The organism is Streptomyces sp. NPDC051243 (genome assembly GCF_044455405.1).
Classification (GTDB): Bacteria; Actinomycetota; Actinomycetes; order Streptomycetales; family Streptomycetaceae; genus Streptomyces.
In genome coordinates, this window is sequence record NZ_JBITES010000019.1 from 57,672 (window position 1) to 115,342 (window position 57,671).

General features: G+C 69.5%; 53 protein-coding genes and 3 pseudogenes (2 of these 56 cut by a window edge). 37 read left to right on the top strand and 19 right to left on the bottom strand.

Annotation, left to right across the window (positions count from 1 at the left end; genetic code table 11):
• Positions 1-163, top strand: the final stretch of a protein-coding gene (locus ACIBAG_RS37850; RefSeq protein ID WP_399111919.1) for a hypothetical protein. The gene continues 1,664 nt to the left of window position 1, outside the view; the window shows 163 of its 1,827 coding nt (coding positions 1,665-1,827); the start codon falls outside the window, past its left edge; its stop codon occupies positions 161-163.
• Between the two features lie 36 nt (positions 164-199).
• On the opposite strand, the gene ACIBAG_RS37855 is transcribed toward ACIBAG_RS37850, so the two are convergent.
• Complete coding sequence (locus tag ACIBAG_RS37855; RefSeq protein ID WP_399111703.1) at positions 200-1,015, bottom strand: DUF4240 domain-containing protein; 816 nt, start codon at positions 1,013-1,015, stop codon at positions 200-202.
• A gap of 666 nt (positions 1,016-1,681) precedes the next feature.
• Here ACIBAG_RS37855 and ACIBAG_RS37860 point away from each other — a divergent pair.
• A pseudogene (locus ACIBAG_RS37860) lies at positions 1,682-1,864 on the top strand (transposase); the annotation flags it as partial.
• Positions 1,865-1,893: 29 nt separating this feature from the next.
• Here the strand turns inward: ACIBAG_RS37860 and ACIBAG_RS37865 are convergent.
• From ACIBAG_RS37865 to ACIBAG_RS37890, 6 genes are all read right to left on the bottom strand, one after another.
• A complete protein-coding gene (locus ACIBAG_RS37865; RefSeq protein ID WP_399111705.1) occupies positions 1,894-2,049 on the bottom strand; it encodes a hypothetical protein in 156 nt (51 codons plus the stop codon).
• Positions 2,050-2,308: 259 nt separating this feature from the next.
• A complete protein-coding gene (locus tag ACIBAG_RS37870; protein ID WP_399111706.1) occupies positions 2,309-2,437 on the bottom strand; it encodes a hypothetical protein in 129 nt (42 codons plus the stop codon).
• Between the two features lie 52 nt (positions 2,438-2,489).
• A complete protein-coding gene (locus ACIBAG_RS37875) occupies positions 2,490-2,963 on the bottom strand; it encodes a hypothetical protein (protein ID WP_399111708.1) in 474 nt (157 codons plus the stop codon).
• A 117-nt stretch (positions 2,964-3,080) separates the two neighbouring features.
• A complete protein-coding gene (locus ACIBAG_RS37880) occupies positions 3,081-3,647 on the bottom strand; it encodes a DUF4291 domain-containing protein (protein WP_399111710.1) in 567 nt (188 codons plus the stop codon).
• Positions 3,648-4,145: 498 nt separating this feature from the next.
• Positions 4,146-4,637, bottom strand: a complete 492-nt coding sequence (locus ACIBAG_RS37885; protein WP_399111712.1) for a hypothetical protein — start codon at positions 4,635-4,637, stop codon at positions 4,146-4,148.
• Entirely contained in the window at positions 4,627-5,541 is a 915-nt protein-coding gene (locus tag ACIBAG_RS37890; protein ID WP_399111713.1) for a hypothetical protein, read from the bottom strand. The genes ACIBAG_RS37885 and ACIBAG_RS37890 overlap by 11 nt, the downstream gene beginning before the upstream one ends.
• Here ACIBAG_RS37890 and ACIBAG_RS37895 point away from each other — a divergent pair, their 5' ends adjacent.
• A complete protein-coding gene (locus ACIBAG_RS37895) occupies positions 5,542-5,706 on the top strand; it encodes a hypothetical protein (protein ID WP_399111714.1) in 165 nt (54 codons plus the stop codon).
• Between the two features lie 1,562 nt (positions 5,707-7,268).
• On the opposite strand, the gene ACIBAG_RS37900 is transcribed toward ACIBAG_RS37895, so the two are convergent.
• Complete coding sequence (locus ACIBAG_RS37900) at positions 7,269-7,919, bottom strand: hypothetical protein (RefSeq protein WP_399111715.1); 651 nt, start codon at positions 7,917-7,919, stop codon at positions 7,269-7,271.
• Positions 7,920-7,976: 57 nt separating this feature from the next.
• Between ACIBAG_RS37900 and ACIBAG_RS37905 the strand changes: the two genes are divergently transcribed.
• Positions 7,977-8,507, top strand: a complete 531-nt coding sequence (locus tag ACIBAG_RS37905) for a hypothetical protein (protein WP_399111717.1) — start codon at positions 7,977-7,979, stop codon at positions 8,505-8,507.
• A 180-nt stretch (positions 8,508-8,687) separates the two neighbouring features.
• Complete coding sequence (locus ACIBAG_RS37910; protein ID WP_399111719.1) at positions 8,688-9,272, top strand: hypothetical protein; 585 nt, start codon at positions 8,688-8,690, stop codon at positions 9,270-9,272.
• A gap of 411 nt (positions 9,273-9,683) precedes the next feature.
• Here ACIBAG_RS37910 and ACIBAG_RS37915 read toward each other — a convergent pair whose 3' ends face one another.
• On the bottom strand, positions 9,684-10,367 hold the full coding sequence (locus tag ACIBAG_RS37915) for a hypothetical protein (protein WP_399111720.1): 684 nt from the start codon (positions 10,365-10,367) through the stop codon (positions 9,684-9,686).
• Positions 10,368-10,778: 411 nt separating this feature from the next.
• On the bottom strand, positions 10,779-11,492 hold the full coding sequence (locus tag ACIBAG_RS37920; RefSeq protein ID WP_399111722.1) for a hypothetical protein: 714 nt from the start codon (positions 11,490-11,492) through the stop codon (positions 10,779-10,781).
• A gap of 771 nt (positions 11,493-12,263) precedes the next feature.
• On the opposite strand from ACIBAG_RS37920, the gene ACIBAG_RS37925 reads away from it, so the two are divergent.
• Positions 12,264-12,602, top strand: a complete 339-nt coding sequence (locus tag ACIBAG_RS37925) for a hypothetical protein (RefSeq protein WP_399111724.1) — start codon at positions 12,264-12,266, stop codon at positions 12,600-12,602.
• An 865-nt stretch (positions 12,603-13,467) separates the two neighbouring features.
• Positions 13,468-13,674, top strand: coding sequence for a hypothetical protein (locus tag ACIBAG_RS37930; protein ID WP_399111725.1), 207 nt, complete (start codon positions 13,468-13,470; stop codon positions 13,672-13,674).
• 142 nt (positions 13,675-13,816) lie between these two features.
• Here the strand turns inward: ACIBAG_RS37930 and ACIBAG_RS37935 are convergent, their stop codons facing one another.
• Complete coding sequence (locus ACIBAG_RS37935) at positions 13,817-14,305, bottom strand: hypothetical protein (protein WP_399111726.1); 489 nt, start codon at positions 14,303-14,305, stop codon at positions 13,817-13,819.
• Between the two features lie 95 nt (positions 14,306-14,400).
• Between ACIBAG_RS37935 and ACIBAG_RS37940 the strand changes: the two genes are divergently transcribed.
• A complete protein-coding gene (locus ACIBAG_RS37940; RefSeq protein WP_399111728.1) occupies positions 14,401-14,976 on the top strand; it encodes a hypothetical protein in 576 nt (191 codons plus the stop codon).
• 76 nt (positions 14,977-15,052) lie between these two features.
• Here the strand turns inward: ACIBAG_RS37940 and ACIBAG_RS37945 are convergent, their stop codons facing one another.
• Positions 15,053-15,427, bottom strand: coding sequence for a hypothetical protein (locus ACIBAG_RS37945; RefSeq protein ID WP_399111729.1), 375 nt, complete (start codon positions 15,425-15,427; stop codon positions 15,053-15,055).
• 259 nt (positions 15,428-15,686) lie between these two features.
• Between ACIBAG_RS37945 and ACIBAG_RS37950 the strand changes: the two are divergent.
• A pseudogene (locus ACIBAG_RS37950) lies at positions 15,687-16,325 on the top strand (transposase); the annotation flags it as partial.
• A 26-nt stretch (positions 16,326-16,351) separates the two neighbouring features.
• On the opposite strand, the gene ACIBAG_RS37955 reads toward ACIBAG_RS37950, so the two are convergent.
• Complete coding sequence (locus ACIBAG_RS37955) at positions 16,352-16,939, bottom strand: immunity 21 family protein (protein ID WP_399111731.1); 588 nt, start codon at positions 16,937-16,939, stop codon at positions 16,352-16,354.
• Positions 16,940-18,131: 1,192 nt separating this feature from the next.
• On the opposite strand from ACIBAG_RS37955, the gene ACIBAG_RS37960 reads away from it, so the two are divergent.
• The 21 genes from ACIBAG_RS37960 to ACIBAG_RS38060 all read left to right on the top strand — a co-directional run bounded on the left by ACIBAG_RS37960 (position 18,132) and on the right by ACIBAG_RS38060 (position 45,733).
• The gene (locus ACIBAG_RS37960; protein ID WP_399111732.1) at positions 18,132-19,610 is read left to right on the top strand and encodes a sugar transferase; all 1,479 of its coding nucleotides are present in this window, start codon (positions 18,132-18,134) and stop codon (positions 19,608-19,610) included.
• Positions 19,611-19,713: 103 nt separating this feature from the next.
• A complete protein-coding gene (locus ACIBAG_RS37965) occupies positions 19,714-21,030 on the top strand; it encodes a nucleotide sugar dehydrogenase (RefSeq protein ID WP_399111734.1) in 1,317 nt (438 codons plus the stop codon).
• Positions 21,020-22,300, top strand: coding sequence for a glycosyltransferase family 4 protein (locus tag ACIBAG_RS37970; RefSeq protein ID WP_399111736.1), 1,281 nt, complete (start codon positions 21,020-21,022; stop codon positions 22,298-22,300). Before ACIBAG_RS37965 ends, ACIBAG_RS37970 begins: the two co-directional genes overlap by 11 nt.
• The gene (locus ACIBAG_RS37975) at positions 22,297-23,691 is read left to right on the top strand and encodes a Wzz/FepE/Etk N-terminal domain-containing protein (protein ID WP_399111738.1); all 1,395 of its coding nucleotides are present in this window, start codon (positions 22,297-22,299) and stop codon (positions 23,689-23,691) included. Before ACIBAG_RS37970 ends, ACIBAG_RS37975 begins: the two co-directional genes overlap by 4 nt.
• Positions 23,688-25,229, top strand: coding sequence for a Wzz/FepE/Etk N-terminal domain-containing protein (locus tag ACIBAG_RS37980; RefSeq protein ID WP_399111739.1), 1,542 nt, complete (start codon positions 23,688-23,690; stop codon positions 25,227-25,229). The genes ACIBAG_RS37975 and ACIBAG_RS37980 overlap by 4 nt, the downstream gene beginning before the upstream one ends.
• A 3-nt stretch (positions 25,230-25,232) precedes the next feature.
• Positions 25,233-27,167 carry an asparagine synthase (glutamine-hydrolyzing) gene (gene asnB / locus ACIBAG_RS37985; protein ID WP_399111741.1) on the top strand — a complete coding sequence of 645 codons (1,935 nt, stop codon included), beginning with the start codon at positions 25,233-25,235 and terminating at the stop codon, positions 27,165-27,167.
• Between the two features lie 17 nt (positions 27,168-27,184).
• On the top strand, positions 27,185-29,380 hold the full coding sequence (locus ACIBAG_RS37990; RefSeq protein ID WP_399111743.1) for a bi-domain-containing oxidoreductase: 2,196 nt from the start codon (positions 27,185-27,187) through the stop codon (positions 29,378-29,380).
• Positions 29,377-31,320, top strand: a complete 1,944-nt coding sequence (locus ACIBAG_RS37995) for an alginate lyase family protein (RefSeq protein WP_399111745.1) — start codon at positions 29,377-29,379, stop codon at positions 31,318-31,320. Before ACIBAG_RS37990 ends, ACIBAG_RS37995 begins: the two co-directional genes overlap by 4 nt.
• An 8-nt stretch (positions 31,321-31,328) precedes the next feature.
• On the top strand, positions 31,329-32,852 hold the full coding sequence (locus ACIBAG_RS38000; RefSeq protein WP_399111747.1) for a right-handed parallel beta-helix repeat-containing protein: 1,524 nt from the start codon (positions 31,329-31,331) through the stop codon (positions 32,850-32,852).
• A 1-nt stretch (position 32,853) separates the two neighbouring features.
• Positions 32,854-34,086, top strand: a complete 1,233-nt coding sequence (locus tag ACIBAG_RS38005) for an O-antigen ligase domain-containing protein (RefSeq protein WP_399111921.1) — start codon at positions 32,854-32,856, stop codon at positions 34,084-34,086.
• Between the two features lie 2 nt (positions 34,087-34,088).
• On the top strand, positions 34,089-35,333 hold the full coding sequence (locus tag ACIBAG_RS38010; RefSeq protein ID WP_399111748.1) for a glycosyltransferase family 4 protein: 1,245 nt from the start codon (positions 34,089-34,091) through the stop codon (positions 35,331-35,333).
• Positions 35,330-36,613 (top strand): class I SAM-dependent methyltransferase, encoded by a 1,284-nt coding sequence (locus ACIBAG_RS38015; protein ID WP_399111750.1) that lies wholly within the window; start codon positions 35,330-35,332, stop codon positions 36,611-36,613. The genes ACIBAG_RS38010 and ACIBAG_RS38015 overlap by 4 nt, the downstream gene beginning before the upstream one ends.
• The gene (locus tag ACIBAG_RS38020; protein WP_399111752.1) at positions 36,610-37,404 is read left to right on the top strand and encodes a glucose-1-phosphate cytidylyltransferase; all 795 of its coding nucleotides are present in this window, start codon (positions 36,610-36,612) and stop codon (positions 37,402-37,404) included. Before ACIBAG_RS38015 ends, ACIBAG_RS38020 begins: the two co-directional genes overlap by 4 nt.
• Positions 37,401-38,048 carry a PIG-L deacetylase family protein gene (locus ACIBAG_RS38025; RefSeq protein ID WP_399111754.1) on the top strand — a complete coding sequence of 216 codons (648 nt, stop codon included), beginning with the start codon at positions 37,401-37,403 and terminating at the stop codon, positions 38,046-38,048. Before ACIBAG_RS38020 ends, ACIBAG_RS38025 begins: the two co-directional genes overlap by 4 nt.
• A 3-nt stretch (positions 38,049-38,051) precedes the next feature.
• Entirely contained in the window at positions 38,052-39,077 is a 1,026-nt protein-coding gene (locus ACIBAG_RS38030; protein ID WP_399111756.1) for an NAD-dependent epimerase/dehydratase family protein, read from the top strand.
• A 41-nt stretch (positions 39,078-39,118) separates the two neighbouring features.
• Positions 39,119-40,372 carry a DUF4910 domain-containing protein gene (locus ACIBAG_RS38035; protein ID WP_399111922.1) on the top strand — a complete coding sequence of 418 codons (1,254 nt, stop codon included), beginning with the start codon at positions 39,119-39,121 and terminating at the stop codon, positions 40,370-40,372.
• A complete protein-coding gene (locus tag ACIBAG_RS38040; RefSeq protein WP_399111758.1) occupies positions 40,369-41,667 on the top strand; it encodes a hypothetical protein in 1,299 nt (432 codons plus the stop codon). Before ACIBAG_RS38035 ends, ACIBAG_RS38040 begins: the two co-directional genes overlap by 4 nt.
• Positions 41,664-42,638 (top strand): glycosyltransferase family 2 protein, encoded by a 975-nt coding sequence (locus ACIBAG_RS38045; protein ID WP_399111759.1) that lies wholly within the window; start codon positions 41,664-41,666, stop codon positions 42,636-42,638. The genes ACIBAG_RS38040 and ACIBAG_RS38045 overlap by 4 nt, the downstream gene beginning before the upstream one ends.
• Positions 42,635-43,852, top strand: a complete 1,218-nt coding sequence (locus ACIBAG_RS38050; protein WP_399111761.1) for a polysaccharide pyruvyl transferase family protein — start codon at positions 42,635-42,637, stop codon at positions 43,850-43,852. The genes ACIBAG_RS38045 and ACIBAG_RS38050 overlap by 4 nt, the downstream gene beginning before the upstream one ends.
• Entirely contained in the window at positions 43,849-44,400 is a 552-nt protein-coding gene (gene rfbC / locus ACIBAG_RS38055) for a dTDP-4-dehydrorhamnose 3,5-epimerase (RefSeq protein ID WP_399111762.1), read from the top strand. Before ACIBAG_RS38050 ends, rfbC begins: the two co-directional genes overlap by 4 nt.
• A gap of 7 nt (positions 44,401-44,407) precedes the next feature.
• A complete protein-coding gene (locus ACIBAG_RS38060) occupies positions 44,408-45,733 on the top strand; it encodes a glutamate-1-semialdehyde 2,1-aminomutase (RefSeq protein ID WP_399111764.1) in 1,326 nt (441 codons plus the stop codon).
• Positions 45,734-45,740: 7 nt separating this feature from the next.
• On the opposite strand, the gene ACIBAG_RS38065 is transcribed toward ACIBAG_RS38060, so the two are convergent.
• From ACIBAG_RS38065 to ACIBAG_RS38075, 3 genes are all read right to left on the bottom strand, one after another.
• Entirely contained in the window at positions 45,741-46,430 is a 690-nt protein-coding gene (locus tag ACIBAG_RS38065) for a phosphatase PAP2 family protein (RefSeq protein WP_399111766.1), read from the bottom strand.
• A 472-nt stretch (positions 46,431-46,902) separates the two neighbouring features.
• A complete protein-coding gene (locus ACIBAG_RS38070) occupies positions 46,903-48,063 on the bottom strand; it encodes a PP2C family protein-serine/threonine phosphatase (protein WP_399111767.1) in 1,161 nt (386 codons plus the stop codon).
• Positions 48,064-48,186: 123 nt separating this feature from the next.
• Positions 48,187-48,399 (bottom strand): hypothetical protein, encoded by a 213-nt coding sequence (locus tag ACIBAG_RS38075; protein WP_399111769.1) that lies wholly within the window; start codon positions 48,397-48,399, stop codon positions 48,187-48,189.
• A 159-nt stretch (positions 48,400-48,558) separates the two neighbouring features.
• Here ACIBAG_RS38075 and ACIBAG_RS38080 point away from each other — a divergent pair, with 159 nt between their 5' ends.
• Both ACIBAG_RS38080 and ACIBAG_RS38085 read left to right on the top strand, forming a co-directional pair.
• The gene (locus ACIBAG_RS38080) at positions 48,559-49,626 is read left to right on the top strand and encodes a hypothetical protein (protein WP_399111771.1); all 1,068 of its coding nucleotides are present in this window, start codon (positions 48,559-48,561) and stop codon (positions 49,624-49,626) included.
• Between the two features lie 2 nt (positions 49,627-49,628).
• A complete protein-coding gene (locus ACIBAG_RS38085; RefSeq protein ID WP_399111773.1) occupies positions 49,629-50,756 on the top strand; it encodes a hypothetical protein in 1,128 nt (375 codons plus the stop codon).
• Positions 50,757-50,817: 61 nt separating this feature from the next.
• Here ACIBAG_RS38085 and ACIBAG_RS38090 read toward each other — a convergent pair whose 3' ends face one another.
• The 3 genes from ACIBAG_RS38090 to ACIBAG_RS38100 all read right to left on the bottom strand — a co-directional run bounded on the left by ACIBAG_RS38090 (position 50,818) and on the right by ACIBAG_RS38100 (position 54,166).
• Complete coding sequence (locus ACIBAG_RS38090) at positions 50,818-52,332, bottom strand: fused MFS/spermidine synthase (RefSeq protein ID WP_399111775.1); 1,515 nt, start codon at positions 52,330-52,332, stop codon at positions 50,818-50,820.
• A gap of 131 nt (positions 52,333-52,463) precedes the next feature.
• On the bottom strand, positions 52,464-53,285 hold the full coding sequence (locus tag ACIBAG_RS38095) for a hypothetical protein (protein WP_399111777.1): 822 nt from the start codon (positions 53,283-53,285) through the stop codon (positions 52,464-52,466).
• A gap of 50 nt (positions 53,286-53,335) precedes the next feature.
• Positions 53,336-54,166, bottom strand: coding sequence for an alpha/beta fold hydrolase (locus tag ACIBAG_RS38100; RefSeq protein ID WP_399111924.1), 831 nt, complete (start codon positions 54,164-54,166; stop codon positions 53,336-53,338).
• A gap of 270 nt (positions 54,167-54,436) precedes the next feature.
• On the opposite strand from ACIBAG_RS38100, the gene ACIBAG_RS38105 reads away from it, so the two are divergent.
• The 5 genes and pseudogenes from ACIBAG_RS38105 to ACIBAG_RS38125 all read left to right on the top strand — a co-directional run.
• Positions 54,437-55,636, top strand: a complete 1,200-nt coding sequence (locus tag ACIBAG_RS38105; RefSeq protein ID WP_399111779.1) for an acetyl-CoA C-acyltransferase — start codon at positions 54,437-54,439, stop codon at positions 55,634-55,636.
• Positions 55,636-56,346, top strand: a complete 711-nt coding sequence (locus ACIBAG_RS38110; protein WP_399111781.1) for an HAD family hydrolase — start codon at positions 55,636-55,638, stop codon at positions 56,344-56,346. The genes ACIBAG_RS38105 and ACIBAG_RS38110 overlap by 1 nt, the downstream gene beginning before the upstream one ends.
• Before the next feature lie 163 nt (positions 56,347-56,509).
• Positions 56,510-56,833: pseudogene (locus ACIBAG_RS38115) on the top strand (AMP-binding protein); the annotation flags it as partial.
• A gap of 98 nt (positions 56,834-56,931) precedes the next feature.
• Complete coding sequence (locus ACIBAG_RS38120; RefSeq protein WP_399111783.1) at positions 56,932-57,498, top strand: AMP-binding protein; 567 nt, start codon at positions 56,932-56,934, stop codon at positions 57,496-57,498.
• Between the two features lie 128 nt (positions 57,499-57,626).
• Positions 57,627-57,671: the 5' portion of a TetR/AcrR family transcriptional regulator gene (locus ACIBAG_RS38125; RefSeq protein ID WP_399111785.1), read on the top strand. It continues 654 nt past the right edge of the window; only the first 45 of its 699 coding nucleotides appear in the window; the start codon lies at positions 57,627-57,629; its stop codon lies off the right edge, out of view.

A 57,671-nucleotide genomic window follows, 5' to 3' on the forward strand; every position in this document is an offset into this window, starting at 1 on the left:
CACCGCCCTCACAGCCGAGGCCGACCGCCGCACCCGCGACACCTTCGGCCGCCTGAGCGCCCCCGACGCCGACCGCTACGCCCTGGTCTGGCTCAGCGCGGCGATCCATCTCGCAGGTGCCGAGCGGGCGTTGGTGCGGGCGACATGGTGCAGCCCGCTGTGAAGACCGCCTCCTGGAGCGCTGCTGTCGACCGTCCCGTCATAGCCGCTCCAGCGACCTCGTGCACGGTCGGCCGTGGCATGTCGAGGTGCGGTCGGTTGAGGTGTCGGGTGAGGGCCCGGCAGTTCCTGAGGTGCGCGATGCCGTGCCCGACGCGGATGGGGCGTGAGGAGCGTGCCTTGCGTTGCTGCTCGTGGCGGTCCTCGTAGCAGGCGGGAGCGAACTTCTCCGTCTGGTAGTGGTTGGCGCCGTTGTGCCGAGCCCGATGCTTGAACTCAGTCGAGGAAGGGGGGAGAGCGCCGCAAGCCGTGGGAGGCGGAGCCGTATCTGCTCGGCATTCTCGGGATCCCATTCCTCCCCCAACGGTTTATCCGGACGCGCCATGTCCTTAACCGCAGCCTCGACTGCTGCATCGAAATAGTCGGTCTCTCCTTGGATCTTTTCGTATGCGTCCTGAATCAGATAACTCAAACTCTCGTAGCCGATCCAGCCGCCTTCCTCGCGGCACATACGGGCAACCGTAGGCACGTCGGCAAGGCTGTCGGGATTTGTCACGGCACGGCTGAACGTGTCACGCCCGAGAAGAATCAGTCCGCCGCGGAAGTCCATGAAGCCATCGTTCGTCCAGCTGCCCTCGATCAGATAGGCGGCCATGCACAAGGGATACGTGTATGCCAAGTCGCTCACTTCGACGTGCTTGGCATAGAAGTCAACGATCTCGGCGGGCTCCAGTGTGGAAAGAACGTTGACCAGGGCCTGCGGCAGTGGATCATCTGGACCGTCGCGGTCGTCGGCACGGTCACCGACTGCGGCTCGAGCCGTGTCGACAAGGCGCCACCAAGTATCCATCTGCATGCCAGTGATCATAGACAGGCCTACTCGCACCCACCTGCCCACACAGGCAACCCTGGCTGAAGTTCAGTAGCAAAGTGCGTAGTTCCACCGACCCATCCCACCTCCGACTCCGCCTGCCCCTCCTCACCCGCCGATGCCGATTACAAACAGCGATGACAGCGGCGCCGAAGTCAAGGGTTGGCCGTCTCAGGGACCCAGTGACATCAATTCTCATAGACATTGATCATGCAGATGCATCGCAGCTGAATCCCAAACACACGTTGAAGCGACGTCCCTGCAAAGCGACACAGTCAGACCATGGCCTTCACAGCGTTCTGCGAGGTCTTTCCGGAGACGAACTCGTTCCGGTCCTTATGGCCTGCGACCGGGCGTCGCACGCGGAGTACGCAGCCGGACATCCGGCACGCCGGTGCATCCCCAGCGCGCCAGCGAGGAGTGTGACGGTGTCCGGCGCCCGCTGCTGTGGACCCGGCTCGACCACCTGAGTGTTCAGAAGATCTGGGCGGCGGACCAGGGCTTCGCCCATCGACTTGTCGATGAACCACTCAGATCCTCGGCCACGAGCTGGCGATCGTCCATAAATGCGTATTTACGATCCCAGGTGCGGCGATCAACGCCGCGAAGTCGGGGGCGTCCTCGTCGGTTCCCGCCCGGCTATTGCGCTAGGAGTACGACGCTCACGCGCGCCGCTACCTGTCGGGCGGCCATTTCTGGTCCGGCTCGTACTTCGCCGGAAGCTGCGGGGGAGCGCCACTGATCATCGTGGGCCAGGACATCGAGACCCAGTACCGGCCCCGGGCTGAGGCGAACAGTGCTGACGCGCGCTCACGCGCGGGTCCGAGGTCCTGAGACGCGCATGCCCGGTGCCGCTGTCCGGGTCAGTCGCGGAAGTGGGCAGCGTCCCTGCGCCGACGGTCCACCTCGACGGCGAAAACGTCCGGTCGGCTGTAGTGGCCGGCCGGATCGAAGGTCTGACGCTCCTCCCGGACTCGGGCGAAGTCCAGATCGGCGATGACCAGACGCTCCTCGTCCACGACCGGCTCGACGATCCAGGTGCCGTCCGGCGCCGCAACGGCAGAGTCACCACGGCAGTAGTCGGTTACGCCGGCCCGCTCCGGGGTTGGGTGGTGAATGTCGGGAGACTGGATCAGGCCGCGTTCGAGGTGGGGTACGTCAGTGAGGACTGCGTACGCCGTCGCGAACCGTTGTCGGCATGCTGGACGTTGAGGTTCGAGCGGTTGCCTCCGGTGCGTACGGTCAAGTCCTAGCAGGGCAGAAGTCCGTGACACGTGACTACTGGGCGGCCACGACGGCCGGGCAGCTGTCCACCGGCGCCCGGCGCGAGAGGTACGAGACCGTCCTGGCCTCCTCGGAGACGATGATCCGCTGGACGATGATCGGCGTGATGGTTCGCCGGCCCACCCCGGGGTCGAGCGGCAACCCGGCAAGGCCCGCGACCGCCCGTAAGGTCGGCTCAGGTGTCGTAACAACCGTCCCAGGGAGGGTAGAAGCCCAGGCCGTCCGGATGGAGCTCCGCGCCCACGCCGTCGGCGGCTTCATCCTGTTCCTCCAGGACCAGACCGAACAGGGCCCCCTCGAACCGAACGGCGAAGGGTGCGATCGCGATGTCCTGGTACTGCCGCTCAGGCAAGGCATCCAGCCACTCGCCGAGCAGCTGCTCGGCCGCAGTGATCGCCTTCTGCTCACCGTCCGCCGTGGTGCCGGTGAACTGAATGCGTGAGTCCAGGTGCCGACCAGCCTCGTCGAACTGATGGAGCACAGCGCACCAGCGCTTTTTCGCCTGCCAGTCGTCGCTGCTCCAGTCACTCCAGCCCTCGGGAAAGGCCGCGGTGACCGAGGCGAAGAACTGGCCGCCCTGCCAGCGCCCGATGGTGCTTGTGTGGTAGTCAGGCTCGTGTCTGATCGGTATGACATCGGGAATGCTCATGGGCGAACCGTAGCCGCTGCCTCTGACAACGGGTGGCGGCGACCTCGGCCGACGTCAAAGAGATCTCAAAAGCGGTCCGAGGCCGCCCCAGGCGACTGTCCCCTCGCCAGATGGCCCTCATCTGCTCGGGGAAAGGAGACTCTCCAGCGTCCGTGGTAGTGGGTACACGCGCTCCGCGGGGAGTAGCCGCTGCGCTTTGGCGGCCTGCCCGGTCTGTGTCAGTGTCGCGGCCTTGCGTACCTGAGGGGTGAGGTCGGTGAGGCTGACAATCCAGTCATCGGTGAACGTGCGGATCAGATTGCGGCCGATGCCGACCTGGATGCTGTAGTGGTTCAGTGCCGCTCCGCGCAACGAGCGTTCCGGGTCCCACTGGACATGTACGGCTGCCTGGGCCACAGCTGCCGGATCCGCGGTCGTGAGCACGGCCTGGGACAGTGCTTCCTCCCAGCCCTCCCGGGTTATCCGCACTGCGAGAACGCGCTCTTGACCGGGTTTGCGGGCCCAGTTGCTGCGATGCATGAGCCACAGGAATGAGGGCTTGATCCACGTCATCCTGTGAAAGGAGAACGGCGCAACGAAGCGGCCCGCTCGCAGCGCTGCCTCGGCTATGGCAGGCGAGTATGCCTGGTAGACCACGATCGTGTTGGCGTCGTAGTTCGCGCGAATCTGGTACTGGGGTGCCATGAGCCGTACCCTGCCATCCGTGCAACTCGCATTGCGAACCATTTTCCCGGCCCCGGCCGGTTCGAATGTGCCGGTTCAAGTCAGGCGAATTATTGAGAAAATCGACGGACTGTGGATTGGCGGCATGCCGGGGCAGCTAGTGGCTTCATCGGTGAAATTACGTAATCGGCTACGTAAATCGTGCGGTGGGGACATCGGGTCGGCGGTGGCGTGTCGGTGGGGTCTGGTTGGATCCGGGCATGGCTGATGCTTCGCATGTTGAAGCGGGCCCGGTGACCGAATCCTTCGTGGCGGCGGGCCGCGGGCGGCTTCGGCGGCGGCTGTGCCGGTCAGTTCGGTGTGTTCGTGCGCGTCGACCATGGCGCGGTATTGCTCGCCGCGGGCAAGAACTTGTCCGCTCTCGACCTCTGCGCGGATCCGGAGTCGCTGGTGCCTGATGGTGGAGTCGGGTTTGGGAACTCTTGGAAGTCCTCGGCCAGGGCGGCCCCGAAACGCTGGTCACAGGTAGTCGAAGAAGCGGGTCCACCACCTCGGAGGGTACTTGGAGTAGTGGGGTCCGAGGTTGCTGACGCCGTCGTATGGAGTCCAGAGCAGGTGCTCGGAGACGGAGATGTAGCCGAGTGCTTCGAGTTCGCCGCCGATGCGGTGCCGGTCAGCAGTCTCGAAGAGGATGTTCTCCTCTTCCTCGGCGTAGCTTCCAGGATTGCCGAGCGTGACAGCGGCCAGGTTCCCGAAGTTGCTGACGGTTACCGTGATGTGGTCCCCGCTGTGGGTTGAGCCCTGCGGGATCACGATCGTTCCGTGGTGGCTTGCGTCCTCGACGCCTCGATCAACTGAGCACGTGCACTGGAACCGCTGGCCCAGACGGGACGCGAGCTGCTCAAACAGTGCTCGAGTGGCCGCGTGGTCGTAGCCGCGGGGGAACTCCAGGTGGTCTGGGTCGTCGAGTTGCCTGAGCAGCGCCCAGGTGCGCCGGTCGTCAAGGGGCATGTGCGTCCTCCTTGCTGGTGGCGGGTGCCTCGTTGAACTGATCTCGGCTGTGTAGACGCCCCAGTCTCCAGCGGCGGCCCGCTGCCATTGACGGCGGCGGTGACCTCGATGCCGAGGGTGCGGGCAAGACCGCGGCGGGCAGGTCGGTGGCGAGCTGGAACAGGGCGGTCGAGCGGCTTAACAAGAGCCGGATGCCGAGTTTACGGAGCCGTTCGCCCATGGCCCAGGCACTGCTCGGGCGGCCGGGTCGGCCGCCGGGGAAGAACCAGGGCGAGTCTGTCCAGCCGATGACGGCATGGCTGCGGCGAACCTCGGCCTGTTGGAGGGACAGGTAAGCGACGGGTGCGGGCAGGTCAGCCGGGACGGCACCGAGGGGAATGCGGACGGCTGCCTCCGTCGCCTCGATGCGGTCGGCGGTGAGGCGGGAGAGCGCTGCGGGCCATCCGGCATGGAGGAGCAACAGCGGTCCCGCAAGGCGGTCTTCGGACTTGAGAATGTCGTCGTGCAGCAGGCGGCGGGCGCCGGCCCAGCGGGCCTCGATGTCCATCGACGGGGAGGGGCCGTTGCATCGCTCGGCCGGGACGGTGAGATCGCGGGCGATCCTCTGGGAGAGGGCCCGGCGCACGAAATGGCCTGCCTCCTGGCGAAGACGGGCGTCGCCGCTGGTCGTCCAGCGCTCAAGGTCGGTCCGGCGGCCGGTGGCAAGGGCCAGGTTGTGGCCCGTGAGCCAGTTCAGGAGAGAGACGGCCGCCCGCAGATGTTGCCTCGCGACCTGGAGCTGGCAGTGCGTGATGTCCTTGCCTCGGCTGTGGCGGCGAAGCCGTCGTAGGGGGTCCCGGGTCGAGTACCGGAGCAGGATTCTCCGCCCCTCGACGGTCGTGTAGCAGGTGACGAGGTCCTTCACGTGCCGTTCGAGGCGGACCGTCTGCTCGTCGCGTTTCGGCAGGACTTCGGTGACGACGAGGACGCTGCGGAGGTGTTCGACGACCTTGCCTTCGGGGAGTTCGTCCAGGACTTCGTGGGTGAGGGGCGGCGGCCCGAGCCGACGATCAGGCCTCTAGTCTGCTGAGTTGCCTTCCGCACCGCAGATGCTTCCTACCGATCCGCCGAGCCGGCCACGGAACAGTCGAGGATCCGCCCGTCCACCATGCCGGGCAGCCACGGTACGCCCCGTTGGTCGGACGCCGAACAGCCCGTACGGCGCTGCTCTCCGGGGGGCGTGCGATCAGAGCCGTACGGGCAAAATCGATCACGCGCTCCGGTCGGGACGCGAGCATTGGGGGAACCCCCATATGTGCCGGTGACGTTCGGCGCCACTCGTGCGAGGACAGAGACCAGCGGCGACGCCCGGCCGGTATACGTATCCCGGTTACGTGGTTCTCCGGATGTGTCGGTGATGCCGGGGGGCTTGACTCGGCTTACGCCGGAAAGATCCGCCTGCCTGCTCCGCGTCGGTTCTTGGGGCCACCGGGCGGTGTCGGTCGTATGCGCGCCGGGACAATGGCCGTGGCTGCCCCTGGCATTCCGCTCATCGGCGCGCGGAGCGCCGGGCGCCCGGGCGGACTGTGCCGGTTTCTCTCGTTGTCATGATGTGGAAGGCAGGGCCGATGGGACGGCTGCGGGTGGCGGCGACGCCAATACCTGGTGGCAGCAGACCCCACCTGCTCCGTGCCCGACCGGGTGACCGAGGTGGCCAGAGGAGTACGGCATCGGTACGGCCGCCGCCCCGCTGCATCTGGCGCTGCTTGCGACGCCCGGCCCCTTCGACCGTGATCCGGCCCCGTGGACCGGCCGGAAGCCGACTCGCGTGCCGGCTGCCCGTGCCAAAGCGGCGGCCGCCGGCCTGGTGGTCGTGGGCGGCCGGTCCCGGGCCGGACGCTCGCTGTTCCTGCCGCGCGGCTGGACGGAGCCCAGACCGGGATGCCTCCCGCTGGTGCCGTGGCAAGGGCCGCTGTACGGCGAACTGATCAGCGCTTCGAGACACTGCTGGCGTGCTCCTGCCACGCTGGCGTGCTCCTGCCACTCTGGCGTGCTCCTGCCACCTGAACCGGCCGCCGACCCGTACCACGGGAGCCTGGAGCGGGCCGGGGAGGACGACGCCCATGCTTGGAGGAGCCGAAGGGCGGCCAGGCGGTGGTGGCGCTGATGCATGACCCGGGCCACTGAACGGCCCGTACGCCGGGTGCGGCGCCCTTCCCCCGGGGGCCCGCACCCCCTCGCCGGGTGCGGCAACCACCCCCGGGGGTGCCGCACCCGGTCCGAGCCGGACACCTTCCCCAACAGCACTGAACCGACACGGACATCCATGAACCCCACCACGGCGGCGGCAGCCGGACCGGTACGCCAATCCCGCCCACCCGGCAGCACCAGGCCACCGAGCCTGTCTTCCTCTCGCCCCACGACGAGGCCGTCCGACCCGCTCCCCGGCTCTCCGCCGTGGCGATGGCGCCGCCCGGTCGAGCTCACCGTAGCCGGAGTCCGACAGGCGGTCGCTGAACCCGCGCGAGGCGACGACAGGCAGGGCAGTCCGGTCGTACGGCGTCGCAGCGGGTCCGGCGGCGTCAAGGCGGATCCGGCCTGTTGGCTCCGTCCGCAGTCCGGCGACGTCGGTCGCCCGGACCGCCCGCTCCGCTACCGAGGACCGGGCTGTTCCAGCACCGCGGGATCCACGAAGGCCGAGTCCCGGGGTGTGTCCGTGCGGAAGTCGCGCCCTGACTCCCATTCCCAGGACTCCTCCTCCTCACCCAGCCGCTCGATCATGTCGAAGAACCGGCTCTCGACCGGCCGCAGACCGGCAACCGTGTCCGTCAGATCCCGTTCGGAGACGAACCGTGCTTCGCTCTTTCCGACCGACAGCACCGCGAGCCACCCCGTGTCGTCGGCATCCCAGAGGTTGCCGCCGGTCTCGGCCCAGAACAACACGGTGTCCTCGGCGGCCTCGGACTTGAACTCGCCGGCGCCGGCGAACATGAGAAAGGCGGTGTGGACGTTCCACTGTTTATAGCCGAAGTAGAACAGATAGGCCTCCAGTGCTCCCTCGCGATACAACACGAGGCAGCCGTCCTGGGATGCACCGGAACAGGCCTTCTCGATCGCCTCGGAGAAGAATTCCCGGGGCGTGATTCCCCCGCCCACGGAATCCCATTCCCGGTCCGCACGCTCACCGTTCCAGTGCCACCCGTCGAACATGTCGGCCGGGTTGGCGATCCTGCTCACATCCGGTATCGGCGTGCTCAGCCACGCCTCGAAGCTGTCCCGTGACATCGGAATGCGCGCAGCCACCAGAAAAGTATCCGACACGACTTCCCCACCTTTCTTCTTCACTCACGCGGAGACGCAGTGCACATTACATACTCACCCGTCGCAGAACTCAACCTCCTCAAAGATTTCCAGGACAGGGTAGGTTACGAGAATTTCGCCCAGGGATTCGGTCTGACCGAATACGGGAACACCTCCGGCCTGTCGGCCTGGTCTGAGGATCCGGAATTCACCGGCCGCCTCATCCCCTTCGCCCAGGCCACCGGCGGCGGTTCCTTCTACGCACTGTGGCGCCTTGACGACCGGGAGGACTTGGCGACCCTGCCGGTGGTCGTCTTTGGGGACGAGGGCGGGGAGCACGTCGTGGCCCGCAATGTGCGGGAGCTGTTCCAACTCCTCGGCTTCGACGAGGAGATCAGCGTCGAGCACGAGAGGGCCTACTTCTACCGTGACGAGGACGAGCCGCACACCGACTGCCACGACGAGTACGTGGCCTGGCTCGACCAGCACTTCGGGCTGCCGGTGGCGCAGGACCCCGACGCCGTACTCGCGATGGCGCAGGCGGAGTTCGGCGGGCGGTTCGCGGACTGGATCCGCCCCTTCCTCCCCTGACCACAACCCCACCCCATGACGAACGAACAGAGTCAGAACAGAAGGTGAGTCCCATGCACGGAGTGCCGTTGACCGAGCAGGTCATCGAGGTGGTGCGGCGTGATCCGACAGCCAGCGCGCTGCCGTATCTGCTGCCGTACGTGAACGTGCCTTGGGTTGAGGGCGGGACCCCCCCGGCCGATGCCCGAGGGCGTACTCGCTGACCTCGCGTTCCCGTCCGGTCGCCCGCTCCCGCCGAGCCTGCGCGCCTGGCTGACGTACGACACCAGCCTGCTGCAGCGCCACCAGTGGTTCACCCCGGACGGAGGGTTCGCGCCACGGCCGCTGGACCAGGTGGTCTCGGACGAGACGGGCGACTTCTGGGGCACGGAGTTCTCCTGGCTGACCGGGCACCTTCCCGAGTGCTTCCTCCTCCCCGGCGGCTCGGACTCCCGGCGCATCCTGGCCGGGACCGAGCCGGACGAGGAGGGCGAGTACCCGGTGTTCGCCCTCGACCTGGACGACATGCCGTACCTGGGACTCATGTACCCGGGCTTCGACGTCTACCTGGCCGACACGGCGGGTCTGCTGGACCTGGGCAAACGGCAGACCTACACGGACCTGATCGACCACGGGGCCTACGGCCCCCGGATGCGCCGGCACGCCGCCCAGTGCTTCGCGGGGGAGACCTGCGTGGAGTACCCCTTCGAATCCGCGCCGCTGTTCGCGCAGCTGTACCCCGAGAAGGCCCTGCGCAGCCCCCGGCGCGGGAACACCGCAGGCTGACGCTTTCAGCCACTGCCGGACGGCCCGTTCTCCCGAAGCCGTCACGAAGTGACAAGTAACGCAGCATGCCGTCAGGGCCTTGGTCTCTGTGTAGGGGGCAGGTACTTCGCCGTCGGTGAGGGCGGCGAAGTCGGCGTGTGCCATTTCGAGGGCCTCGGTGTACGCCTCGCCCTTGGCATGTTCGGCGAGTGCCCTGGGTCCGGTGGATGCTCGACAGGCTCGCAGTACTGCGCGTCCGCGCGGCGTCCCGAAGGGCGACTCCCACGGGATCGCCGCCCTCCTCACCCACACCCAGGGGTTTGACTCCGGTAGCAGGGGTCCCATGGGCACGTGGTGCCCACAGCGGGGCAGAGGACTGGACTCCGACCCCTCGCTCCCCTGGTGAGCTGAGGCCGGAGTCCTAGGCATCGATCAGCTCACCGAGCGCGGCCGCATCCTGGCGCCGAACTCAGGGCGGGCCGGCCGTCCTGCCCGCAAGGGAAGAGGATCGCGCAGCCTGGCCACATACCGCCGGTACGCCCGGGCCTTGGCCGAGGTGCCCTCGACGGCGGCGAGGCGGTCAGGGAACGTCACTCCTCCCGCGTACAGTTGGGCATTCGTCCCGAACTGATTCCCGTGCAGGCGGCCGGTTACCAGTCGGCTCCGGCTCCAGGGAATCGGCTTGGACCGGCCGGTTACCACCGGGCCGCGGTTGACCTGGAACCAGACCTCGCGGTGGTTGCCGAACAGCACGACACTCTCGCGGAGATCACGCACATCGGTGTACACGTCGAAGTCCCACTCACCCGGAGCTCCCCCAGAGGCGTAGTGCGCACGAAAGTGGTGCATGAACCGGGGCAGGTCGACAGCGGCGCCGAATGGAATCACCGCGTCGGCATAGGGCTCACCGGCGATGAAATGGATTCTGAACTCCAAGCCGTACAGCCGCCCGCGGACCTTCTCCTTGATGCAAAGTGAGAACGTGTCCGCGTCGTCATAGCTCCAGCGGTCCACGGCCCGGACATGCTGACTCAGGTGCTTGAACGACAGCGTGGCCCGATCAGCCAACAGGCCAGGGATCCGTTCGACCGAGCCATGCAGCAGATAGAGACACATCAGGTCCACCGGATGCGTTTCGTGTGCCAGTCGCGTAAAGAATCCATCGGAAAAACTGTCCCGCAAAGGTGCCTCCAGTCGCCCCGCCCTCCGTAATGTCGTGGGCCTGGGGAAAACCTACGTCCTTACGGACCAACGGAACAGTCAAATATCGGCAAGAGGGGGGTCTGAGGGCGGCGAAGTCGGTGTGTGCCTGCTCGACGGCTTCGGGGCACACCTCCTTCTTCTCGTGCTCGGCAAGGGCCCGGTAGACGCTGGCGCCAGACACGTATAGTCCCTTGCACCTGGCGGTGGGAACGACGAGGTCGGGCTGGACCTGCTCGATGGACTCGCCGCTTGCTCGCTGACGGAGAACTGAACAGGCTTACGGCCCAGGCCGACGTCCGTTGACGTCCTCGGCCCGTACACGATCTAAATCTCCCACCACCAGGCTTCGAGGTCGTGGTGATCGGCGAACTCCACGGGAACCGCGTAGGGCGACCCTTGTGCGACGGGCAGGGCGTCGGTGCGGCGGACGATGGTGCGCAGGTCCTGCACGGCGGGCATGTCGGCGAGTTCGGAGACGTCGAAGGGGCATCCTGCGGGGCCGCCGAGAAGGGTCTCGCAGCCGAACCCGTACCATAGTCCGATGAGTTCGCGGTCCTGCTTCTTCTCAGCGGTGACCGCTACCTCACGGACGACTTCGATCAACCGGGTGCGGTGGGGCGGAGCGGCGTCGGGGCCGTGAAGTTCGCCGGCGGCCGCCATGCGCCGCCAGAGTTCGGTGCCGGCGTCGCAGTAGAGGTACGGCGGTTCGACGTAGCCGTCTTCGAGCCAGGACCCGTGGCCATCGAAGTCGGGGGCGTCCTCGTCGAACGTGCGCAACGCGGTGAACTCCGTCAGCGCGTCGAAGTACGCGGACCGCTCGGCGTAGTCGGGGTGCAGGGAGACCGGGAAGCGGTACGTGTACCCGCGACGCAGCAGGATGTCCATGACGCGGAAGTGCGTGAACGAGCCGTCGAACCCGCTCTGGAAGCGGTACAGCGCCGAGTACCAGTCCCGGACACGGGGGTCGCCCGCCTCGGCATGGCCGTCCAGGATGCGAATCGAGTCCGCGACCAGGTCCTCGATCAGATGATCGGACATCGGGTTCTCCCTCCTCAAGGCGGCGACAGCGCAGGCCTCGCCGGTGCAGCCGACACCACGACACGGTCAGAAAGCTCGGCGGCTGCCATCTACAGCTGCCGTGTCCGCGAGCCCGACGACCGCTCGCCACGAGAGCGGCGGAAGCTCATACGCGCCGTGGGTCAGGGACAGACATCCGCACGTCCGACGCCTGGATACCTCCCAGGCAACTCGCCTTCCGATCTGCCTCGATCCGGATGACACAGTAAGCGCCGGTACATGCGCCACAGGGGCTCTCGGCCACCCAGACCGGGAAATTCAGTAGCGGATTGCGTAGTTCGACTGAACCACCGTCCGGCCGTGGTAATCGAACCTCTGTGTGGCTGCTGTGAGGCTGCTCTGCGGGAATGTCGTACGAGCTCAACGCCGTCATAGGAAGTTTCGACCTGCTCAGGAGCCAGACAGCCGGGATTCGGGAAACGGCCGCCGCCCCGCTCCGACAGCGCATGGGGCTGGTGCCTGTCACCACACAGCTCCTCGAGGAGCTGACTGGGCTTACCGATCAGGATGGTGCCGGGCCCGGTCAACCATTCACGGTGACGTCGTCGGCATTCGAGCAGACCTTGAGCTACTGGTCCCGGGGCGGGCCGATCACCTACGTGGAGGCAGACGTCCACGGAGGGGCCGGATACCTGGGACTTCACCGTTTCCGCTCTCGCCCTGCTCGATGTCGTTCCGAGCAGTTCCGAGCGGGCGAGCTACCACGATCTGTTCCTGGAGGTGGGGCTTGGCTTGGAACAGGACATGGACGGCTGGCAGTCGGCCGGCCGAACTGCTCGATGGGCGGCGACCTACGACGAGTGGCATCAGGAGCACCTGGCGGAGCAGGAGAGAACAGCGCGTGCCGCCGCGGAGATCGGAAAATACAGGAGGCTTCCCGACGTTCCGGTGGCTCTGGACGGTAAGGCGATCATGGAGCTGCTCGGCCTGCCTCCAGGCCCACTGATCGGTGTGGCCACTCGCTATCTACAAGATCTGCATCTCGAACGCGGCCCGCTGTCACGGGAAGAGGCCGTCACCCGGCTGAGGACCTGGGCCGCGGAGCAAGACACAGGATGCCGAGGCCGGTGATCGGCCAAGTAATCGTTTCATGAGGACGTCAATCGTGCCGCCGCCGAGGCAAGGGATGGCGCGCTTCGAACAGAGATGACGTAACACGTGTAAGAGGTCCTTCGCAGTCGCGGAGCGTCAACACTCCCGTGATCATGTGAGCCGTTGCTCGCTTCGGCGCGACCGACTCAGTTTCCCAGCAGTGCACGGCCTACTGCCGTTCGCTCTCAGTACTGCCGGGCATGGTGTGCCCGCAGGACATAAACAGCGCAAAGCATGGGCGAGACGGGATCAGACAGGATCGACTTGCGTGTTCTCTGACCTCTTCGGGACTCGGTGGAGCCGGGCCCAGGCACAACGCTTGCTTGGGTGCCGCTGCACAGAACCCATCGGCAGATGCCCCTCTCAGTAGAACCACGTAGTCGCTTACCGAACTTCGCTGCGAAGCTCACCGGTACGTGGTTGGAGCGTCCAGGATTACCTACGATGCGGAGCATGTCTGAACACGTGCGTGTTGGCGCTCGGGGCACCAGCTCTGTTCACGAGAGTGCGTGCTGGACGGGTCCGGCGTTGGCCGAATGGCATGTCCGTGTCCGTGACGACAGCGCGCGCCCTGGGCCACCTCACCTGGTCGATCTGACCGAGCGGGCTGACCGTCCTTGTAACGTATCCGAGAATTTCTGGGCGGGACTGCTGGAGGCCGGCTGGGCGGCACGGATGCCATCCAAGGACGGCCGGACTCGCTTCCAACTGCGCTACTACGGGGAGCGGTTCGAAGGGCTGATAGTCGGTGACGACTTGCCCGCGCTCGTGTACGCGGTCACCGAGTCGGGGCAGCAGATTCTGCTGTTCGATGGCGCAGTGCATGGTTATGAGGCGATGTTCTGTGACAGCTGGGACGACGACAGCCTGCGTACTCGCCCTGGAACGGCAGTCGTTGACAGACGTCGACGATCCCGACCTGGTCACGCTCGTCGATGGTCGTCGTATCCCGTTCGAGGCCGCCCGGCACGCCGCCTTCGACGCTGTCTCGATCACCGCCACGAACGCGCGGGGCCGGGCCACCGACGTCGTGTCGGAGGAGCTGGCATGAGTGGCGCCCACGGCGGCCCGTTCGCTGCTGAAGCGCCACATCACAACTCAGCCATGCGGTCTGCTCTTTGCGCTCACGGACGACCGTCCTGGTCAGCAACCTTGTGTGTGGCTCCTGACCAGCGGGCGCCGTCGTTCATGGCTCAGCGGGTGTCGACCACGACCGGCCGGAGCAGCTTGACGGCTTCGTTCCCCAGCTCCTCCCGGAATCCGTCAGCGCCACCGGTGACGTACGGCCCCATGAGCCGCGTGTAGGCAGCGCTGGCCAGATACCACCGGCCGCCGACCAGCGCCAGGCGGCAGTACGGATCCTGAGGGTCGACATCGACGAGGGACGGATCGACGCCGCACAAGACGTCCACGTCGAATCGTTCTGCTATGTGCTCCGCGAGGCGCAGATCAGGGTATGGACCGAGGTCACACTCGTACACATGCACCACAAGACCGAGTGGCCATGCCGGATCATCGGTGGGCTCGAGACTTGCCCATAGGCTTCCTATGTTGTCCGGAACATCGGCTCCGGGGGGTTGCACCACCAACTGCAGGCCAGGCGGGATCAATTCCATGAATATGGCAGCCACTTCGGCAACGGTGAACGCCCGTGACAAGGTAATGCTGAACATGATCGTCATCCAATCATGCCTGATGTGGCACCAGGGCGTGCATCGAAAGCGGATCAGTAGGGTGGGGTTGTGATGGGGGTCGCGCCGTTGTTGGGGAGGTCGCCATGTTGTTCGGGTCGCGGACCGGATTCGGTTTGGAGTTCCACGTCGAGCAGGACCCGTCTCTGCTGTGCGTCGATATCTTCGTCGGCGGGCTCCATGTGAACGCAAGGGACAACGCGTTCTATCCGCCGTTGCTGGTCAAGAAGCTCAAGGACGAGATCGGTCGCTTCCACGTACCGACTGCGCCGCCGGAGGGGTTCACATCGCCGTCGGAGTCCTTTCGCATCGCCGAGAGCTGGATGTACGACGATGTCGGTACCCGGACTTCACTTGGGATTGAGGAGGCACTCGCGCGGTGTGAATTCCTGGAGTGGGGAGAGTGTACCGACGAGGTGACGGCTATCGCGTTCCCCGATGGGGACCGGGTGCATCTTGCCTGTCGGGTACGCGAGGGAGGCGGCCCCGCCTGGGGCACCGAGCCGACGGTGGTGTCGGTGAGCCGGACGATGCTCGTCGAGACGCTGGAGCGCGGCCTGGCCATCGCCGAACGCGAGTGGTCTGCCCGGCTCGCCGCCATCCGCAAGGCCCGCACTGACACATGCGACGGCGGGGACGTATCCAGCGTGCGTTCTCCGTAGACGTGCATCGAATGGGTGGTCAATCACTCGTGAATGGGCGCTATGAGTGGCTGCGGCAACCCGCAGTGGGAGACCCTCAGGCGTGATAAGTGAACCCGCCTAGGTAGTGCAGAGCGGTGCCGTGTGGGTTGGTGACCACGTTGGGTGCGAAGACGCAGATCGCGGCGTCAGCCAGCTCGGTCGACTCCACTTTTGGCAGCCACTGGTCGGCGTACGACGCCCCTCTAAGGAGTATCTCGGGGACAACCGGCGTGAGGTGACCGTCGTCCTGGGCGTGGATGGCTTCGACGCACATCGGTTCGAGCTCGACAATTCCGGTTTCTGCCATAAAGACGGATGGTTTTGCGTCCCCGTTCTCCGACCACCCCGCATCGACGTAGCTCCGGATGTCTTCGAACGAGGAGAACCGGCCGCGCGACAGGAAAACATGCACCACGTTGGCTTCAGTCACCCGACGATTGTCGCCCACCACTGAACCCGCCCGCGACCGCCACGAGACATCGTCCTCACATCGGACTCCCATCAACGGGTGACTGTGCTCACTTCTGAAACACGCCCTACGGGCTCGTGCAGGGTGGCGGTGAGGCGTCGAGTTCCTGATCGTCGATCATGGCCGTGTGGTTGGGAATGAGTCTTGGGCAACAATCATCAGCGACCGGCGGATCACAGGCCTGTCTGCCAGTCAGGGGGGGTATGTCCCGCCCGGGGCGGCCTGGGCACTGCCGCTGGAGGAGCGGGTGCTGCTCGTGATCGCGTACTGGCGCACCAATCTGACGCTGCGGCAGTCAGCCCCGCTGTTCGGAGTGTCGAAGTCAGCGGCGGCTCGGATCGTCGGCTGCACCGGACCGCTGCTCGCGCTCAAGCAGCGCCAACGCTTCCGCAGGGGCACCGTTTTGATCGTGGACGGCCCGCTGGTACCCACCCGCGACCGCACCATTGCCCAACAGTCCAAGAACTACCGCTACTCCACCAGCCACCAGATTGTGCTGGACGCGGACAGCACGTTGGTCGTTGCCGTCGGCCGGCCGCTGCCCGGCAACCGCAACGACTGCAAGGCATGGGAAGAATCAGGCGCAGAGGCCATGGTCGGCCGGGGCACCACCATCGCTGACGGCGGCTACCGCGGCACCGGGCTGCTCATTCCGCTCCGGCGTGCTCCAGGCCAGGAGCTTGCGGCATAGGAGCAGCAGCACAACGCCTCGCACCGTCGTGTCCGCGCTCGCGTCGAGCATGCCATCGCACGGATGAAGACCTGGAAGATCCTCCGCGACTGCCGACTGAAAGGAGAGGGCGTCCACCACCCGAAGCTGGGCATTGCCCATCTGCACAACCTTGCGCGCCGCGTGTGACCGCCCGCATGAGAGTAGCTGCCCGTTCAAGACTCGGTGGGCAGGAGCTGGACCAGGCCGACCCAGTTTTCCTCGTCTGCCTTGGTGTGGGTAGCCCGGACCCTCCAATGGCCGGCGGGCAGCGGAACCGGTGCCTGGGCGGGCATCCCGCCGCCGGGATACTCGATGTCGAGTTCGGACCCTGCTTCGGCGGAGTCCATGAGTATGGCCGGACCGTCCGACACCCACGTGCCGCACTCCTCCCACTCGGTGGCAGGGTCCGCAAGGACGGCCTCTGCTGCGGCCTTCAGCCCGGCCTCGGAATCGGCGGCAAGCCACCGCAGGAAGGCTCGGCGCTCGGGCAGATAGCAGCTGGTGGCTGGCTCGTCCGCCAGCACCAGTGCCTGCGCACCGTTCTCGCCAACGGTGATCACACCAGCCAGATCGTCCACCGCGCAGGCCCGGTCGTAGTCGTCTGGAGCGGTCGCGTCTCCCGCCATGACCCCGCTCTCCGTGCACCCGCGCCATGCAGCCAACGCGGAAACGGGGATGACGATCAAAGGTCCGCCCATCGACTCCACCCAGACAGGGGAGGTGTGGGACGCATCGGCCGCGGCAGACGAAGAGGCGCTCATGCCGTCAGTGTGCCCGCGCCCACTGACAACGCCCGCGCCGCTTGTTGGCGCCCAGCACGGGGAACGGCTCGGCGCCCGCGGCAACCAGCAGTTGCGGGACGGCCTTTAAGGAATACGGTCTGTGACCGCGGGCGAGGTTGGCTGGAGCGCGTCGCAGGTGCGTTCTGGCTCGTCTGGTGAGTCTGTACCAGCACGGGGAGATCCCGGTGCTGGTTCGGTGCTGACTCGAACGCCCGAGATCAGTCAAACCCGCAGGTCCTAGCCCCGATCGAATGAGTTGTTGTACCACTCGATGGTGGTGCCGATGAGGCTGGCGGCGACGATGCGCTTGAGGTTGCCGGGGGGTGGGGGAGCGGTGGTTGCGTAGGCCATGTGCGCCACTTCCTCGTGTGCGGTGGAGACGGGTACGTGCTGGGACAGCGTAGGAACATGCAGGTCAGGCGCACATGTGGTGGGGCAACATAGTTCGGGGCGTTGCTATGCGGCGGACCGCTATGCCCGAGGGTGGGGGGGTGGCGGTTCAGTGGCTCGAACAGGGGGGTCTTGGCCACAACCCAACTCCGCCCGCGGACGCTTCGCTTCATGGGTGTCCCCGGAGCGGCCGGCAGTGCCGGACGCCTCGGCGTTGCGGGTGCCGGGAGCCCTGAGAACTCCCGTCATCACACGTCGAACGGCACGCCTTCGCCGCCAACACACCGCGGGCAGTCACCGGTCCGTGGATCCGGCTTCAAATCTTGAGCACAAATTCCACACACACCTCTCTTCAGGCGGGCCCCGATGGTCTAGATTGACCGTGCTTCACATGCGGGGACACCAGGCGACAAAAGATGATCTATAGGTCCGGCGCTGCAAACAACCAGCAGCCGCGTCTCTGGCGCCGGACTTGGGTGTGATCAATTCGTCGAGCCCGAGAGGGTGCTTTGGGTGCGGGGAGCACCCGAGGTTTCGACGGGGCACCGCGTGCCTCGAGAGTCTGGCAGGACATGCGAGTCCGCTGCTGCCACCAGGGCGGGTTGTTCAAAGAGCGCTGAAGTAGCCGGGATGCCATGGGCGGGGGCGGGAGCCTCGCGGGGAGGAACAGCGCGGCGCCGGGGCCTCCCGAGGGGAGGAAGCGTGCGGGGGGCGGGGGCCTCCTGGGGGGAGGAACAGTGTTGGCCGACCACGTCGTACCACTGGGGACCAGGGGGGTTCTGTGCGGCAGGGGGGATTAGTCGGCCCTTTTCCGTCGGCGCGCGGGCGTCCGGGGGATGGGGCGATCAGCAGGCCCGCGATCGATTGGGAGCAGCGGTACCGCCGTACCGTGATCACCAGCGATACCGTGGCCACCGCCTTGGTGGTGGCGGCGATCGGCAACTTCTTCGGGGCCCGGGACGCGGCCAACTGGCACGAGAAGTGGGGAATTCTCGCATTCGGCACCGAGCTGCTGGTGCTGGGGGCGCTTGCGGTGAGCCGGTCATGGGCTCCGGCCGTGCTCGGCCAGGGCGCCGAGGAGTTCCGTCGGCTCGGGCGCTCCCTGTTCACGGCGACCGTCGTACTGGCGCTCGGCGGGATCGCCCTGACCTCGCGCAACATCAAGCTCTGGATCTTCGTCGCGATCCCCGCGATCGCGCTCGTCACCATGACCGAGCGGTATCTGCTCCGCCTCTGGCTGCACAAACAGCGGAAGGAAGGACGGTGCCTGAGACCGGTGCTCGCTGCCGGGAGCCCGGACACCGTGCGCGACCTGATCACCCGTACCCGCAGGTTCCCGCACCTCGGCTGGCGGGTGGAGGCGGTGTGCACGACGGACGGTCGCGGTCTCGACGGTGACCACCTGGACGGGGTGCCGGTCGTCGGTCAACTGACGGACGTCGCCAAGCACGTCCGTCACGACGGCTACCGTGTTGTCGCGGTCACACCGGACCCCCATTGGACACCGGACCGGCTGCAGCGCCTGGCCTGGAACCTCGAGGGCAGCGACACCGAGATGGTCGTGGCCCCCGTGCTGATGGAGGTGGCCGGCCCGCGGTTGCACGTCGACGCGGTGCTCGGGATACCGCTGCTGCGGGTCAGCATGCCGACCTTCACCGGGGGCCGCCGGGCGATCAAGGGGGTCGTCGACCGGATAGGCGCAACGTTTCTGCTGATGCTGTTCGCGCCGCTGATGATGCTCGTCGCGCTGCTGGTGGTGGTGGACAGCCGGGGCGGGGCGTTCTACCGCCAGCGCAGGGTCGGCAAGGACGGCCGCGAGTTCACCATGCTCAAGTTCCGCACCATGGTCGTCGGGGCCCACGGGGCACGTGCGGAGCTGGCCGCCCGCAACGAGGGCGCAGGCCTGCTGTTCAAGCTCCGCCGGGATCCGCGGGTGACCCGGGTGGGGGCAGTGCTGCGCCGGTACTCGCTCGACGAGCTTCCGCAGCTGTTCAACGTACTCACCGGATCGATGTCGCTCGTCGGACCGCGGCCTCCGTTACCGGAGGAGTCCGCCGCGTACGGCCCCGACATCCGGCGGCGGCTGCTGGTCAAGCCCGGGCTCACCGGCCTGTGGCAGATCAGCGGACGCAGCGACCTGCCGTGGGAGGAGGCGGTCCGCCTCGACCTGCGGTACGTGGAGGACTGGTCGCTCGCCCTGGACGCAGTGATCTTGTGGAAGACGCTGCGTGCGGTGTTCTACGGCCAGGGGGCCTACTGATGCGCGGGGGTCGGCGTCCGGCCGGCGCGCGGACCGCGGGCCACAACGGCCTGCTTTGGGGGACCGCAGGCCACAAGGGTCTGCCTGGGGGGAGGGACGGGTCATGAGAGTCAGCGTTTTCGGGCTCGGCTACGTGGGCTGTGTGTCGGCCGCGTGCCTGGCCAGCATGGGGCACGAGGTCATCGGAGTCGACGTCAACCAGGTGAAGGTCGACCTGGTCAACAGCGGCTTGGCCCCGGTGGTCGAGGAGCGGATCGGCGAGCTCATCGCCGACGTCGTACGGAGCGGAGCGTTACGCGCCACCGGCGACGTCCGCGAGGCGATCACGGGCAGTGAGGTGTCGCTGGTCTGCGTGGGCACACCGTCTGAGCCCAACGGCAGCCTGTGCACCACCTACTTGGAGCGGGTCACCGAGCAGATCGGTATCGCACTGGCTGAGCGAGGTGGGCGGCAGACCGTCGTGTTCCGCAGCACCATGCTCCCGGGCACCTGCCTGAACCTACTGGTACCGATTCTGGAGAAGAACGTCGGCGGCACGGCCGGGGTGGACTTCGGAGTCGCGGTCAACCCGGAGTTCCTGCGCGAGGGCACGAGCGTGCGTGACTTCTTCGACCCGCCCAAGACCGTCATCGGCGAGCTCGACCCGGCAAGCGGCGACGCGGTGGCGGCGCTGTACGACGGCTTGCCCGGCGAGGTGTTCCGGGTGCCGGTCCCGACGGCCGAGGCGATCAAGTACGCGGACAACGCGTTCCACGGCCTCAAGATCGGCTTCGCGAACGAGCTGGGCGCGGTGTGCCAGGCGCTCGGAGTGGACTCGCACCAGGTGATGGACGTGTTCCTGGCCGACCGCAAGCTGAACATCAGCTCCGCCTACCTGCGGCCCGGCTTCGCCTTCGGTGGCTCCTGCCTGCCCAAGGACCTGCGCAGCCTGGTCCACGCGGCGCAACGGGCCGACGTCTCGGTGCCCATCCTCTCCCATGTGCTCTCCTCCAACTCCGACCACCTGCAGCGCGCGGTGGACCTGGTCGAGCGCACCGGCAAGCGCCGGGTGGGGATGTTCGGGCTGTCCTTCAAACCCGGCACCGACGACCTCCGCGAGAGCCCGCTCGTCGAGCTGGCGGAGAGGCTGCACGGCAAGGGGTACGACCTGCGGATCCACGACGCCAATGTGAGCCTCTCCCGGCTGATCGGCGCGAACCGCGAGTACATCGAGACCCGGCTGCCGCACCTGGCGCAGCTGCTCGCGGACTCCGTCGACGAGGTGCTCGAGCACGCCGAGGTGTGCCTGGTCGGGACCAGGGATCCGGCCGTGCTGTCGGCGCTGCCCCATGGCGACGCCCCTGTGATCGTCGACCTCATCCGCCTTCCCGACGCCGAAGCGCGCCGGACCGAACCGGGGTACATGGGCCTTGCTTGGTGACACGTCGTTTGATGACACAGCCGGCGGCGACCGGCCGAACCGGCGCGCGCTGATCCTGGTGGAGAACCTGTCGGTGCCGTTCGACCGGCGGGTGTGGCAGGAGTGCACGACGCTGCGCGACGCGGGCTGGGAGGTGCACGTCATCTGTCCCCGGGGGGAGAAGCGGGACACCGAGCTGGAGGCGGTGATCGACGGGGTGCGGATCCACCGCTACCCGTTGCGCGCGGCCACCGGAGGACCGGCCGGCTACCTGCGGGAGTACGGATCGGCGTTGTGGCACACGGCCCGGCTGGCCCGCAAGGTCGGCCCGGTCGACGTGGTCCACGCCTGCAACCCGCCCGACCTGCTGTTCCTGCCGGCGCTGTGGCTGAAGCGGCGTGGCGCGCGGTTCGTCTTCGACCAGCACGACCTGGTACCCGAGCTGTACCTCTCCCGGTTCGATCGCGGCAGGGATCTGCTCTACCGCGCCGTGTGCGCACTGGAACGGCGCACCTACCGGGCCGCGGACATCGTGCTCGCCACGAACGAGAGCTACCGGGACGTCGCGATGCGCCGCGGTGGTCGCCGTCCTGAGGACGTGTTCGTGGTGCGCAGCGCGCCGCAGATCGACCGGTTCCAACCCGTGCCACCCGAGCCGCGGTTGAAGTGCGGCAAGCCTCATCTGCTGTGCTACCTCGGCGTCATGGGCCCGCAGGACGGCGTCGACTACGCCTTGCGCGCCCTTGCGAAGCTGCGCGACGAGTTCGGACGGACCGACTGGCACGCGGTGTTCGTGGGCGCCGGCGACGCCTTCGACGCGATGGTGGAGCTGTCCCGGCGGCTGGGGCTGTCCGAGCAGGTGCAGTTCACCGGACGCATCCCGGACGCCGACCTGGTGCGCTACCTGTCCACGGCGGACGTGTGCCTGTCCCCCGACCCGCGCAATCCGCTCAACGACGTGTCGACCATGAACAAGGTTCTGGAGTACATGGCGATGGGCCGGCCGATCGTCTCGTTCGACCTGAAGGAGGCGCGCGTCTCCGCCGGTGACGCCGCCGTCTACGCGCCCGCCAACGACGAGGCCCAATTCGCCGAGCTCATCGCGGTGTTAATGGACGACCCGGAAAAGCGGGCCCGGATGGGCAAGATCGGCCAGGAGCGGATCAGCGGGCCGCTCGCCTGGCGGAACTCGCAGGCGTCGCTGCTCGCCGCCTACGCCGCCGCCTGCCGTGACCACGCTCCGGTGTCGGCGGGTGGCCAGGTCCGCACAGGGAAGAGGCCGCGGCATTGAGCGATGACACGATCCGTCTGGCCATGATCGGGCGGATTCTCCGTCAGCGGTGGCGTCTTCTCGCCATCGTCGCCGTGATGGGCGCGCTCATCGGCTACGGCACCTCGCTGCTGTTTCCGCCGCGGTACACGGCGTCGGCATCGGTACTGCTGCCGGGGCAGTGGGAGGAGCGCGAGCTGCTGACCCAGGTGGACATCGCGACCAGTTCGGCGGTGATCGACCGCGCGGCCGCCAAGCTCGGCTGGAGTGACGTCGTCGGCGCCGAGCTGCGGGATCGAGTGACCGCCAAGGCCGCCGACGGGAACCTCATCAAGATCTCGGGCACGGCCGACAGCCCGGAGCGCGCGCAGCAACTCTCCGACCAGGTGGCCCAGGAGTTCGTGAGATTCGCCGCGCGGATCGCGGGCGGCAGCACCGAGCCCGCGGCCACGGGGCTCGAGGCGCTGCGGCAGAAGGTGGAGGAGACCGACCGCCGCATCACCGACCTGGCCGACGCGGCCGATCCGGGGCGGACCGTGGAGAGCGTGCAGGCCCGCACCGCGCTCGAGAAGCTGCGCACCTCGCTGGAGGAGGCCATGACGAGGCTGGACCAGGCCGACCCGGCGTCCAACAAGACGGGCATGGTCGTCATGGGCCCGGCACCCCGGCCGACCGGCGAGGCGCCGCCGACGAGGATGCAGCTCATCGTCGCCGGAGCGCTGCTGTTCTTCCTGCTCGCGGTCACCGGACACCTCGTCGCCGCGCGGATGGACCGCCGACTGCGCACCGAATCGGAGATCGCCGCGGCGCTGGGCTCGGCGCTCCTCGGCACCGTCGACGTGCCTGACGAACGGCCCGCGCACCGGCCGGAAGGCGGGGGCAGGCGAGCCTGGATCCGCCGCCTGCTCGGCGTCGACACCCGGTGGGACCTGCCGGCCCCGCAGAGGTCCGGCGACGAGGCCGGCAGGCGGATCCGCTACGGGCGGGTGTGCGCGCGCATCCGCGACCTGCTGCCGGCCCCCGGGCGGCTGCTGGTTGTCGTACCGGACGGCGACGAGATCGCCCGCCGGGCCGCCGGCCGGCTCGTCGCCGAGGCCGCGGGCGATCCCTCCCCAAGCTCCTCGAGCAGGGGATACCCCATGCTGCGGGTGATGCAGGTGTCGGTGGACCGGCCGACAGTGCCGGACCGCGACTCCGAGTCCGGTGCCCTGGTTGTCCTCAGCGCGGGCAGCTGGACCGCGGAGGAGCTCGTCGGCATCGCCGAGGCGTGTGCGGACGGCGGGCATGAGGTCGTCGGCATCGTCGTCGCCGGCACGGTCCGGGCCCGTCCGGCGCGGTCAGCCCGCCGGCCTTCGGACCACGCCACTGGGGCGCTCGCCGTTCGCGGCCACGCGACGGGAGGTTCAGTGTGACGACGAGCACGACTTCGGAGTCGTCGGCAGCCGCTCCGCTCCTCGATCTGCAGGCGCTGGTGGTGGCGGTGCGCAGGCGCCGCCGCCTCTGGTACGCCCTGGCGCTGCTCGGGCTGCTGGTCGGCGCGGCGGTGGCGGTCCTGCTGCCGCCGCCGCCGACCGCGGTGACCAAGGTGCTGGTAGCGCACAAGGAGGACCAGCCGAACGACACCGGAACGCTGATCCGCACCGACGTCGAGTTGCTGGGGACCACGCGGATCGCCGAGAAAGCCCTGCAGTCCCTCAAGTCCTCGGAAAACCCTGAGGACTTCCTGCGCGACTACCGGGGCGCCGGCCTGACCAACAACCTGCTGCAGATCACTGTGACAGGTGACAGCGACGAGGAAGCGGTGGCCCGGGCCAAGGCACTGGCCGACGCGTTCGTCGCGGACCATGTGAAGCGGATGGGGGAAACCGCCAAGGCCGAGGCCGACGCCCTGCTCGACCAGCGTGACCGCATGCGGGACGAGCTCGCCCAGGTCAACGAGGCGATCGGAGACCGATCGCCGGACGGCGACCCGAAAGCGTCGGCGAGCATCGAGTCGCTCTTCGCCCGCCGGGCCGAACTCAACTCGCGGATCGCCGATTTCGACCAGCGTGCCGCGGAGGCGCGCACCGGCACGCCCAAGGTCGTCGCCGGCACGCAGATCGTGGACGCCCCGCGCGCGGTGCGGCATTCCCTGCCCGAGGCGACGGTCACCAACGCCGCGATCGGGCTCGTCCTCGGGCTCGTTCTCGGGCTCGCGCTGGCCGCGGTCGTCACGGTGGTGGCGGACCGCCCCGTGCTGCGCCGGGACATCGCGGCGAACCTGGGCGCCTCGGTCATCGCGGAGCTGCCTCGCCGTTCGGGCAGGCTGTGGCAGCGCCGACGGACCCGGGCGGCACGCGAACGGCTCACCGCGACCCTGGCCCGCACCGCCCGGGGTTCCGCGGAACCGGTGTCGCTGCTGGAACTGGGCTGTGCGCGCAGCACGAGCGTGATCGCACTGGACCTCGCCAGGGCACTGGCCGCGGAAAGGCCCGTGGTCATCGTCGACGGGCTGCCCGGCCCGCAGCTCGCAGGCCGCCGCCCGAAGCCGGGAGACCCGACCGTGGTCAGTGGCGAGCCTGCCGCGGCTGTGTCTCCTCAGGAGCGCCGGCTCGGCGTCGGCTCGGTGGCGCCCGGCACGGCGTGGACCGACCTCCGGTACCTCGGCACCCAGACCGTGCTCGTCGTGCGGGCCGGGCACGCGAGCGCCGCATGGCTGCACACCGTGGCGCGGCAGCTCGCGGACCAGCGCATTCCGGTGATCGGTGTGGTGCTGATCGACCCCGATCCGCGTGACCGGACCGACGGCACGCTGTGGGACGGGCTGCATACCGCGCTGCGCGGCCGGAGCGAGCGGACGGCCCGGCAGAACGGTGGGGGTACCTCCCACGCCGTTCAGGCAGTGGGGGAGGTCCTGCGGCAGCCGATGTGGGCCGCACAGGGCACGGACAACGACCAGGAGGCGCGGTAGGACATGTGCGGCATCGCAGGTACTTACCGATGGCCGGACGGGAAGCTGGTGACCGACCGGCTCACCGAAACCCTCGCCCACCGCGGTCCGGACGGGTCGGGCCGGTACGGCCACCCCGCCGGTGACGGCGAAGTGCAGCTCGGGCACCGCCGGCTCGCCATCATCGACCTGTCCGAGACCGGCGCCCAGCCGATGCTCTCGGACGGCCTCGCCCTGACGTACAACGGCGAGCTGTACAACGCGCCCGAGCTCCGCGCCGAGCTGGCCGCCGCCGGGGTACGCTTCCGCGGCACCTCCGACACCGAGGTGCTCCTCGAGGCCTGGCGGCGCTGGGGCACGGACTGCCTGCCCCGGCTGCGCGGCATGTTCGCGTTCGGGATCTTCGACGAGCGCACCGGTGAACTGGTGCTGGCCCGTGACCAGTTGGGCATCAAGCCGCTGTTCCTTCTCCGGCGCGGCGGGGGCCTGGTGTTCGCCTCCGAGCTCAAGGCGCTCGCCGCCGCGACCGGCGGATCGCTGGAGGTGGACCGTACGGCGCTGGTGGCCTCGCTGCTGTACTACTGGGTGCCGGACTCCCGGTGCGCGTTCCGCGAGGCGGAGAAGCTGCCGCCGGGGAGCTGGCTGCGGTGCCGGCCCGACGGCCGGGTGGAGCGCGGCCGGTACTGGCACCTGAAGGACGTCGCCGTCGAGGGCCGGGAGCGGGCCCGGGCCGGTGAGCGGCCGGACCTGGCCGCCATCGTCGAGGAGTCGACCCGGCAACACCTGCTCTCCGACGTACCCGTGGCGACCTTCCTCTCCGGCGGCCTCGACTCCAGCTACCTGACCGCGCTGGCGGCCCGCCACCGACCCGGGATCTCCGCCTACACCATCGGATTCCGCGCCGAGGACGCCAGGTTCGAGGCGATGCCGGACGACCTGCGCTATGCCCGGCAGGTAGCCCAGCGGTTCGGCGTCGACCTGCACGAGATCGAGATCGCCCCGAACGTGCTCGACCTGCTGCCGCAGATGACGTACCACCTGGACGAGCCGATCGGCGACCCCGCCGCGATCAACACGTACCTGATCTGCTCGGCCGCCCGGGAGGCCGGGGTCAAGGTGATGCTCTCGGGGATGGGCGCCGACGAGCTGTTCGCCGGGTACCGCAAGCACCTCGCCAACCTGATCGCGCTGCGGTACCAGCGCGTCCCGCGGCCCCTGCGGCGCGGGGTGTCCGCGGCCGTGGACCGGCTGCCGGTCGCCACGTCCCGCCGCGGCTACCGGTCGGTGCGCTTCGCGAAGCGGTTCCTCTCCTTCGCCGATCTGCCGGAGGAGACCGCGTTCCGGCGCAGTTACACCATGTACGACCAGGCCGAGCTGCTCGCCCTGGTCGATCCGGACCTGGCCGGGACGGTCGACGACGTACTGACCGAACACGCGGACACCTACCGGGACAACGACCTCGACGACTTCGTCAACCGCATGTGCCTGACCGACGCGCGGATGTTCCTGCCGGGCCTGAACCTCGCGTACACGGACCGGTCGAGCATGGCCGCGTCGACCGAGGTGCGGGTGCCGTACGTGGACGTCGAGGTGGTCAAGGCGGCGTTCGCCGTGCCCGGTGACCGCAAGATCGTCGGACGTCAGGGCAAAGCCGTCCTCAAGGAGGCGGCCACCTCGATCCTGCCCCGGGAGATCGTCTACCGGCCCAAGGGCCTGTTCAGCGCCCCGCTGCGTGCCTGGATGAGCCGGGATCTGGCACCGCTGGTACGCGAGGTGGTCAACGACGGCGAGCTGGTCCGCTCCGGGTTCCTGCGCCGCGACGCGCTTCAGCGGATGGTCGCCGAGGACGCCGCCGGACAGCGGGACTTCTCCAAGCATCTGTGGCATGTGCTGACCCTCGAGTACTGGTATCGCGACGCGACCTCTGGGTCCGGTCAGAGCACTCGGTCAACGGCTTAGGAATCAGAGGAGTTCGAGTGAAGCAGGTTGTACAGAACTACAAGAGCGGCGAGCTGGCGGTGCTCGACGTTCCGGTGCCGGGGTGCAAGCCGGGCGGTGTGCTGGTCCGCAGCGCCTACTCGCTGATCTCCACCGGGACCGAGCTCATGAAGGTGTCCGAGGCCGGTATGTCGATGCTGGGCAAGGCCCGCTCCCGGCCGGACCAGGTGGCCAAGGTCATGCAGAGCGTGGCCACCAACGGCGTGCCCGCCACCTACCGCAAGGTGATGGGCAAGCTGGACTCCTACACGCCGCTGGGCTACTCGCTGTGCGGGACGGTCGAACAGGTCGGCGCCGGCATCGACGACGTGAAGGTCGGCGACCTCGTGGCCTGCGCCGGCAACGAGCACGCGCTGCACGCCGAGTTGAACTGGGTGCCGAAGAACCTCTACGTCCCGGTGCCGGACCGTCTCGCGCCGCGGCACGCGGCCTTCGGCACGGTCGGGTCGATCGCGCTGCAGGGCGTCCGCCAAGGCGAGCCGCAGCTCGGCGAGGTGGCGCTGGTCATCGGCCTCGGGCTGATCGGGCAGTTGGTGGTGCAGCTCCTCGCCGCCTCGGGAGTCCGCGTCGTCGGGGTCGACCCCGACCCGGTGCGCTGCGAGCTGGCGGAGCGCCTGGGGGCTGCGGCCTGCGGCGATCCCGCGTCCGCGGCTGTGGAGGCTTGCGTCGCCGAACTCACCGGCGGTCACGGCGTGGACCAGGTGTACCTGGCCCCCGGCGGCGGCAGCAACCAGCCCGTCGAGCTGGCCGCCAAGCTGAGCCGGGACCGCGGCCGGGTCGTCGACATCGGCAAGTGCCGCCTGGACCTTCCCTGGAACGCGTACTACGAGAAGGAGCTCGACGTCCGGTTCTCCCGCAGTTACGGCCCCGGTCGCTACGACCCGGAGTACGAGCTGGAGGGGCGGGACTACCCGATCGGCTACGTGCGCTGGACCGAGCGCCGCAACCTGGCGTGCTTCCTCGACCTCCTCGCGCGCGGCAGCGTCGACGTCGAGCCCCTGATCTCCCACGTCGCCGACTTCGACGACGCCGTCGAGACGTACCAGCGTCTGAAAGACGGCGACTTGAAGGCCGTGGCCGTGCTGTTCCGGTACCCCCAGGAGGAGGGGACAGCGGAGGAAGCGGCGGCCCCGGCGGTGGCCGTGCCCGCGGTGGCTGTGTCCACCAAAAGCATGAAGCGGAGTCCGGCCCGGGCCGCCAAGACACCGGTGCGGCTCGCGTTCGTCGGCGCGGGAAACTACGCGACGTCGATGCTGCTGCCGCACCTGGCACAGCGCGACGGTGTCGAGTTGTCGACCGTCGTCACCACTACGGCGCTGTCCGCGGCCAACGCGCAGCGCAAGTTCGGCTTCGCCGAGGCGACCACCGATCTCGACGCCGTGCTCGGCGACAAGTCCATCGACGCGGTGTTCGTGGTCACCCGGCACAGCTCGCACGCCGATCTGACCCGGAAGGCGCTGTTGGCCGGCAAGACGGTGTTCGTGGAGAAGCCGTTGGCGCTCACCGAGGACGAGCTGGCCGTCGTGCTCGCGGCGGTGGAGGAGTCCGGCAACGACCGGCTGCAGGTGGGCTTCAACCGCCGGTTCGCGCCGCTGCTGCGGGAGGCCAAGAAGCGGTTCGGCACCCGGACCGGACCGGCGAACCTGCGCTACCTGGTCAACGCGGGCCGGCTGCAGCACGGCAGCTGGTACCTCCGACAGGGCACCGAGGGCTCACGGTTCGCGGGCGAGGGCGGACACTTCATCGACACGGCGAGCTGGCTGCTCGACGCCGACCCGGTCTCGGTCTACGCGGTCGCCCCGTCCGGCAACGAGGACCTCCAGGTCGTACTCCGCTACCCGGACGGGTCCACCGCCACCATCAGCTACGTCACCACCGGACCGGCCGGCCTCCCCAAGGAGACGCTGGACCTGGTCGCGGACGGCAAGGCGCTGCGGCTCGACGACTTCGTCCGTGCCTCGGTCTACGGCCGCAAGCGGTGGGTCAGTTCGCGGCTGCCCAAGGCCCGGGACAAGGGCCAGAACGCCGAGCTGGCCGCGTTCGTCAAGGCCGTGCGGACCGGCCGGCCGATGCCGGTGCCGCTGGAGTCGCTGTTCGCCACCACGGCGGCCACCCTCGCCGTGCAGGCCGGTCTGGCGGGCGGTGCACCGGTGACGTTGGAGCGGCCCCGATGACCATGAGCGCGGGCTGGTACCTGCGACGGCTGTCCCGGATGGGACCGCAGGAGGTCGCGGGCCGGGTGGGCGACACGGTGCGCAGGCGCCGGTGGCGGTCGGCGCGGCCGAAATGCCCGGGCGTGACCGACGCCCGGTTCACCGCGGTACTGCCCGCCGGGACGATCGCCGCGATACCTCCGGACGCCGCGAAGCGTCTCATCGCCGAGGCGGACCGGCTGATGTACGGGCACGTCGAGTACTTCGGGGTGGTCCGTGACGACCTCGTCGACCCGGACTGGTGGTGCGACCCGAAGACCGGGCGGCGCGCTCCGTGGGGCTACGCCTTCGACGTGCCGTACCGGAACGAGGACGCGGTCGGGGACATCAAGCAGATCTGGGAGCTGTCCCGGCACCAGTACCTCACCGTGCTCGCCGCCGCCTACGCGATCACCGGGAACGAGCGGTACGCCGAGCGCGTGGCCGACCACCTGCGGTCGTGGTGGGCGGCCAACCCGCCCCTGCGCGGCGTCCATTGGATCAGCGGCATCGAGCTGGGCATCCGGCTGCTGTCCTGGGTGTGGATCCGCCGGCTGCTCGACGGATGGCCGGGCGCGGCCGGGCTGTTCGAGGACAACCCGGTGGCGCGGAACCAGATCTGGCACCACCAGCGCTGGCTGGCCGCCTTCCCCAGCCGGGGGTCGTCGGCGAACAACCACGTCATCGCCGAGGCCGCCGGCCAGTTCGCGGCGGCCTGTGCGTTCGCGTGGTTCCCCTCCTCGGCGCGTTGGCGATCCGACGCCCTGCGGTCGCTGGACCGGCATCTGCGCGGCAACACCTTCGGCTCCGGCCTCAACCGCGAGCTGGCCACCGAGTATCACGGACTGGTGCTGGAGCTGGGCCTGGCCGCGGTGGCCGAGGCGGATGCAGCCGACGTGCCGGTTCCCGCGTCGATCCGGCTGGTGCTGCTGCGGATGACCGACGCGCTCGCGGCCGTCGTGGACAGCCGGTTACGGCCGCCGCGCCAGGGGGACGCGGACGACGGTCACGGTCTGGTCGTGGACGGCGCGGGCACCGACCGCTGGGCCTCGCTGCTGGCCACCGGGGATGCCGTTTTCGGTCGGCTCGCCTGGTGGCCGGCGGTGACCGGCACCGATGTGCGCACCCCGCTGCTGGCCGCGCTCGTCAAACCCACTGAACCGACCGTGACCCGACCGGCAAGCCGCCCCGCGCACTTCGCCGACGCGGGCATGACCATCCTGCGCGGCCCTGGAGAGATCTGGTGCCGCTGCGACGCAGGTCCGCACGGCTTCCTGTCCATCGCCGCACACGCCCACGCGGACGCGCTCTCCGTGGAGGTCCGGCACGACGGGGTCGACGTGCTCGCCGACCCGGGGACGTACTGCTACCACGGGCAGCCCGAGTGGCGGCAGTACTTCCGGTCGACCCTCGGCCACAACACCCTGCAGCTGAACGGCGGTGACCAGTCCGTCTCCGGCGGCCCGTTCCTGTGGACCCGGCATGCCCGCAGCCGCGTCCTTGCCGTGGACACGTCCACCGAGGGCGTGGCCCGCTGGTCCGCCGAACACGACGGCTACCAGCCCGCCATGCACCGCCGCCGGGTCGAACTGATCGCCGAGAGCCAGGAGTTGAGGGTCGTCGACGAGGTGCGCGGCCCGCGCCGCGACGTACGCCTGGCGTTCCACCTCGGCCCGGCGATCGCCGCGGACCTGGCGGGCAACCGGGCCGTGCTCACCTGGGCCCGGGACGGCGAGGACCGCTCCGCGGTGCTCGACCTGCCGGGGCAGCTGTCCTGGCGGGCGCATCGCGGCGAGACCGACCCGCCGCTGGGCTGGTACTCCGCAGGATTCGGGCGCAAGGAACCCACCACCACGCTGGTCGGCACCGGTTTCACCGACGGCGCGGAGGGCTTCACCACCGTGCTCAGGTTCCGCGGCTAGGGGGGCGCGTGGGGATCAAGAGGCGGCACTGGGCGTTGGCGGCGGCACCGCTGACACTGGCCCTGATGGCGGCGACCAGCTGTGAGAGCACGCCGGACGCCAGGGCGAAGCCGACCGCCGCGCCGTCGTCCACGCCCGTGGCCCGGGTGTGCGCCAAGCCCGCGGCCGGGCCGGCGAAGGCGCCGGCGGGTGCGGTGACGGTGGACCCCGCGGTGGTCGGCGACCTGGCTGCGAAGACCAGGACCAGCCCGCCGAACACCACGTTCTGGCTTCGACCGGGCAAGCACAGGCTCGACCCGGACCGCTACGCCCAGGTCATTCCCAAGGAGGGGAATCGCTATCTCGGTGCGCCGGGCGCGGTGTTCGACGGCGGGAAGAAGAACCAGTACGCGTTCGGCGGCACCGCCCGAGACGTCACCATCCGCCACCTGACCGTGCAGCGTTTCGTCGCGCCGCACGACGAGGGCGTGGTCAACCATGACTCGGCCGACGGGTGGGTGATCGAGCACGCGACGATCCAGCACAACTCCGGCGCCGGGCTGATGGCCGGTGCCCGCCAGCGGGTCCGCGCCAGCTGCCTGCGCGGCAACGGTCAGTACGGCATGAACGCCTACAAGGCCGGCGGCCGTATCAGCGGCCTGGTGGTCGAGGGCAACGAGATCGTGGGCAACAACACCGGCGACTGGGAGCGGCGGCGGAAGGGCTGCGGCTGCACGGGAGGCATCAAGTTCTGGGCCGTCAACGGCGCCGACGTACGCGGCAACTGGGTGCACGACAACCGCGGAACAGGGTTGTGGGCGGACACCAACAACAACGACTTCCGCATCGAGAACAACGTGCTCGAGGCCAACGACGGTGCCGCCCTGATCTACGAGACCAGCTACAACGCGGTCGTCCGGAACAACACGATCCGGCGGAACAACTGGGTCGAGGGCCGCAGGGAGGCCAAAGCGGGCGACAACTTCCCGTTCGCGACCGTCTACGTGTCGGAATCCGGCGGCGAACCACGGATCCGGGCCCGCACCGACAAGATCGAGATCTACCGGAACGTACTGGAGAACAACTGGTCCGGGATCACCCTCTGGGAGAACGCCGACCGGTTCTGCAACAGCCCGGCCAACACCTCGTCCGGTGACTGCACCTTGCTGGTGAAGGACACCGACCGCTGCGCGAAGCCTGCGATCGGCAAGCCCCCGCTCTACGGCGACTGCCGGTGGAAGACCCAGCGCGTGGACATCCGCGACAACCGCTTCGTGCTGGACAAGTCCGTCGTCAAGTGCACGGCGAAGTGCGACCGCATGGCGGTGCTGGCCAACTACGGCACCTACCCGGACTGGTCGCCGTACCAGGGCGAGAAGGTGGCCGAGGCGATCACCCACAAGCAGCGCAACCGCTGGCACGACAACGTCTACCTCGGACCGTGGAAGTTCGTCGCCCAGGACACGAGCCGGGTGATCGGCTTCGGGCAGTGGCAGGGCGAGCGCTACCGGCAGGACGCGGGCAGCACCCTCGACCCACGGGCCGGTGGTTGAGGTGCACGGGGAGACCACACCGAAGACCGCCGGGATCGCCTGGGGGCTGCTGGTCCTCAACACGCTCGGCTCCGCCGGGGCGAAGACCATCGTCCCGCTGCCCCGCTCCCTCATCCAGATGGTCACCATGGGCGCGCTGGTCGCCGCGTTCGCCCTGGCGCTCGCCGTCAATCTCCGGCTGCGCATCCGAGCCGGCGCCTACCTGTTCCTGCTGACCCTGCTGCTGGTGCCGAGCGTGATCTCCAGCGCGCATCTGGAGTCCGGGTTCGGCGCGCTGTTCCGCTGCGCCCGGCTGGCTCTCTTCGTCGGCACGCTGTGGCTGCTCAGCCGCTGGTGGGACGGCGGCCTGACGTTCGTCCGGCACCACATCCGGATGTATTTCGCGGTGCTCGGGTCGGTGGCCGCCGGCCTGGCCGTCTCACCGGGCGCGGCCCTGCCCGACCTCTACGGCGGACGCCTCGTCGGCGCGTTGTGGCCGCTCACCCCGCCGCAGATCGGACAGTACGCCGCGGTGATCACCGGGCTCACCGTGCTGCTCGTCCTGGGCCGCAGGACCGACAAGGCGAGCGCGGCGGTCGTCATCGTGCCGTCCCTCGTCCTGCTCGCCCTGACCCACACCCGGACGGCCACGCTCGGCCTGTTCATCGGGCTGGCGTCGGCGATCGGCTCGCTCGTCCTGACCAGCGCCGCCGCCCGCCGGTTCTTCGTCTGGACGGTGCTGTGCGCCGCGGTGGCCGCGGTGGGGCTCGGCTCCGCGCTGCAGGCGTGGTTCCTGCGCGGACAGAGCAAGGAGAACTTCGCCAGCCTCACCGGTCGGGCCAAGGTCTGGGACGCCTTGCTGGCAGCGCCCCGGACGACCGGGGAGACGGTGTTCGGCATGGGCCTGGGCGACAAGTCGTTCGGCGGGCTGCCGATCGACAACAGCTGGCTGGCCGTCTACCACGAGCAGGGTCTGATCGGCGTCACCCTCGTCGCGGCGATCATCATCGTGCTCGGCGGCGTCGCGTTGCTGCGACCGCCGTCGCTGCAGAGGGCCTGCGCGATCTTCCTGATCAGCTACTGCGCGGTCGCGTCGTACACCGAGGCAGGCCTGGGCGACGCCTCGCCGTATCTGCTGCATCTGGCCCTGGCCGCCTCGCTGTTGGCGGCACCTGCCGCGACCGCTCCTCTCGCGACGCCCGAAGTCCCTCGACAACGCACCCCGGTATGGGCCCGGAGATCGGAGGTGACCTGAGCATGCACGTCCTCGTGGTGCACAACCGTTACGCCTCGGCGCAGCCGAGCGGGGAGAACAAGGTCGTCGACCAGGAGGTGGCGCTGCTGCGCGGGGCCGGCCACCGGGTCGAGGTGTTCGAGCGGCGCAGCGACGACATCGCCGCCCGGTCCCTGCTCGGCAAGGTCGCGGTGCCGCTCCTGGTGCCGTGGAACCCGGCGGTCCGCGCGGAACTCGCCGCCCGGCTGCGCACCGAACGGCCGGACGTGGTCCACGTCCACAACGTCTTCCCGCTCCTGTCGCCCGCGGTCCTCGCCGCTTGCGCCGACGCCGGTGTGCCCGCCGTCGCCACGCTGCACAACTACACCCAGATCTGCCCGCCCGGCACGCTGCAACGGGACGGCCGACCGTGCACCGAGTGCGTCGGGTCGGCGACCCCGCTGCCCGCCGTCGGGCACGGCTGCTACCGGAACTCCCGCCTTGCGACGGTGCCGCTCGCGGTCAGCCTGTCGGTCAACCGGCGGCGGTGGTGGTCCGGCGTGGAGCGGTTCTTCTGCATCTCCGCGGCGCAGCGCGACGTCCTGGTACGGGCCGGCATGCCCGCCGAGCGGCTCGCGGTGAAGCACAACTTCGTGCCCGACCCGGACGACCGCCGCTCAGGCGTCGGCGAGCATCTGCTCTGTCTCGGCCGGCTCGCGGAGGCCAAGGGCGTGCGGCTGCTCATGGCCGCGTGGGACGAGATCGCAGCGAGCGGCGGTGTGGGCGTGCCGCTCGTGATCGCCGGCGCGGGGCCACTGGAGCGCGAGGTGATCGCCTGGGCGGCGGGCCGGGACGACGTGCGGTACGTCGGCCTGTTGGGCCCGGCGGAGTGCCGGAAGGTGATCGCGCAATCGGTCGCCGTGGTGGCTCCCTCGACGTGGCTGGAGGCGTTCGGCCTGGTGGTCGTGGAGGCGATGGCGGCGGGGGTCCCGGTCGTCGCCGCCGGTCACGGCGCCTTCGTCGAACTCGTCGAGGACGGCGTGACCGGGCTGCTGCACCAGCCGGGCGAGCGTGCCTCGCTCGCGTCCTGCATACGCCGGATCGCGGCCGAGCCGGCCCGCAACCGGGAGATGGGCCAGGCGGCCCGGCGCCGTTACGAACAGGGCTTCAGCCCGGCCGTCGGGCTGGAGCGCCTCGTTGAGGAGTACCGCACCGCGATCGCGGGGCGGTCAGCACTGGCTCGCGGCGGGGACACCCGCGCGAGCAGGGGGGATGGGGACAGTAGATGACACGATGCCGACTCTGCGGCTCGGAAGCGATGGCGAGCGTCGTCGACCTTGGGGCGACACCACCGTGCGAGAGCTTTCTCGCAGCCGACCAACTGGACCAGCCGGAGCCCGCGTACCCGCTGCACCTGCGGGTCTGCACCGACTGCTGGCTGGCGCAGATCCCGCCGCTGATCACGCCGGAGGAGACGTTCGAGGAGTACGCGTACTTCTCCTCGTACTCGACCTCCTGGGTGGAGCATGCGCGGACGTTCGTCGCCGACGCCGTACAGCGCCTGGGCCTCGGCGCCGATGGCTCCGACGCCTTCGTGGTCGAGGTCGCGAGCAACGACGGGTACCTCCTGCGGCACGTGGTGGAGCGCGGGATCCGCTGCCTCGGCATCGAGCCGTCGGTGAACGTCGGCGCCGCGGCGCGGGACGCGGGTGTGCCCACGCTCACGGAGTTCCTGAGCCCGGAGACAGGCTCGGCCGTCCGCGCCGAGCACGGCCCGGCGAACCTGGTCGTGGCCAACAACGTGTACGCGCACATCCCGGACGTGGTCGGGTTCACCCAGGGACTGCGCGCCCTGGTCGCCGACGACGGCTGGGTCTCGATCGAGGTGCAGCACCTGCTGACGCTGATCGAGGAGAACCAGTACGACACGATCTACCACGAGCACTTCCAGTACTACACGGTCGCGTCCGCGACCCGAGCCCTGGCGAGCGGCGGACTGGCCCTCGTGGACGTCGAGTTGCTGCCCACGCACGGCGGCTCCATCCGGCTGTGGGCCCGGCCGGCCGAGGTGGCGGGCGAGCCGACGAATGGGGTCTCCCCTGCTCGAGCGAAGCCGAGAGCTTGGGGAAGGGTGGCCGACGTACTGGCCCGGGAGAAGGCCGCCGGGCTGCAGGAGCTGTCCGGATACACCGAGTTCTCCGCCCGGGTGGCGAAGGTGCGCCGGGATCTCCTCAGGTTCCTCATCGAGGCGGCCGAGCGCGGCGAGACGGTCGTCGGCTACGGCGCCCCGGGCAAGGGCAACACCCTGCTCAACCACTGCGGCATCCGGCCCGACCTGCTCCCGTACACGGTCGACCGCAACCCCTACAAGCACGGCAGATTCACCCCGGGCACCCGCATCCCGATCCTGCCGCCCGAGCAGATAGCCGCCGACAAACCGGACTACGTCCTCGTCCTGCCGTGGAACCTGCGGGACGAACTGGTCGAGCAGCTGTCCTTCGTGCACGACTGGGGCGGCCGGCTGGTCTTCCCCATCCCGGAACTGAGCATTGTCGAGGTCACACGATGAAGGTCGTTCTGTTCTGCGGCGGTTACGGGATGCGGATGCGCAGCGGTGCCGCGGACGACGTGCCCAAGCCGATGGCGATGGTCGGCCCGCGACCGCTGATCTGGCACGTCATGCGCTACTACGCGCACTACGGGCACACGGAGTTCATCCTGTGTCTCGGGTACGGGGCCCACCACATCAAGGACTTCTTCCTCAACTATGAGGAGACGACGTCCAACGACTTCGTGCTGAGAGGCGGGCGGACCGAGCTGCTGTCCACCGACATGTCGGACTGGACGATCACGTTCGCGCAGACCGGCATCGAGTCACCGATCGGGGAGCGGCTGCGCCGGGTGCGGCACCACCTGGACGGCGACGAGATGTTCCTCGCCAACTACGCCGACGTGCTCACCGACGCCCCGCTGCCGGAGATGATCGACCGGTTCGCCCGGCGCGACGCCGGCGCGTCGATGATGGTGGTGCCGCCGCAGTCGTCGTTCCACTGCGTGGAGCTGGGCGAGGACGGCCTGGTGGGCGGCATCACCGCGGTGAGTGAACTGCCGCTGTGGGAGAACGGCGGCTACTTCGTGCTCCGCCAGGAGGTCTTCGACCACATACCGGAGAACGGGGACCTGGTCGCCGACGGATGCGCCCAACTGGCCAAGCGCGGCCGGCTCGTGGCGCACCAGCACCGCGGCTTCTGGAAGCCGACCGACACCGTGAAGGAGCGGGCCGCGCTCGACGCCGCCTACGCCCGGGGCGACCGCCCGTGGGCCGTGTGGGAGCGGGACAGCGCCGGGGTGAGCGCGTGATCCGGCTCAGCATCGGCAGCCCGGACCGGATCGTCGCGGTGGGGGCGCACTGCGACGACATCGCCATCGGCGCCGGCGGCACGCTGCTGACGCTGTGCCGCGCGCGGCCGGGCATCCGCGTCGACGCGCTGGTGCTCTCCGGCGGTGGCAGCGAGCGCGAGCAGGAGGAGCAGGCCGCGCTCGCCGCCTTCTGCCCGGGCGCCGACCTGCGGCTGACCGTGCACAAGCTGCCGGACGGCCGCATGCCCGCGCACTGGGAGGAGGCCAAGGCCGCGGTCGAGGAGCTGCGCGAGCAGACCGACCCGGATCTGATCCTGGCCCCGCGCACCGATGACGCGCACCAGGATCACCGCGGCCTGGCGAAGCTGATACCCACCGCCTTCCGCGACCACCTTGTGCTCGGCTACGAGATCGTCAAGTGGGACGGCGATCTCGGCCGTCCGGCGGCGTACCAGCCGCTGGCGCCGGAGATCGCCGAACAGAAGGTACGGCTGCTGCAGGAGCACTACCCCTCGCAGCGGCACCGGCCCTGGTACGACCGAGAAGCCTTCCTCGGTCTTGCGCGGATCCGCGGCATCGAATGCCACGAGCGATACGCCGAGGCGTTCGCCGTCACCAAACTCACGCTCAACCTGGGGGGTTGAACCTTGCGCGTACTACTGACCGGACACCAGGGCTATCTGGGCACCGTGATGGCCCCGGTCCTCGCCGCTGCCGGCCACGAGATCGTCGGCCTCGACGCCGGCCTGTTCGCCGACTGCGTTCTCGGCCCGTCGCCCGCGGACCCACCAGGGCACCGGGTGGACCTGCGCGACGTCACGGCCGACCACGTGGCCGGCGTGGACGCCGTGATCCACCTGGCCGCCCTGTCCAACGACCCGCTGGGATCGCTGGCGCCCGAGCTCACCTACGACATCAACCACCACGCGTCCGTACGGCTGGCCCGGCTGGCCCGCGACGCCGGGGTGCAGCGCTTCCTGTACGCGTCGACGTGCTCGGTGTACGGCGCCGCCGGCGGCGACGACCTGGTGACCGAGGACGCCCCGCTGCGCCCGGTGACGCCGTACGCGGAGTCCAAGGTGCGGGTGGAGGACGACCTGCACGCGCTGTCCGACGGCGACTTCAGCCCGGTGTTCATGCGCAACGCCACCGCCTTCGGCCACTCGCCCCGGCTGCGCGCCGACATCGTGCTGAACAACCTGGTGGGCCACGCACTCCTGTCCGGCGAGGTGCTGGTGCTCTCCGACGGCACACCCTGGCGTCCGCTGGTGCACGCCGCCGACATCGCACGGGCCTTCCTGGCCGCGCTGACCGCTCCACGGGAGGCGGTGCACGACCGTGCGTTCAACATCGGCAGCGAGATCAACAACGTCACGGTCGCCGAGATCGCCGAGCAGGTCGCCGAGGCGGTGGACGGCTCGAAGGTGGTGATCACCGGGGAGACCGGCGCCGATCCGCGGTCCTACCGGGTGGACTTCTCCCGCTTCCGCACCGCGATACCCGGCTTCGACTGCGAATGGACGGTGAAGCGGGGCGCGCTCGAACTCGCGGGCGCCTACCGGAAGCACGGGCTGACCAAGGAGGACTTCGAGCAGCGCTTCACCCGCCTGGCCGTGCTGCGCGCGGCGTCCGACGCCGGTGCCGTGGACGACACCCTGCGGTGGCGCCGGTGACGGCGGCCGGCGACCAGCCGACGACCTCGACCGGCGACGAGATGTACGCGCTGGTGGAGCGGCTGTATCCGCTCTGCCGGAGCATCACCGGCGACGGTGTGCGCGCCACCCTGGACATCGTCGGCGAGTACATCCCGCTGCACGTGCACGAGGTGCCGACCGGGACTCAGGTGCTCGACTGGACGGTGCCGCAGGAGTGGAACATCCGGGACGCGTACATCGCCGACGCCACCGGCCACCGGGTCGTCGACTTCGCCGCGTCCAGCCTGCACGTGCTCGGCTACAGCGTGCCGGTGTCGGCGACCATGCCGCTGGCCGAGCTGCGCACACACCTGCACACCCTGCCGGACCATCCGAGTTGGGTGCCGTACCGCACCAGCTACTACAAACCGGAATGGGGGTTCTGCCTGGCCCAGGAGACCCTGGACGCGCTGCCGGACGGCGAGTACGACGTGCGCATCGACTCCACCCTCGCCGACGGCCACCTCACCTACGCCGAGCATGTGATCCCCGGGCAGGTCCCCGACGAGGTGATCGTCTCCTGCCACGTCTGCCACCCGTCGCTGGCCAACGACAACCTGGCCGGCATCGCGGTGGCGACGTATCTGGCCCGGGCGCTGGCACAGCAAACGCCGAACTACACCTACCGGTTCCTGTTCGCGCCCGGCACCATCGGGGCGATCACCTGGCTGGCCCGCAACGCGGAGCGGGTGGCGCGGGTCAAGCACGGGCTCGTGCTGGCCTGTGCCGGCGACCCGGGCGGGCTGACGTACAAGCGGAGCAGACGCGGCGACGCCGAGATCGACCGGGTGATGGCGCATGTGCTGGCCGCATCCGAACGCCCCCACCGCGTCGCCGAGTTCACTCCGTACGGCTACGACGAGCGGCAGTTCTGCTCACCCGGGTTCAACCTCGGCGTGGGCTCGCTCACCCGCACCCCGTACGCGGGCTATCCCGAGTACCACACCTCGGCGGACAACCTGGACTTCGTCTCCCCGGAGGCGATGGCCGACACGCTCGCCGTCTGCCGCGAGGCGTTCGCCGTCCTCGACCGCAACCGGAGGTACGTCAACCTCAGCCCCTACGGCGAACCACAGCTGGGCCGACGCGGGTTGTACGACGCGCTCGGCGGCCGCAGCGACACCAAGCAGGCCCAGATGGCCATGCTCTGGGTGCTCAACCTCTCCGACGGCGAGCACAGTCTGCTGGACGTCGCCGAGCGGTCCGGGCTGCCCTTCGAGACCGTCGCCGCCGCGGCCGACGCCCTGCACGGCGCCGGGCTGATCAAGGCATGACGCCGGTGACCACCGAGGGGGAGAGGACGAGGCCCAAGGCTGCGACCGCCAGGCGGGCCGTCGTCGGCCGGCTGTCCTGGGGACTGGCCGACCAGGCGGCCTCCAGCATGACCAACTTCGCGGTGGGGATCTACGTGGCACGCTCGCTCGGGCTGACCGCGTTCGGCGTGTTCAGCCTGGCCTGGGTGACCTACGGCGTGGTGCTCAGCGTCTCCCGCGGGCTGGCCACCGACCCGCTCGTGGTGCGCTTCAGCGGCGTGCCGGGCTGGTCCTGGCGCGGGGCGGTGGCCCGGTCGTCGGGTACCGCGCTCGGCGTCGGTGCCGTCATCGGCGCGGCGTGTCTGGTGGTCGGGCTGGGCCTCGGCGGCAGCGTGGGGCCCGCGTTCGCCTGCCTCGGCGTCATGCTGCCGGGGCTGCTGCTGCAGGACGCCTGGCGGTACTCGTTCTTCGCCGCCGGCGTCGGGCGGAAGGCGTTCGTCAACGACCTCGTGTGGGGCGTCGCGCTCGTCCCGGCCATGGTGGTGGCGGCCCGCGTGGACAGCGTGGCCGCCTTCGTGCTCGCCTGGGGCGGGTCCGCCGCGGTGGCCGCGGTGTACGGCTGCTTCCAGTCCGGGATCCGGCCCCGGTTGACCGGAGTGCGCGAATGGCTCCGCGAGCACCGCGACCTCGGCACGCGGTACCTGGTCGAGAACACCTGCCTCAGCGGCGCGAGCCAGCTGCGGGCGTACGGCCTCGGCGTGATCGCCGGAGTCGGCGCGGTGGGCGCGGTCCGGGGCGCCGAACTGCTGCAAGGCCCGTTCCTCGCCGTGCTGATGGGGCTTTCACTGGTCACCGTCGCGGAGGCGGCACGGGTGCTGCGGCGGGCCCCGCACCGGCTGGCCACGTTCTGTCTCCTGCTGGGCGGCGGGCAGGCCGCCGCAGCGCTGCTCTGGGGCGCGGCGCTGCTGCTGATGCCGGACCGGCTCGGCGAGTGGGTGCTCGGCGGTGTCTGGCACTCCGCCTCGGAGCTCATCGTGCCGGCCACGCTCGGCGTCGCTGGCGCCGGGCTCGGCACCGGCGCGGCGGCCGGGCTGCGCGCGCTCGGCGCGGCCCGGCGCAGCCTGCGCAGCCAGCTGTTCGCCTCCGCCTGTTACGTCATCGGCGGGCTCGGCGGGGCGGCCGTGGCCGGCACGGTCGGCTCGGCCTGGGGCGTCGCCGCCGCGACCGTCAGCGGCTCGGCCGTGTGGTGGCTGCAGCTGCGGTCCGCCCTGCGCGAGCACCACCAGAAGACCATTCGCGAAGTGAGGACGTCATGACCGCCCATCCCCGGCTGAGCATCGGCCTGCCCGTCTACAACGGCGAGGAGTACCTCGCCGAGTCCCTCGACGCCCTGCTCGGCCAGACCTACGAGGACTTCGAGCTGGTCATCTCCGACAACGCCTCGACCGACGGAACCCAGGACATCTGCCGCAAGTACGCCGCGCAGGACTCACGCATCCGGTACCTCCGGCTGCCCCACAACATCGGCGCCGCGCCGAACCACAACTACGTGTTCACCGAGTGCCGCGGCGAGCTGTTCAAGTGGGCCTCGCACGACGACCTCTACGCCCGCGATCTGCTGCGGCGCTGCGTGGAGGCGCTGGACGAGCGGCCGCACGTGATCCTCGCGCACGCCGACCAGGCGGTCATCGACGGCGACGGCCAGGTGAAGGTCCCGTACGAGTACACGCTCGCCACCGCCTCGCCGAGCGCGCCCGAGCGGTTTCGCAGCATGCTGTTCGAGCCCGGCGGCGACGACTTCTACGGGGTGATGCGGGCCGACGTGCTGCGCCGGGTGAAGCCGCACGACAGCTACCACCACGCGGACCGCACGTTCGTCGCCGAGATCACCCTGCACGGGCCCTTCCACCAGGTCCCGGAGTTGCTGTACTTCCGCCGCGACCACCCCACCCGCGCCGAGCGGGCGAACCCGTCCAAGCGCTCCCGGTGCGTCAACCTGGACCCGCGCCGGGCGGGCCCGCTGCACCCGACGCCCCGGCTGCTCGCCGAGTACGTCTGGGGCTTCGTCGCGGCGATCCGGCGGGCGCCGTTGTCCCCGGCCGACCGGCGCGCGTGCTTCGGCCACCTGGCCGCGTGGATGACCAGCCGGGTCCGGCCGGGCGCCGGTGAGCGGGTCGAGGACCGCGCGCCGGTCGATCCGGACCTGCTCACCGTCTCCGTCGACGCCCTCGTCGCCGGACGTCAAGGTCGTAAAGGTCTTGAAGGTCTTGAAGGGAGGCAGGCGTGACGTCCGCGGACGAAAACCCGGTGCGTGTCGGAGTGTTCGGCCTGCTCGGCTCCGGCAACCTCGGCAACGACGGGTCGCTGGAGGCCGTGCTCGGGTACCTCCGCGCCGAGCACCCGGAGGCGGTCGTGGACGCGCTGTGCGGCGGACCCGAGGTCGTCGCGGCTCGCTACGGGATCCCCGCGACGCGGCTGCACTGGTACCGCGGGGAGTACCGGACCGCGTCACGTGCGGGCGCGATCGCGGCGAAGGGACTGGGCAAACTCGTCGACGCCGTCCGGACCGCCGCCTGGGTGCGCCGGCACGACGTGGTGATCGTGCCGGGCATGGGCGTCCTGGAGGCCACGCTGCCGCTGCGGCCGTGGGGCTTCCCGTACGCGCTGTTCCTGCTCTGCGCGAGTGGCCGGCTGTTGGGCACCCGGGTCGCGCTGGTCGGCGTCGGCGCGGACGAGATTCACCACCGCCCGACGCGGGCCCTGGTCCGCTGGTCGGCCAGGCTCGCCGCGTATCGCTCGTACCGCGACGACCTGTCCCGTGACGCACTGCGGGCGATGGGGGTGAACACCACGCGCGACAAGGTCTACCCGGACCTCGCCTTCGCGCTGCCGACACCGTGCGGGAGTGCACCATCGGGCTCCGTCTGCGTAGGCGTCATGGACTTCCACGGCGGCAACGACGACCGTGCCCGGGCCGAGGAGATCCACCGGCGCTACTTGGACGGGACGACACGGTTCGTCCGCGCACTGGTCGAGGACGGCAGGCAGGTACGGCTGCTCACCGGCGATGCCTGCGACTCCCCGGTCGTGGCCGCGATCCTCGACGCGGTGGACTCCCCCCTGGTCACCGCACCCGAAGTCGCCTCACTCGCCGACCTGATGAAAGAGATGGCGGCCGCCGGCACGGTGGTGGCGACCCGCTATCACAACCTGGTCTGCGCGCTGAAGGTCGGCGCCCCCACTCTCGCGCTCAGCTACGCGGCGAAGAGCGACGCACTCATGGACCGGATGGGCCTCGCCGCCTACTGCCACCCGGCCCGCGAGATCCACGCCGACCGGTTGCTCGAACAGTTCCGGGACCTGGAGAAGCGTTCGGCGGAGCTGCGACAGACCCTGACCGACCGGAACCTGGCCGCTACCCGGCAACTCCACATTCAGTTCCGCGAGTTGACGGCGGCCCTGTTGCCCGTGAACAACCGACCCCGCCAGGAGGCCGTATGAAAGTGACCGAAGTCCCGGCGATCGCGGGCGCGTTCCTCTTCGAGCCGACGCCGTACACCGACGAACGCGGCTACTTCTGCCGTACCTTCGACGCCGACGTGATCCGCTCGGTGGGCCTCGACCCGCGCGCCTTCGTCCAGGACAGCGTGTCCCGCTCGTTCCGGGGCGTGCTGCGCGGCCTGCACCTGCGCTCCGGTGCCGGCGAGGCCAAGCTGGTGCGGTGCTCGTACGGGCAGATCTTCGATGTCGTCGTGGACCTGCGGCCGGACTCGCCGACGTACCTGGGTCAGGCCTTGTTCGAGCTGTCCGGCGAGACACAGGCGACCCTGTACGTCCCGGCGGGATGCGCGCACGGCTTCCAGGCACTTACCGCCACCGCCGACACCTCGTACCGGATCGACCGCCCGCATGACCCGGCCGAGGACGTGACGATCGCCTACGACGACCCGGAGCTCGCCATCCCCTGGCCGCTGCCGGTCACTTTGATGTCTCAGCGGGACCGGGAGGCACCGAGCCTCGCCGAAGTCCTCAAGCACACGGAGAGTTGAGGTCGTCGTGGACACCGAAGAATTCCAACTGCCCCGGTCGCGGCAGGCGAACGAGCGGCTGCACGCCCTGATCCCCGGCGGCGCGCACACCTACGCCAAGGGCGACGACCAGTACCCCGAGAACCTGGCCCCGGTCATCAGCCACGGCCGCGGTGCGCACGTGTGGGACATCGACGGCAACCGCTACATCGAGTACGGCTCCGGCCTGCGTTCGGTCAGCCTCGGCCACGCCCACCCACGCGTGACCGAGGCGGTGCGGCGGGAACTCGACCGCGGCGGCAACTTCGTCCGGCCGTCCATCCTGGAGGTCCAGGCCGCGGAACGCTTCCTGGCCACGGTACCGACCGCCGAGATGGTGAAGTTCGCGAAGAACGGCTCCGACGCCACCACCGCCGCGGTACGCCTCGCCCGCGCCGCCACCGGGCGCCCGCGTGTGGCCCTTTGCGCCGACCACCCGTTCTTCTCCGTCGACGACTGGTTCATCGGCACCACACCGATGTCCGCCGGCATCCCTACGTCGACCACCGACCTCACCGTGGCGTTCCCATACGGGGACCTGGCCGCCACGGAGGAGCTGCTGAACCGCTATCAGGACGAGGTCGCCTGCCTGATCCTCGAACCCGCCACCCACACCGAGCCGCCGCCCGGGTACCTCGCCGGCCTGCGCGAGCTGGCCCACCGGCACGGCTGCGTACTGATCTTCGACGAGATGATCACCGGCTTCCGCTGGTCCGAGTCGGGCGCCCAGGGCCTGTACGGCGTCGTCCCCGACCTCTCCACGTTCGGCAAGGCGCTGGGCAACGGGTTCGCCGTCTCCGCCCTGGCCGGGCGCCGGGAGCTGATGGAGCGGGGCGGGCTGCGTCACTCCGGCGACCGGGTGTTCCTGCTGTCCACCACGCACGGTGCGGAAACGCACTCCCTGGCAGCGGCGATGGCAGTGCAGAGCACCTACGCCGAGGAGGGCGTCACCGCGCGGCTGCACGCCCTCGGCGAGCGGTTGGCCGCCGGGGTCCGTGACGCCGCGGCGAGCATGGGCGTCGGCGATCACATCGTCGTCCGGGGCCGGGCCAGCAACCTGGTCTACGCCACCCTCGACGAGAACCGGCGGCCGTCGCAGCAGTACCGCACCCTGTTCCTGCGCCAACTCCTCACGGGCGGGGTGCTTGCCCCGTCGTTCGTGGTGAGCAGCGCGCTCGACGACGCCGACATCGATCACACCGTCGACGTGGTGGCCCAGGCATGTGCGGCGTACCGGAAGGCACTGGACGCCGCCGATCCCACTCCCTGGCTGGGCGGGCGCCCGGTGCGGCCGGTGTTCCGCCGCTTGGCCTGACGTGGCGTCAGAGGCGCTCTCGCCGACCGGCGTCGGCCGTCCGGTCGACCAGCTGATCGGCCGTCCGGTCGACCAACCACGCGGTCACCGGTATCACCGCGAGCGCGGTGCACCAGCCGCCGAGGACATCGGTCGGGTAGTGCGCGCCCAGGGCCACCTGCGCCCAGCCCATGGCGGCGCCGGCAACCAGCGCCGCGGCGAGCACGAGCGACGTGCCGGCCGTCCTGCCGAGGCTGGGCCGCCGGCTGGTCGCGAGCAGCGCCGCCACAAGGGCGAGCGCGGTGAGGAAGGCGGTGTGCCCGCTCGGATAGGACAGGTTGCCGTCGCCGTGGATGGTGCGTCCCACCAGGGACTTGAGCAGCGTCGTCGTCCCCACGGTCAGGCCGGCACCGGCAACGACGAGCACCGCCGCGCGAGAACGCCGAAGCAGCAGGCAGCCCGTCACGCCGGCCACGACCAGCATCGCCGCTCCCACTGGCTCTGCCAAGAAGTCCGTGGCCAGAGCGACGTAACGCCACGGCGGCCGCACACTGTCCGCCGTCGGCCGGATGATCCACCTGTCCACCCTGCCGGGCTCGCTGTGGCCGGCGTACAGGACCCCGAGCACGACGACCACCAGCGCGGCGAGGGCCGCGATCAGGCCGAGCGACGCGCGCAGCGACGGGGGCAGCACCGCGGGCGCCGGCCGGCCGGTCACACGCCCACCGCGTCCGGTCGGCCTGCGGGAGTGACCTCCTCGTCAGCCCTGCGCAGCGTCGGACGCTGCGGGGCTGGACCGAGCAGGATGACAAACCCCTCAAGCAGGAATTGGACTGGGCCGACTTCCAGTTCCGCTCCGGCCAGGCGATCCAACGCGAGCCCCCCGTCGTGTCCGACCCGCCCTCCAGCGACCATGACCGCCCCGCGGACACCCGGTCCTGGCCTGGACGACTCCTCGTCACCCTAACCAACAGTCCGGTCGCGGCAAACCGCCCTCGGACAGTCACGGAGCAAGGCAGTAGCGGAGTTGAAGCCGACGCGCCGCAGTTCGCTCGTGCTCATCGAGCAATGCATCCAGAAGCGGGAGTACGTCAGCAGTAGCCCCCCCGGCGTTTGCGGGATCGCGTCACCGCCGTCCGAGATGGCGGCGGACATCATCCGCACCAACGCAGGCCCCCTCTTGGGACGACCTAGGTCCTGTCGTTTGGATCAGGCCGGCGTCGCGCCCTGCCGCGACTCTGGCGTTCGATCGCCACCATGGCAGCGTCGTCGCCCAGATGCCCTCCCGGCGTGTGGGCGAGGAGGTCTTGCTGCAGATGACGCAGGAGTTCCTGAGGCTCGCCTTGGGGAACGGCGCTCATACGCTGGGCCAGCGGGTAAAAGGTCCCCGAGCCGTCGCGGGCCTCGATGACGCCGTCGGTGTAGAGCAAGAGGGTGTCGCCGGGCTCGAAGGGGAAGGTTTTCGCGGCGAAGGGGGAGGCGGTGAACTCGGTGAGCCCCAGGGGCGGGGCCGGATCGTCCACATCGAGCGAGACGACCTGGCCCCTGTGCAGCAGCAGAGGCGGTGGGTGGCCGCAGTTGATCAGACGAAGGACCGGTGTGTCGTCGGGGATGTCCAGGATGGCGGCGGTGATGAAGGCTTCGGTGTGGGACCCGGGTCCCGACAGGGCCGCTTCGGGGTCGTCCAGGTCCGAGGAGACGGTTCCCTCCAGGTAGGCGACCAGCGCGGCAAGGTCGGCCTGCCGGTGGGCGGCGGAGCGGAAGGCGCCGAGAAGGAGGGCAGCGTCCCCGATCGCCTCCAGGCCCTTGCCCCGGACATCTCCGACGATGAACCGGGTTCCCTGCCCGGCACGCGCTGCGGCGAACAGGTCGCCGCCGATCTGTGCCTCGGCTTCGGCGGCCAGATAGACGGAGGCGATGCGCAGCGGGCCGATGCGTCGCGGCAGCGGTCGTAGCACGACCTGCTGTGCGGCCTCCGCCACCGAGCGCAGCTGCATCAGTTCCTGCTCGTGTCGTTCGCGCCGGTGGGCGAACAGCGTGACGAACACCGAGATCAGAACGAGTGCGGTGAGCTGAACGCTGTGGTTGAGGTCGGTGAGACTGGTGCGCACGATCGCGATCACGGCCTGAGCGAGAACTGCGACCGCACCGACGCACCCGGTGGTGCGAGGGCCTGCGAAGGATGCGGTGATGGCGGGAGCGGCGGCGAGGAAGGGGCCGAGGTGCACTTCGGGGGGAGCAAGGATGTCACCCACCGTGACGATGAAGATGAGCCCGAGGGGTACCGCCAGCAGAGCCTGATGCGTCTCCCGTGATCGGCGATGACTGCCGTGAGGTCCTCGAACGCGCATGAAACCTGGATACACCCCCGGGACGCCTTGTACCTCCCCTGACCGGTGCAGGAGTCTCGTGAGTCCATCCGCAGTAACGGCAGGGAGACCCCACGACTCGCCCGGCACGGTGACCCGAACACCTCACCCCGCTACGCCGAAGCGGCGTCCGAGGGAGTCTGCGTACAGACGCTGCACATCGGCCCTTTCGACGACGAGGCCGACGTTCTGGCCTGGATGCACCACCAGTTCATTCCCGACAAAAGCCTCCACATGGCCACCGATCCGCACGAACAGGCCCGCCACGAGTTCCGCAAGGTCAGTTGTTACCCGGCGGCTCTCCTGCGAGTGGTCCACCCCGGCGATCGGGTAGCCCCGGGCTGCGGTGTCCTGGTGGAGGAAACCAGTCCCACAAAACGGTGGGCCTCCAAAGAGAAGCCTGATGGCCGAATGCCGTCTGTTCACGGTTGAGTGAACGCCCATAAGCTCTGCGACCTCCGCGATCTGGGGGGTCTCGTGAACGGTCTCCGTGCGGTCATCGGCTGCCTTGTGATCGCGTGTGCCTCGGTCGTGTCGCCGGCCGCGGCTGTGACGCCAGGCGCGGCTGCGAAGCCGAACTGGTCGCCGCTGCCGGTGCCGGCGGCGGCTCCGCCGGTGACCGTGTCCGATCTCGCCGCCCGCGGGCCGGGCGAGGCGTGGGCGACCGGATACGAGCACGCCGCCGATGGACTGCGGCCGATGCTGTGCCGGTGGGACGGCGCGGCGTGGAGCCGGGACACCACCTTCCCCAGTGCCGGTGAGCCGGGCCGGCTCGGCGAGGTGCAGTTCGTCGGCGACGAGGTGTGGATCTTCCACGACCGCGCGGGAGCCGGAGAGATCCTGCGCAGGTCGGCGGGAGGGTGGAGTTCCGTCCCGTTGCCGCAGACCCTGTGGACCTACCAGGACTTCACCGCGGTACCGGGTGCCGCGTGGGTGGTCGGTGAGGACGACACCGGGCTGAAGGTGTTGCACTACGACGGTTCCGGGTGGACCACACAGTCCAGCCCGGACGGTGTGCTGTTCCTGATGGGGATCACGGCGAGGAACGCCACCGACGCATGGGCTTGGGCGGACACCAGCACCGGGACCACCGTCCTGCGCTGGAACGGCACAATGTGGCGGGACGCGAAGGTCTCGCTGCCGCCGAACAGCAATGTGCACACGATCCTGCTCGAACCGTCCGGCCGGGTCACGATCGGCGGCAGCCAGCACACCGACGGAGCGGCCCGCACCTACCTGATGACCTTCAACGGGCACGCCTGGCGCACCGCCTACCCACCGCTGGGCGACACCTACACCGAGGCCATGGTGCGCGGCCCGGACGGCGCTCTGTGGCTGCCGGTGCGCAGCGACCGCGCGTTCCAGTCGAAGTACGCACGGGTGGACGGCATCCGCACCACCTTCTCCTACGGCCCGGAGCGCACGAACGCGATCGACGTCAAGCCGCGTGAAATGGCGAGGGCAGGGTTCTCACTGCTGTCCTTCGGGACCGTCGAGATCTACGGCTCGAAGCCGAACCTGATGAGCGAGCGGCTGGGAGGCTGACCATGGCACGCCGACTTCCCGCGGCCCGCAGACTTGTCGTCGCGGCCCTTGCTGTCGCCATGACCCTCATCACCGTCATCAGCTCAGCCGCGGCGGAAACCCTGTCCTGGCAACACGTTCCGGTCCCAGCACAGGTACGCCCGCAGGCCGGGCTGAACGAGGCTGTGGCGTTCGGGCCCGACCGGGCGTGGGCGGTGGGTGCCGACGCCGTCGGTCGCGAGGCGCCGGGCTTCCCGCTGGTGCTGCGCTGGGACGGGACCGCTTGGCAGCGCCAGAGTCTGCCCGGGATCGGCTGGCAGGGAGAGCTGCTGTCCATCGCCGCGACCTCACCGACCGCCGTCTGGGCGGTCGGCCGCGACGCGGCGGGCGGCGCCCACCTGCTCCGCTTCGACGGCATCGCCTGGTACGAGAGCCGACCGCCGCGCGGTGTCGTGCTGACCAAAGCCGTCGCCGGCGGCGGTGAGACCTGGCTGATCGGTTCGCGGGGCGGCGCGCAGGTATTGCTGCGCTGGAACGGGCGCGGCTGGCGGGACGTGCCGGTGCCGCCGGGATCCGTGTACGGACTGCACATCCTGGCGGCCGACGACGTCTGGGCCGCGGGCGAGACCAACTCGGGTGCGGCCGTGTCGCACTGGGACGGGCAGGCGTGGGAGCAGACGATCGTGGACGGATTCCCGCGGTCGGCCGTGGGCAGCGTGCTGGCGGTCTCGCCGACGGAGGTGTGGGCGGGCGGCACGGCCGGGTTCGTCGGCGGCCCGCCGGGCCGACCGATTCCACCCCTGCTGGTCCGCTTCGACGGGCAGGCGTGGAGCCGGGTGACCGTGCCCACCGACTTCGGCGGGATCACCTCACTGGCGCCCACCGATTCCGGCTCCCTGGGCTGGGTCTCGGTGGCCCGCTCGCAGAAGTGGGGCCCGCCGGGCAGCACTCCACCGTTGGTCCCCGGGCCGGATTTCCTTGCCTGGAACGGACGGTCGTTCACCGAGTACAGCGAACCGGCGGTGGCCGGGGAGGGGGACTCCAGGACGCTGCGGCCGGCGCCGGTGCCGGGCACGGCGACGGTGTGGTCGGTCGGCCGCGCCGACGGTCCCGAGGGCACCTTCGCACCACGCATCCTGCGGTTCGGCTGAGCCCTTGATCAGGCAATCCCAGCGCAGTGGCCAGGTAGCCGTTGCTTCGACGTGGGTCGTGTCACTGGCTGCTGCGTGGGCTGGAGGGCTGGAGGAGCTGGTCCACGGGCGCGTAGTCGTCGGTGAGCAGTCGGGCATCGCCGGTCCAGAAGGTGAGGTCGTCACCGGTGGCGATCTTCCAGCCGGTTCGGCGGGCGTCCAACGCGTTCTGAATCGCGCGTACGTCGACTGGCCGGTTGGAGGCGAGCACCACCAGATTGCCGCCCTCGGGGGTGCCGGTCCGGTCGAGGCCGATATCGGTGGGTTCGCCGACGAGGGCGACGTGCGCGAAGGTCTCGCCGAGGGTGGCTGCTTCGGCTCGTGCGAAGGCCAGATCACCATGATCGATGAGGTTGGCAACGTACAGGCCGTCCTCGGTGAGCACCCGCCGTATGCCAGTCATCGCTTCCACCGTGGTGAGGTGCCACGGCACGCTGACGCCCCCGAAGGCGTCGCCGACGACGAGGTCACGACTGCCGGTGGCCAGCCGCCGCAGGCCGAGCCTGCCGTCCTCGGCGCGTACGTCGATACCGGCTTCTGACCTCAGTCCGAGTTCGTCGCGGTTGACGCGCACGACCCCGCTGTCGATCTCGGACACAAGGCTGCGCGTCCCGGGCCGCGTGGCCGCGAGGTAGCGGGGAAAGGTGAGCCCGCCGCCGCCCAGATGGTAGGCGGCAAGCGGCTCACCTTCGGGAAAGGCGGCATCGACCACCGACGCGAGGGCGCGCACATACGTGAACTCGAGGAACGTCGGGTCGTCGATGTCGACGTAGGAGTGGCGCAAGCCGTCCAGAACAAGTGTGCGGCCGCTGTCCCGGTCGGGGTCTGCGACGACCCGTACGCAGTGATACTTGGTCTCCGTGTCGCAGCCACCGGGCGCGACCGTGGTGGCGAGGCCGCCGGCCATGACCACGAGCGCGAGGGCAGGGGTGCCGGTCCACCCGCGTGTTCGCCACTCGACCAGCGCCGCGCCGACCACCAGCAGTGTTCCGAGGCCGATCAGTATGCCGCTGACCGGCAACCGCGATACGAGGACGAAGCCTGTGAGGACGGTGCCGACGCCGGACAGCCGGCCGACCACCGTGCCGGTCTCGGCGAGGCTGGTCAGCCGCAACTTGGTCACCATCGGCGTCACTGCGGAGAGCAGCGCGCCCGGCACGAGGATGGTCAGCGACGCGATCAGCAGGAGCACCGCTGGTGCCCACTGCGCAGTGGTGCGCAGCACGGCGGGGGTGAGCGCCACGACCGCTCCCGACACCCCGAGCGAGGGGCCGATGAGCCGGCGCGGATTGACCTGGTCGGCGATGCGCCCACCCAGCCAGGATCCGACGGCGATCGCGGTGAGGGCGATGCCGATCACCATGGTGCTGGTCTCGAGGGTGAGGCCGAGGTAGGGAGCCAACAGCCGTAAGGCGACGATCTCGACCACCAGGACTGACGCCGAGGACCCGAAGACAAGGACGGCAGCGGCCCGGGAACCCAGGCCGCCGTTGCCAGGCGTGCCCTCGGCGACAGGCGAGGAAGACGATCCGGTCACGGGCAGCATCCTTGCACGCGACTCATCGAGGCGCGGCCAGTCGTTCCCGATGAGACCCGCTGAGGTGACGGCGCGCTACAGCTGCGTACGGCCGGGCGCGTACTCGTCGGCTGGTCATGGTCCGTGCCCGGTCAGCCGAGCTTGATGAGGCCGGCTTCGACGACAGCGCGGCCGAACGGGCCGGCGAGTTCGGCGAGACGTTCGCAGTCGCTGTCACCCAGGGCGGCGTAGGCGGGAAGGGCCAGGAGGTCGGTGCGGTGCTCGATGTGCCGACGCAGGCGTACGCCTTCCGCGCTGAGGGAGTCGCCGTCGAGAAGGCCTCGCGTGCGCAGGCGCTCCTCGGTGTCGGCCCAGTCCTCCTCCGACCATGCGCGGCTCGCCTTGAGGAAGCCGACGGGAACCTCACCGGTGGCAGCGTGCAAAACCAGGGCTTCCAAGCCTGCGACGCCCTCGCTCAGCAAGCACGCGACATGGCCGTCTCCACGGAACTCCCGGAGCAGCGTCTGGGCGTGCCACAGCTGCAGTACCGGTTCCTCCGGCCAGGGCAGGGTGGCATGCGCGGCGAACAGCGGGCGGCCCTGGGGATGTTCGCAGGCGGCCTCGGCGGCGTTGCGGGTCAGCGCCAGGACCTCGTCAAGCGCGGGCAGCTCGTGGATTCCCGCCCGCCGCAGGGCCTCGCCTGCGGCGGCGTACCGAGCGTCCAGCACCTGCTGCGGCGTCGTCGCGTCCCAGGCCCCGGCGACCGCCTGCCGTACGAAATCGGGGTTGAAGTTGTAGAAGGTCGCTATGACCAGCTCGGCGGACGCCCGTCCGAACGCGGCGCTTCGGGAGACGAAGTACCCGGTGCTTCCGCTCAGTCCGAGGTCCGCGTAGCGTCGCCTTCCCTCGGGGACGAAGTAGATCATGCCGTGCACGGGCTCGAGGCGGCGCCAGGCCGCGCGCGCTGTCTTCACGGGATCACCTTTCAGGGGGTGCGTCGACGAACGGCGGTGTCAGCGGCGGTTCAGTACTCGGCGTGAGCTCGCAGATGATCGAGCAGCAGGCGGCTCAGCGTTTCGGGCGCTTCCTCGGGGATCCAGTGGCCGACGCCGTGGAGGGTCTCGAACCGGTACGGCCCGTCGACCCACCGTCCGGTCTCCCTCGCGGCTGCCGGGCCGAACGCGCGGTCCTGCGTGCTCCAGACGTACAGGGTGGGCACCTCGATGACGCCGATAGCGCCGTCGGGGCGGCCGGCCCGGTACCAGTTCAGCGCCGCCGTGAGAGCACCCGGCTGGGACAGGTGCCGCACGTAGGCCTCGGCGCTGTCCTGCGGGACCTTCCCGGCGTAGAAGGCACGTAGCTCCTGGGCGTCGTGGGCGAGCATCCGCTCTTCGGTCGCGGGTGTTTCGCGCCAGTCGATCATGTAGCGCGAGCGTTCACGCTGATCCTGGTCGGTGCGCAGAGTGGTGGCCAGAGCACCCGGGTGCGGGGTCGAGACAACCGTCAGGGTGCGCACGCGGCCAGGGTGGGCGTGCGCGGTCCACCAGGCCACCGCGCCTCCCCAGTCATGGCCGACCAGGTCGAACGCCGCCCAGCCCAGTTCCTCGGTGATCGCGACCACGTCGTCGACGAGCAGGCCGATGCGATAGTCCTCGGGCCGCTCGGGGCGGGCGCCGGGGGAGTACCCACGCTGATTCGGTGCCACCACTCGGTAGCCCTGCGCGGCCAGTGCCGCGATCTGCCGTTGCCACACCAGCCCCGTCTGCGGGAAGCCGTGCAGCAGCAGCACCGGGCGGCTCTCGGGCGGACCCGCCGCGATCGCGTCGAACACGCCCGCACCAGTGGAGATGCTCAGCTCGGCCACGGCTCACCCCATTCAAACCGACTGGTCGGTAGCCTCCAGTCAGAGGGTAGGACTGTCAAGCCAGGAGGACGGATTCCCTTGGTTGAACATGACGCCGAATTCAACTATAACGAGCCGGAGGCCGGTTTGCGTCACCCCCTGCGGCCATGGCTCATGTCATCGGTCGGCGAAGCAAGCGGCTCAAGCGGCCCAAGCGGTCAATGAGCAGTTACGGCGCCTCAGTTGTCGTACGGCACCATCAACAGGAAGCAGTGAGGTGACATGAGGGAAGCAGTCATCGTTTCGACGGCACGGACCCCGATCGGAAAGGCTTACCGCGGCGCGTTCAACGACACCCAGGCGCAGGAACTCGCCGCCCATGCCCTCTCGCACGCGGTGCAGCGCGCCGGGCTCGAGGGAGACGAGGTCGAGGACGTCGTCTTCGGCTGTGCCGTCCAGCAAGGGTCCTCCGGTTTCAACGTGGCTCGCCAGGCCGCTCTGCGTGCCGGACTGCCGAATGCCGTGTCGGGGATGACGATCGACCGGCAGTGCTCGTCGGGCCTGATGGCCATTGCGACGGCGGCCAAGCAGATCGTCGCGGACGGCATGCAGGTCGCTGTCGGCGGCGGTGTCGAGTCGATCTCCCTCGTGCAGAACGACCACATGAACACCCACCGCATGACGGATCCCTGGCTGGTCGAGCACAAGCCGGGCATCTATATGCCGATGTTGCAGACGGCGGAGATCGTCGCCGAACGCTACGGCGTGAGCCGCGAACGCCAGGACGAGTTCGCGCTCGTGTCGCAGCAGCGCACGGCGGCGGCGCAGGAGGCCGGCCGGTTCGATCAGGAGATCGTCGCCCTCAGCAGCGTCAAGAAGGTCCTGGACAAGCAGTCCCAGGAGGTGCGGGACGAGGAGGTCACCCTGACCCGGGACGAGGGCAACCGCGCATCGACGACGCTCGAAGGCCTGGCCGGGCTGGCGCCGGTGCTGCCCGACGGCCAGGTGAGCGCGCGTTCCAGCGTCACGGCGGGCAACTCCTCGCAGTTGTCGGACGGGGCTTCGGCCTCGGTGTTGATGGAGTCGAAGGAGGCCGAGCGCCGCGGCCTGCAACCGCTGGGCGTCTACCGGGGCATGACCGTTGCCGGTTGCGCGCCGGACGAGATGGGTATCGGCCCGGTGTTCGCCATTCCGAAGCTGCTGAAGCAGCACAATCTCACCATCGACGACATCGGCCTGTGGGAACTCAACGAGGCCTTCGCTTCCCAGGCGCTGTACTGCCGCGATGAACTGCACATCGACCCGGAGCGGTTCAACGTCAACGGTGGTGCGATCTCGGTCGGCCATCCGTACGGAATGACCGGTGCCCGCCTGGTGGGGCACGCCCTGATCGAGGGCAGGCGCCGAGGGGTCCGGTACGTGGTGATCTCGATGTGTGTCGGTGGCGGAATGGGCGCAGCCGGACTGTTCGAGGTCGTCTGATGGACACGGAGGGGAAGGACGACAAGGAGAAGGACCGAATTGCGGTCCTGGTGGACTTCGGCGGCGTCATCACCTCCAGCGTGCTGAGGGCCTTCACCGACTTCGGCGCCTCACTCGGCGGCGACCCACGCCTGCCGCTGGAGCTCCTCGCCCGGGACCAGCCCTCACGCACCCTCCTTGCCGACCACGAGTGCGGCCGTATCGACGCCGAAGCCTTCGAACGCGGATTCGCCGAGCGCCTCCGCGCCCACGGCGCGGACGTACCGGCCGAGGGGCTCACGGCCCGGATGCAAGCGGGACTGTCGATCGATCAGGACATGCTCGCGCTGCTCGGTGAGCTTCGCGCCGCCGGCTGTCCCGTTGCGCTGGTGTCCAATTCGTTCGGAACCGGGACCTATGACGGCGTCGACCTCGCCGCCGTCGCCGATGTGGTCGTCATCTCCTCCGAGGTCGGCATCCGCAAGCCTTCCCGCCGGATCTACGCGATCGCCTGTGAACGCCTCGGCATCGACCCCGTGGAGGCAGTCATGATCGACGATCTGCAGCAGAACCTCGACGGAGCGGCGCGGATCGGAATCGGGGGCGTGCTGCACACCAGTGCAGCCGACACCCGCCGCCAACTCGCCGAACGCTTCCGTATCACCACCGTACCGATCGACGGATCGGGTTCAGCAAGGTCGGTCATCCAGCCACACCGGCCGAGGACTTGAGGCGCAGGCCGGGCCAACTCACTGCGCGGCGACGCGGACCAGTGGACCTACCTTCAACTGCGCGGCGCGAGCGCACGGTACGCCGGGGCTATGGCCGCCGCAGGACTGTCCCCCCCCCGGGGACCGGGTGCTGCTCGCGGCGCCGTCGGTGCCCGAGTTCGGGGTGGCTTACCTCGGTATTCAGGCCGCGGGCTGTGGCGTGATGCCGGCCAACACGATGGTCACCCGGGCCGCGGTCGAGTACCTCCTCGGCGACGCCGGGTGCTCATTGGCGACCCCCGGCGACGTCGTCGACCGGGACCGTCACGAGACGGCGGCCAGCCTGTACACCTCAGGCGCCACAGGGCGGCCGAAGCAAGCCCAACTCACGGTCGGCAACCTGCTCTCCGCCGGGAAGATCGGCGCCGCGTGCAGCCACGCATCGAACGCAGACCGTATCGGCACCGGACTTCCGCTGTTCCACGTGTTCGGCCAGGCATCGGTGATCCTGAGGGCGAGCCTGACCGCGGGCGGCTCGATGTCGTTGCCGCCCCGGTTCGACCCCGCGTCGGTGCTGGTGAGCCGGGCCGCGACCGGCTCACCATCATGGCCGGCGTACCGACCGCGTGGAACGCGATGCTGCACGCGGCGGGCGATGCGGACCCGGCGGACTTCACCCAGCTTCGGGTCGCCGTCTCCGGCGGTGCCTCGCTGCCCGGGGAGGTCGCCCGGGCCTTCGAGGCCCGGTTCGACTGCGCCATCCTCGAAGGGCATGGGCTCACCGAGACCACCGCGTTCGGCACCTTCGACAACGACGGCGACGAGTGCCCGCCGGGCACCGACGGCGACCTGCGCATCGTCGACCGGATCAAGGACCTGATCATCCGTAGCGGCTACAACGTCTACCCCGGTGAGGTCGAGGAAGTGCTCTACGAGCATCCCGACATCGTCGAGGCAGCCGTCATCGGCGTTCCCGACGACCACTACGGCGAGGAGGTCGCCGCGCTCATCGCGGCCCGGCCCGGTTCGGAAGTCGGTGCCGCCGAGGTGTCGAGCTGGGCCCGGGAGCGGCAGTCCGCCTACAAGATCCCGCGCATCGTCCGGTTCGTCGACGCATCGCCCAAGGACCCGACCGGGAAGTCCTCAAGCGGTCCATCGACCGTGGGTTTCTGACCCGTGACACTGCGCCCGGCGATGTTGCCGTCCGCCCCCGCTGAACCTCGGAGACCAGGACATCAACCGGCCCCGGCGGCCCCTGGGGGTTTGTGACTATGGCGTCGGATTCAAGTAAAGTCCCGGGGATGGACACCACTGCGCCCGAGGAGACCGACAGCGAGACCGCACCG

What these genes read in the sequence shown, in the direction of transcription:
- ACIBAG_RS37855 (WP_399111703.1), bottom strand. Translation starts at nt 1,015, where the DNA reads ATGCAGATGGATACTTGGTGGCGCCTTGTCGACACGGCTCGAGCCGCA.
- ACIBAG_RS37875 (WP_399111708.1), bottom strand. Translation starts at nt 2,963, where the DNA reads ATGAGCATTCCCGATGTCATACCGATCAGACACGAGCCTGACTACCAC.
- ACIBAG_RS37880 (WP_399111710.1), bottom strand. Translation starts at nt 3,647, where the DNA reads ATGGCACCCCAGTACCAGATTCGCGCGAACTACGACGCCAACACGATC.
- ACIBAG_RS37885 (WP_399111712.1), bottom strand. Translation starts at nt 4,637, where the DNA reads ATGCCCCTTGACGACCGGCGCACCTGGGCGCTGCTCAGGCAACTCGAC.
- ACIBAG_RS37910 (WP_399111719.1), top strand. Translation starts at nt 8,688, where the DNA reads ATGCCCGAGGGCGTACTCGCTGACCTCGCGTTCCCGTCCGGTCGCCCG.
- ACIBAG_RS37915 (WP_399111720.1), bottom strand. Translation starts at nt 10,367, where the DNA reads ATGTGTCTCTATCTGCTGCATGGCTCGGTCGAACGGATCCCTGGCCTG.
- ACIBAG_RS37920 (WP_399111722.1), bottom strand. Translation starts at nt 11,492, where the DNA reads ATGTCCGATCATCTGATCGAGGACCTGGTCGCGGACTCGATTCGCATC.
- ACIBAG_RS37935 (WP_399111726.1), bottom strand. Translation starts at nt 14,305, where the DNA reads ATGACGATCATGTTCAGCATTACCTTGTCACGGGCGTTCACCGTTGCC.
- ACIBAG_RS37940 (WP_399111728.1), top strand. Translation starts at nt 14,401, where the DNA reads ATGTTGTTCGGGTCGCGGACCGGATTCGGTTTGGAGTTCCACGTCGAG.
- ACIBAG_RS37955 (WP_399111731.1), bottom strand. Translation starts at nt 16,939, where the DNA reads ATGAGCGCCTCTTCGTCTGCCGCGGCCGATGCGTCCCACACCTCCCCT.
- ACIBAG_RS37965 (WP_399111734.1), top strand. Translation starts at nt 19,714, where the DNA reads ATGAGAGTCAGCGTTTTCGGGCTCGGCTACGTGGGCTGTGTGTCGGCC.
- asnB (WP_399111741.1), top strand. Translation starts at nt 25,233, where the DNA reads ATGTGCGGCATCGCAGGTACTTACCGATGGCCGGACGGGAAGCTGGTG.
- ACIBAG_RS37995 (WP_399111745.1), top strand. Translation starts at nt 29,377, where the DNA reads ATGACCATGAGCGCGGGCTGGTACCTGCGACGGCTGTCCCGGATGGGA.
- ACIBAG_RS38010 (WP_399111748.1), top strand. Translation starts at nt 34,089, where the DNA reads ATGCACGTCCTCGTGGTGCACAACCGTTACGCCTCGGCGCAGCCGAGC.
- ACIBAG_RS38015 (WP_399111750.1), top strand. Translation starts at nt 35,330, where the DNA reads ATGACACGATGCCGACTCTGCGGCTCGGAAGCGATGGCGAGCGTCGTC.
- ACIBAG_RS38020 (WP_399111752.1), top strand. Translation starts at nt 36,610, where the DNA reads ATGAAGGTCGTTCTGTTCTGCGGCGGTTACGGGATGCGGATGCGCAGC.
- ACIBAG_RS38035 (WP_399111922.1), top strand. Translation starts at nt 39,119, where the DNA reads ATGTACGCGCTGGTGGAGCGGCTGTATCCGCTCTGCCGGAGCATCACC.
- ACIBAG_RS38040 (WP_399111758.1), top strand. Translation starts at nt 40,369, where the DNA reads ATGACGCCGGTGACCACCGAGGGGGAGAGGACGAGGCCCAAGGCTGCG.
- ACIBAG_RS38045 (WP_399111759.1), top strand. Translation starts at nt 41,664, where the DNA reads ATGACCGCCCATCCCCGGCTGAGCATCGGCCTGCCCGTCTACAACGGC.
- rfbC (WP_399111762.1), top strand. Translation starts at nt 43,849, where the DNA reads ATGAAAGTGACCGAAGTCCCGGCGATCGCGGGCGCGTTCCTCTTCGAG.
- ACIBAG_RS38070 (WP_399111767.1), bottom strand. Translation starts at nt 48,063, where the DNA reads ATGCGCGTTCGAGGACCTCACGGCAGTCATCGCCGATCACGGGAGACG.
- ACIBAG_RS38085 (WP_399111773.1), top strand. Translation starts at nt 49,629, where the DNA reads ATGGCACGCCGACTTCCCGCGGCCCGCAGACTTGTCGTCGCGGCCCTT.
- ACIBAG_RS38105 (WP_399111779.1), top strand. Translation starts at nt 54,437, where the DNA reads ATGAGGGAAGCAGTCATCGTTTCGACGGCACGGACCCCGATCGGAAAG.
- ACIBAG_RS38110 (WP_399111781.1), top strand. Translation starts at nt 55,636, where the DNA reads ATGGACACGGAGGGGAAGGACGACAAGGAGAAGGACCGAATTGCGGTC.
- ACIBAG_RS38120 (WP_399111783.1), top strand. Translation starts at nt 56,932, where the DNA reads ATGGCCGGCGTACCGACCGCGTGGAACGCGATGCTGCACGCGGCGGGC.